Here is a 57,671-nt window from a genome sequence, read left to right as displayed (position 1 = left end):
CGGAAGCCAGGCTTGGTCGCCGCCAGTGCGACCAGGAAGACCGCGCCGAGCAACAGGCCCTTCGCCATGCTGTTCGTCGATCCGGTCGTCCCCTGCGGCGCCGCGACCCGCGACGACCACGGCTGGACGCCCAGCACGAACAGGCACCACAGCAGCAGCCAGAACCAGGCCGGCCGCTGGACCTCGCCGGCGACCGTCCCGGGCACCGGCGGATCGAGCCGGTTCCGCGAAACCGCCGACAGGCCCGACATCAGCGCATCGGTGAAGCCGCGTCCAGCGGCTTGTAGTTCAGCGGGATGCCGAGCGTCTCGTCCTGTGCCGAGGCACCGATCAGGACGACGCCCAGCACCGGAGCACCGGCGAACTGCAGCGCCCCGGTCAGCCGCGCGACATCCATCTCCTTGTCGAGACCGACCTGGACCACCAGCACCGACGCGTCCACGGCGGCGGCCAGCGGCGAGATCCCGTGCCGCCCGACCGAGGCGGGACCGTGGATCACCACGGAGTACCCCGGGGGCAGGTCGGCGACGATGCCGGGGACCAGCGACGGGCCGACGGCCTCGGCAGTCTCCTCGTGGTTGAGGCCGGGCGGCAGCACGTACAGATCCGCGACGGTGCCCGGGCGGAACAGCTTCCGGGCCCGGATCGCGCGGGTGGCCGCGGGCTCCATCACCAGGTCGGTCAGTCCCTCGTGACCGGTGAGGTGTGGGAGCACCGGCGTACCTTCGATGTCGGCCAGGACCAGCAGCGTCTCGCGGCCGTCCCGGGCGTTCGCCTCGGCCATCGCCAGCGCGATGCCGGCCGAGTTGGGTGTCGGGGACGCGGACACCACGAGCAGGGCGCCCGGGCCACCGGCGGCGAACGCGCGCGGGTTCAGCTCGCGGCGCGCCAGCGCACCACTCGCCTCGGCCCCCAGCGCCGTGATCTCGTACTGCGGGAGCTCGGGAGCCGACCGCTGCCAGAACCGGCGCCGATGTCCCTCGGACGCCGCCATCACCGGCGCGCTCGCCGCGCGGGCCGCCTGGTCGCGGGTCAGGATGTACGGCGTCAGGTGCGACCGCAGCAGCGCCAGACCGAAGCCGAGCACCAGGCCGAGGATGCCGCCGACCAGGATGTCGCGGGCAACGATCGGCGAGGAGCTGGCGGTGTCGGTCGTCGCCGGCGTCACCAGTTGGCTCCCGGCGCCGACGGTCGACAGCGCCTTCAGCATCGCGGCCGCGTCGTCGGCGGCCTGCCGAGCCTCGGTGGCCAGCCCTACCCGCTGGTCACGCAGCGCGGCGGCGGTCTGGTTGTCGCCGCGGCCGACCGCCTCGTCGATCTGGCTGACCAGGCTCCGGGACTGCGTCTGCGCCGTCTTCGAACGGGCCTGCGCCTGCTCGGCCAGGTTGGTGAGCAGCGCCTTCGCCTCGGCGTTGCGCTGGTTGAGGTAGATGGTCGCGATCGCGTTCGCCCGGTCGACGGCCTTCTGCGCGGTCGGGCCGTCGGTGGTGACGAGGTACGCGTTGTCGGTGACGGCCTTCACCCGGGTCACCGCGGCCAGGTCCTGGATGGTCTGGTCGTCGTTCGGCATCCCGAGCGTCTTCACCACGGCGGCGAGCAGCGTCGGGCTGGCCATCACCCGGGCCTGCGTCTCGGCCGGCAGGTCCATCCCGAGCGGGCCGGTCTTGTCCGCGCCGCTGCTGGACAGCTTCCCGACCAGCGCGGGCGGCACCGCGGGGCCGATCACCAGCTGACTCGAGGCGGTCCACCGGGTGGTCTGCGACAGCGCGAACACCGAGGCGCCGAGCAGTCCGAGCAGGATGCAGCCCATGATCAGCCACTTCTGCCGCAGCAGGGACTGAGCGGTCTCCCGCCAGACCACAGTGCCCGGTTCCATGCAGTACCTCACTACTCCCTCGGCGCCAGCGACTCAGGATATCCACAACCCCGGACCGACCACTCACAGGATCTCGCTCCGTGCCCTACTCTCTTCTCCGGGGGATTTCTCGGGGCTTCGTGAGGTTCAAGTTGTACGGCGCCGGTGCGCGCCGCCCATGTCCAAGGGGGGACATCGCTACATGACGAAGACACGCCTGTCCGCACGCCTGTTCGCGCGACTGGGGATTGCGGGCTCGCTACTCGCCGGCGCGCTGGTCGTGACGCTGGCACCGGCGGCGCAGAGCGTCGAGGCCTCGCTCTCCGCGGCCGCCGGCTCGAGCTGGCAGACCAACTCGAGCGTCCAGGGCATCGCGGTCGCCGACGGTACGGCGTACGCCGGGGGCCGGTTCACCAGCGTCAGGCCACCGGGCGCCGCAGCCGGGACCGGTGAGGTCGGCCAGGCGTACCTGGCCGCCTTCGACGCGAGCACCGGCGCTCTGGTCACCACGTTCAACCCGGTGCTGAACGGTCAGGTTTACGCGGTCGCCGCCTCCGCGGACGGCTCCCGGATCTTCGTCGGCGGTGACTTCACCACGGTCAACGGCCAGACCCGCAACCGGATCGCGGCCTTCGATACCGCCACCGGCGCGCTCGTGGCGAACTGGAAGCCCTCGGTCTCCTACCGCGTCAAGACCATCGCCGTCTCCGGTACGACGGTGTACTTCGGCGGCTCGTTCGGCCTGGTGAACAACCTGACCCGCGACCGGCTCGCCGCGGTCACCACCGACACCGGCGCCCTGTTGCCCTGGGCCCCGTCGGTGAACGGCGACGTATACGCGGTGGACGCCGCCGACGACGCCTCCAAGGTGTACGCCGGTGGTCAGTTCAGCACCGTCAACGGCACCAACCAGAACACCGTGTCCAGCCTCGACCCGGTGACCGGGGCCGTCCTCCCGTTCCCGGGCGCCTCCGCCGTACCGCCGCCGAACGGGTCCTGCACGACGCGGGTGAAGACGATCGACGCCAGCGGCGACACCGTGTACTTCGGCAACGGTGGTGACGGCGGCGGGTGCTTCGACGGCACCTGGGCGGCCGACATCGCGACCAACACGCTGAAGTGGAAGAACCAGTGCCTCGGCGCGACCGAGGCGGTCAAGGTCGTGAACGGCTGGCTCTACAAGGGCTCGCACGCCCACGACTGCGCGAACCAGGGCGCCGGCGGATTCCCGCAGGGCTTTGGCTACCGCTTCCTGCTGTCCGAGAAGATCAGCGACGGCACGCTCGGCCCGTGGTTCCCGAACACCGACGCCGACCCGAACAGCGTCACCAACGTCGGACCGCTGGCGTTCGCGACCGGCGGCAACGACCTGTGGGTCGGCGGCGACTTCCTGAACGTGAACGGCACCGCCCAGCAGGGCCTGACCCACTTCACCAACGCCACTCCAGGTGCGGCCCCGGCCAAGCCGGCCAAGCTGCTGCCGTACAGCGTCCAGCCCGGCGTCGTCCAGATCCACTTCCCGACCGTGGTCGACAACGACGACAGCACGCTGACGTACCGGCTACTCAAGGGCTTCAGCAACACCACCATCGCGACCTGGACCGCCAAGTCGACGCCGTGGGACCGGCCCTGGCTGCACTACACCGACACCGACGTGACGCCGGGCGAGGTGACGAACTACCGCGTCGAGGTCACCGACGGCAGTACGACGATCCGCGGCAACTACTCGGACCCGCTCACGGTCGCCTCGGCCGCGTCGACGGCGTACGACCAGCTCGTGAACTCCGACGGTCCGCAGGCGTACTGGCGGCTCGGTGAGGCAGTCGGTACGACGACCTCGGTCGACTCGTCCGGGCAGAGCAACAACGGGACCTTCACCGGCGTGACGCTGGGTGCTGCCGGTGCGATCGCCGGCAACAGCTCGATGACGATCAGCTCGTCCAGCGGGCGGATGGTGGGCGAGAAGGCGTACAGCATGCCGCAGCAGTTCACCGTCGAGGCCTGGGTCAAGCAGAGCGGCTTCAACCGCGGCGGCCGGATCATCGGCTTCGGCAACTCGAAGACCACCAACAGCGGCGGTGGCGGTGACCGGATGCTCTACATGCGCACGAACGGCTCGATCGTCTTCGGCGTGAACGACGGCTCGCAGCGCACCCTGACCAGCCCATCCGGCAAGAACGACGGCCAGTGGCACCACGTGGCCGGCACCTACGACAACGGCACGATGAAGCTGTACGTCGACGGCGTGCTCTCGGGCAGCGCCCTCGTGGGTCCGGCGTCGGTGTACTACGGCTGGTGGCGCGTCGGCTACGACCTGACGAACTCGTGGCCCGGCGGCGGAGCCACCCAGACCGGGATGGGCATCGACGAGGCTGCGGTTTACCCGTACGCACTCACCCCGGTGCAGGTCCAGTCTCACTACGCGGCCAAGTGAAAAGCCGTCTCTCTGGGAGTTCTGGCACAAAGTCATAACGCGGTCCGGAGGCCCGCTTCCAGTGGGCCTCCTGCACCGGTATCGTCCGCCGCTGGTGCGTGATGAGGCACGCGCTGTTGGACCCCGCCTGTCGAAGGACACAAATGAAGAAGTTAGTGCTGGCCCTTGTCACCGGCGCGGCCGTCCTGGCCGCGGCGTTGATTCCGTCGGGACCGCCTGTGCAGGCGGCGACACCGGGCTTCGCCTCCGCCGTATCCGCCATCAAGCAGACGTCGTGGCAGACCAACAACAGCGTGAACGCGCTGGCCATCGCGGGTAACACCGTGTACGCCGGCGGTCTGTTCACCAGACTCCGCCAGCCGGGCAAGTTGTCGGGCCAGGCGCCGGAGACGCTGCGCAGCTACGTCGCGGCCTTCGACCGCACCACCGGCGCTCCGACCTCGTTCGCGCCGACCGTGAACGGTCCGGTGTACGCGATCGCCACCAGCCCGGACGGGAAGTGGGTGGTGATCGGCGGTGACTTCACCGTGGTGAACGGCGTCCGGCGCAGCAAGATCGCGATGTTCAGCACCGCCACCGGCAAGCTGGTGGCGGCCTGGGACCCGGTGGTCGCGGCCCGCGTCAAGGCGCTCGCGATCTCCGGCAGCACCGTGTACATCGGCGGCGCCTTCGGCAAGATCGACGGCGCGGTCCGCAACCGGCTCGGCGCGGTCCGGCTGCTCCAGGGCGACCTGCTGCCGTGGAACCCGAACGCCAACTCCGACGTGTACGCCGTGGACGTCGCCGACAACGGCAGCCGGGTCTTCGTCGGCGGTCCGTTCAGCACCATCGGCGGCAAGGACCACTACTCGCTGGCGATGCTGAACACCACCACCGGCGCGGCCTACGACTTCCCGGCCGCCGCCTCGATCCCGAAGCCGACCGCGACCTGCACCACCCGCGTGAAGGACATCGACACGCTCGGCGACAAGGTGTTCGTGTCCAACGGCGGTGACGGTTCCGGCTGCTACGACGGCGTACTGGCGGCGCAGGTGTCGACCGGCAAGCTGCTGTGGAAGAACACCTGCCTGGGCGCCACCGAGGCGATCAAGGCGATCGGCAACTGGCTCTACAAGGGCTCGCACGCGCACAACTGCAGCTCGTCCCCGAACGGTTTCCCGGACGGCACCGGCACGCATTACCTGCTGGTGGAGAGCGCGATCAACGGCAACCTCGGACCGTGGTTCCCGAACACCGACGCGAACCCGAAGAGCACCACGAAGGTCGGTCCGCTGGCAATGGCCGGTACCGACTCCGACCTGTGGGTCGGCGGTGACTTCCTGAACGTCAACGGCAAGCCCCAGGTGGGGATCGCCCGGTTCACGAACGCCGCGGGTGGTGCGGCGCCCGCCGTACCGAAGGCTCCGACGCTCGTCGCGACCTCGGCCGGTCGGGTTTACGTGAGCTACAACGACGTGTACGACCTGGACAACCTGTCGCTGACCTACAACGTGTTCCGCGGGTCGCTGAACGTCGGGTCGGCCGTCAACGTGTCGTACTTCTGGCAGGCGCGGAAGACCTACCAGGTGATGGACCGCGGCCTGGCCCGTGGCTCGACATACACGTACCACGTCGAGGTGCACGACGGCCGCAACATCATCAAGAGCGCCAATGCGAGCGTGAAGATCCCCTAAGCCGCGGCAGCGGCGCGGCGATGGGCGGCGATGGCCCGGTGGGCTTCGTTCCACCACAGGAGCAGAGTGGCGAACGACGCTCCGGCCAGCCCCCACGCCGCGCCCTTCGGGCCCCAGAGGAAGGCGCCGCCGATCCCGCAGGTGATCAGGACGGCGGATGAGATCAGCCGGACGCGCAGACCGCGGGTCGCGGCGGTGAGGGCGCGCAGGATCGCGAACGCACCCGCGTTCGAGGCGCCCAAGGCCTGCAACAGGATGACCGGGATCAGCACGGTGTGCGCCTGCGCCCAGACGCCCGGGCCGAGCAGTTCCCGGCCCACAACGGCAGGTAGCAACAGGAAGATCGCGCCCCACGCCAGCGCGCCGGCTCCGACGCCGAACGAAATGGCGAGACCCACGAGCCACAGCCGCCGGTACGAATGCTTCAGCGCCCGGGCGGCTTCGGGGACCGAGATCATCCGGATCCCCTGGTTCAGCACGTTCACCGGGCCGAGCAGCACCTGGGCGCCGCGGATCCCCGCGGTCGCCACCAGGCCGGCGGCCGCGGTGATGCCGAGCATGTAGACCTGGATGGTGCCGGAGACCGCGAGCATCTCCCCCACGTACTTCGGGCTCAGGTCCCAGTTCCGCCGTACCCATTCGCGGATCAGCTGGCGGCGGGGCGCCACGCCGGCCTGGAACCGGCCCGCGATCGCGGCGATCACCGCGCCCAGTCCCCACCCGAACGTGAGGCTGAACGCGGACGTCGTACCGGTGAGGTAAAGGCCGCCGAAGATCGCCAGCATCGCGAGCAACCAGATCAGGTCGTTGACGAAGGCCTTCGTTCCCTCACCGACGACGAAGAACGCCCAGCGCCAGGCGTCCTGCAGCAACAGTCCCGGCATCGTCACCGCGAACGCGATCAGCACTCCGCGCGACGGGACGCCGGGGAAGGCCGCGATCGCCAGGCCAACCAGCATCGCGAGCAGACCGCACAGCAACGCGGTCGCCGTACTCGCCCGGACCGCGCGCTGCCAGTCCGGCGTGCGATCACCGGAGTGCCGTACGGCGAGCGGCTCGGTGGAGACCGCCCGCGACACGTTCAGGGCGATCGTGTAGCCGCCGAAGGCCAGCGCGTAGACGCCGAAGTCGGCGACCGTACTGGACCGCGCGACGACGACGCCGACCGCGAGATTGCTGAGACTCGACAGCGCCTGATCGGCCAAACCCCAGCCCGCGCGACCGGCCGGACCGGCCAGCCGACGTAGTTTCGGCCGCCGGAATCTCACCGGCTCACTCTAGAGTGGTCGCGGCGGGTGCCGGAAAATGCCCACCAGGAAACGCGGGATCCCGAGCAGGTAGCGCCGCCAGAGCCGCTTCGGCTCCTTGTACAGCCGGTAGCTCCACTCCAGCCCGGAACGCTGCATCCACAGCGGCGCGCGGTCCAGCCGGCCGGTGTGGAAGTCGAACGCGGCGCCGACGCCGACCAGGATCGTCGCGTTCAGCCGGTCGCGGTGCTCGGCCATCCAGCGCTCCTGCTTCGGCGCGCCGAGCCCGACCCAGATGATGTCCGGCCGGGCCTCGTTCATCCGGGCCACCGTCTCGGCGTCCTCGGCGTCGGTCAGCTCCCGGTACGGCGGGCACTCGACACCCACGACCTTCAACGCCGGGTGCCGCTCCTGGAACCGCTCGCGGAGCTCCTCGGCCACCCCGTCGGCGCCGCCGTAGAAGTACTGCGTCCAGCCGTTCTCCGCCGACTCGGCCAGCACCCGCTCGAGCAGGTCGGGTCCGGCGACCCGGTCCATCTGCTCGAACCCGGTCTTCTTCCCGGCCCACACCAGCGGCATTCCGTCCGGGACGGTCAGCCCGGACGTGTTGTAGACCTCGGTCAGCCGCTCGTCGGCGCGGGCGTGCAGCAGCGCGTTCATGTCCGACACGCAGACCAGCTGCTGCTCGTCCTGCTCGATCCACCGGGCGAACGTCGCCACGGTCGCGTCCAGATTCGTCACGCTGACATGAATTCCGAGTACATCGACTCGCTGATCCGTCGTCCAGGCAGTGGTCCGGGCCTGAGTGTCGGTCATCAATCCTCCGTTTCGGTGCGCAGCGCGGCGAGGTCGGCGTCGACCATGATCCGAACCAGTTCGGGCACGTGCACCTGCGCCTTCCAGCCGAGGTCGACGGCCGCCTTGGTCGCGTCGCCGATCAGCGAGTCGACCTCGGTCGGACGCTCGTAGCGCTGGTCGTAGTCGACGTACTGCTCCCAGTCCAGGCCCACATGTGCGAAGGCCAGTGCGACGAAGTCACGGACCGAGTACGACGTACCGGTCGCGATCACGTAGTCGGCGGGGGTGTCGTGCTGCAGCATTCGCCACATGCCCTCGACGTACTCCGGCGCGTAGCCCCAGTCGCGGCAGGCGTCCAGGTTTCCCAGGTACAAGCGGTCCTGGCGACCGGTCTTGATCGCGGCGACCGCGCGGGTGATCTTCCGCGTCACGAACGTCTCACCCCGCCGCGGGGACTCGTGGTTGAACAGGATGCCGTTCACCGCGAACATGTCGTACGCCTCGCGGTAGTTCCGCGTCATCCAGTAGCCGTAGAGCTTCGCGGCTCCGTACGGCGAGCGCGGGTAGAACGGGGTGTCCTCGTTCTGCGGTGGTGGGGTCGCGCCGAACATCTCCGACGAGGACGCCTGGTAGAAGCGGCAGTCCAGCCCGATCATCCGGATCGCCTCGAGCAACCGCGTCGTACCCATGCCGGTGGTGTCACCGGTGTACTCCGGCTCGTCGAAGCTGACCCGGACGTGACTCTGCGCGGCCAGGTGGTAGACCTCGGCGGGCTGGATCGACGCCAGCAGCGTGACGAGTCGCGAGCCGTCGGTCAGGTCGCCGTAGTGCAGGAACAGCCGCTTGTCCTGCGCGTGCGGGTCCTCGTACAGATGGTCGATCCGCTTGGTGTTGAAGGTGCTGGCGCGGCGGATCAGGCCGTGCACCTCGTAGCCCTTGGACAGCAGCAGCTCGGCCAGGTACGACCCGTCCTGCCCGGTGATCCCGGTGACGAACGCCTTCTTCACGCGACATTCTCCTGGTACCAGGCGTAGGTGGCGGCCACGCCGTCTTCGAGGGAGATCGACGGCTTCCAGCCCAGCGACTGCAGCCGGCTCACGTCGAGCAGCTTGCGCGGGGTGCCGTCCGGCTTCGACAGATCGTTGCTCAGGGCACCGGTGTAGCCGACGGTACGGGCGACCAGCTCGGCCAGTTCCCGGATCGTCACGTCCGCGCCGACACCGACGTTGATCGGCTCGGGAGCGTCGTAGTACTCGAGCAGGTGCAAGCTGGCGTCCGCGAGGTCGTCGACGTGCAGGAACTCGCGCCGCGGCGTACCGCTCCCCCACAGCACGACCTCGTCCGCACCGGTCGCCTTGGCCTCGTGGAAGCGGCGGATCATCGCCGGCAGCACGTGCGACGTGACCGGGTCGAAGTTGTCGTTCGGCCCGTAGAGGTTGGTCGGCATCGCCGAGATCCAGCGCAGCCCGTACTGCCGGCGGACCGCCTGGACCTGCATGATGCCGGCGATCTTCGCGATCGCGTACGCGTCATTGGTCGGCTCCAGCTCACCGGTCAGCAGGCTTGACTCGCGGATCGGCTGCTCGGCGTACTTCGGGTAGATGCACGACGACCCGAGGAACAGCAGCCGCGGCGTCCGGACCTCGAGCGCGGCGTCCATCAGGTTCACCTGGATCCGCAGGTTGTCGCTGAGGAACTCGGTCGGGTGGTCCCGGTTCGCCAGGATCCCGCCGACCCGCGCCGCGGCGTCGATCACGGTGACCGGGCGGTGCTCACGGAGGAACGCGAAGGTCGCCTCCCGGTCCCGCAGGTCGAGCTCACCGGACGAGGCGCCGATCAGGTGCGTGTACCCGGCAGCGTCCAGGCGACGCCAGATCGCCGAGCCGACGAGGCCGCGGTGGCCGGCGACGTACACCGGTGCATGAAGGTCGGGCTGGGTTGTCATCAGTACGCTCCCGCGCCGTAGATCACCGCGCGCACGGTCTTCCAGAGGATCAGCAGATCAAGGGTCATCGACCAGTTGTCGACGTACCGCAGGTCGAGCCGGACCGACTCGTCCCAGGACAGGTCACTGCGGCCGCTGACCTGCCACAGGCCGGTCATCCCGGGCTTCACCAGCATCCGGCGCGAGTCGTCGGCGGCGTACAGCGCGACCTCCTCGGCCAGCGGCGGGCGCGGACCGACCAGCGACATGTCGCCGCGCAGCACGTTGAACAGCTGCGGCAGCTCGTCGAGGGAGAACCGGCGGATCCACCGGCCGAGCGGCGTCATCCGCGGGTCGTTGCGCATCTTGAAGATCACGCCGTTGCCGTCGCTCAACGCATACAGATCGCTGAGCCGCTGCTCGGCGTCGGTGTACATACTGCGGATCTTCAGCATCGTGAACTCGACGCCCCCACGGCCGACGCGCTGCTGCCGGAACAGCACCGGACCGGGGCTGGAGACCTTCACCGCAAGGGCAAGCCCGATCAGCAGCGGGGCCAGCAGGGCAACGAAGCCGAGGGCAACGATCCGGTCGAAGACGGCCTTCATCAGGTGCGGGCCGCCGCTCACCGACGGCCGCTCCAGGTGCAGCAGCGACAGACCCGCGACCGGGCGGACGGAGATCCGCGGGCCGGCCACCTCGATGATGCCCGGTGAGACGATCAGCTCGATGCCGCGCTGCTCCAGCGCCCACGACAGTCGGCGAAGCAGATGGCCGGCCAGCTCCGGATCGGTCGCGATCGCGACCACCTCGACCGCGTGCCGGTCGGCCGCGGCCAGGATGTCCGACTCGTCGAGCTCCTCCGGCTGCAGCGGCCCGTCGCTGTCGGCGCGCGGACGGCACGTCGCGACCACCCGGAAGCCGTCGGTCGGACGGCTCTCCAGGTGCTCACACAAAGTTGCGGCCGGACCGCTACGTCCGACCACGAGAACCCTGTGCATACAGCGACCTCGGACCCGATGCCGGTGCAGGTCCTTCCGCAACGCGTACCGCAGCAACAGCGCGGACAGCACCAGCACGGGGATCGCCAGCACCACGAAGCCGCGGGCGATCTCGGTCTTGGTCACGTACGACGTCATCGCCACGGCGGCCGTCAGTCCGACCCCCGAACGCAACAGCGACCGGAACTCGTCCGGGCCGGTGCCGAAGTACCGCGAGTCGTAGCCCTTCGACAACGCCACCACGGCCACCCAGGCCGGCGGCAGCAGGCTGCTCACCACGAGATAGCTGGAGCCGACGTGGTACCCGAACCGGGTCAGCAGTGCGACCGACACCCCGAGCATCGCGGCCAGCAGGTCCCCGCCGACAGCGGCCCATCGGTACACCCCGACCCACCGCGGCTCGGTCCATCGGGACGGCAACGGAACGATCGCTGGAACCTCGTGCGGCACGACCCACAGCGGCCGCCGGCTGTCCACAGCGTCCGGCGCTTCTGCTCCGCTCACAGCGGTTTCCGTTCCCTCCTGCGACCGGACAGCCACGGACCGTGTCCATCGGAACCTGCAGTATGACCTGTTCACCCACGCTTCGGCGAGCAGTCACCGCAGATTACTACGCGTCCGGCGTCACTGCCCGACCGCCCGGCACCCTTTGGATAGAATTTGCGTGGGGTGGGGGGTGGATGAACACAGCCGGCGATCTTCCTGTGTGGGCAGGGTTTCGACCTGCCGTCGTGACCTCGGTCCGACGGTCGATGGTGCCCCTGATCGTGCTCGGACTCGTTCTGGTAACTGTTCCCGCGCTGGTCTACGCCGGCAGCACTCGACCGAGCCGGATCGACGGCCGGCTGCAGTCCCTGGCCACCGACCGATCGCCGGCGGCACACCAGCTGGCGGTCGCCCTCGACTGGCTGGGTGAACCACGCGGCCGCATCCTGGTGATCCTGGCGGTCGCCGCCGTCTGCCTACTCGCCCGGCGACGCGCACTCGCCATCACAGCGGTGATCGCCTCGCTGGTGGTCGCTGTCTTGACGACTGGCCTGAAGTACATCGTCGATCGCCGCATCCATGACGGTTTCCTCTCCTACCCGAGCGGGCACGCCGCGGCCTTCGCGGCCATCGGTCTGGTACTCGGCCTGCTGCTCGCCGACCTGCTCCGGACAAGCCTGGCGCTCGGTACGACCATCGTGCTGGCAGCCACTCTCGCCGCCGGAATCCTGATGGCCTGGTCGCAGGTCTCCCTGACAGCGCACTACCCCACCGACACCGTCGGCGGGGTAGGTTGCGCGCTGATCGTCGTACCGGCGATCGCCTTGCTGGTCGACCGATGGGCAGCCGGCGGGGCTGCCCGTCGGCCGTGACTCAGGCGAGGACCGCCGGGCTGTCGAATGCTGCGATGACCTCTTCGGGGACGTTCTTCAGGTCGCTGACCCGCAGGTAGTCGCCCATGGTCGTGCCGGTGCACTCCGAGTCGATGTTCGGAGCGGCCCGGCCGGCCAGTGCGTCACCAAGGTGCACCGTCCGAAGGTCGATGCTGAAGCGGGTCCGCCCCGACGCGTTCGGAACACTGGAGTGCAGCTGCGCGCCGGAGAACAGGATGACGCCGCCCGGCTTGCAGATCGGCCGGATCTGCGGCACCAGCTCGACTTCCTCCTCGGGCACCGGCTGCACCCGGGTGTCCTTGCCGATCTGGCTGGCCGCGATCTTCCGGCTGGTCGCGTTCCACTCCGCGTAGTTGTAGACCCGCGAACTGTTCCGGACCGGCGTCTGCCAGTACTTCGGGTGGAAGGCCAGCCCGTTCTCGTCGCTGATCGCGAAGATCGGCAGCCACCAGTTGAGCTGCACGTACGGCGCGGAGTACCAGGTGTCCCGATGCGGGTGGAACGCGAACGCGATCCCACTGGTCAGGTAGTCGTTCGACGTCGAGCTGCGCATCCGCGGCACGTCGAAGTACACCTCGTCCGGGTCGCAGCCGAAGTCGACGAGCATCTCCTGGATCAGCCGCTTCGACTCCGGGTGGTGGATGAACGCGGGCTTCAGCTCGGCGAGCAGTTTCGCGTAGTCCTCCACCGCCATGTCGAACTGCGCGGTCTCCGGGTCCAGCGGTGCGAATGCCTGGCGAGCCATCTCGCCGGCGAATTCGGTGAGTGCCACGGTAGACGGCCGTGGTGAGTAGACGAACAGATCGCCCTCGTAGAGCTTCTGTCGCCGTTCGTCGTCGCTGAAGTCGGCGTCGACATGGATGGAATGCATTTGACCCCCTCACAGAACCGGGGACTCACGTCCCCGGTTCTCTTGGATCTTTCCGCCTCGGTCGGTACCTCGGCGGGCGTGGCCCCCCGGCCACGACGTCTCAGATGTAGCGGCGGAACACCGGCTTGACGGGACGGCCGCCCAGCCACGGTGTCGGACCGCCCGCGTCGAGCGCCTGGCGGTAGACGGCGCACGCCCCGGCGACGACGTCGACAGTCCTGTTGATGTCCTCGTCGGTCAGCGCGCTACTGACCACGAAGGACGGACCGATGACCCCGCCGAGAATCAACTCGCGAAGGAACAGCGTCCGGTACGGCTGCGACGGCTGGAGCTGCTCGTCGAGCGTGGCGAAGACCAGGTTGCTCGCCCGGCCACGGACGAGAACGTGGTCCTGAACGCCCGCCGCCACGGCCACCTCGCGCACGCCCTTGGCCAGTCGCTCGCCGCGCTCGTGCAGCCGCGCCGAGATGTCCTCCTCGGCGTAGACGTCGAGCACCGCGATCGCCGCCGCGAGAGCATGCGTCTCGGCGCCGTGCGTCGTGGACAGCAGGAACACCCGCTCGTTGCCGTCCCGCAGGCCGCCGCGTTCCATGTACTCGCGCTTGCCGGCCAGGGCCGACACCGAGAAGCCGTTGCCGAGCGCCTTGCCGAAGGTGGAGAGGTCGGGCGCCACGCCGTACAGGCCCTGGGCGCCGGCGGCGGAGAAGCGGAAGCCGGTGATCATCTCGTCGAAGATCAGCAGCGCGCCGTACCGGTGGGCGAGGTCGCGGAGGCCCTCGAGGTAACCGGCCGGCGGGTCGTGCTGGGTCGCGGCCTCGAGGATCAGGCAGGCGATCTGGCCCTCGTTCCGGACCAGCAGTTCCTCGGTCGCGGCGAGATCGCCGTACGGGAAGCCGACGGTGAGCCCGCCGATCTCCTCGGGGATGCCGGCGTTCATCGCGGTGCGGGCGATGAACCAGTCGTCGATCGAGAAGAACGCGTGGTCGGAGCACAACGCGATCAGCGGGCGGCCGGTGACCGCGCGGGCCAGCTTGACCGCGGCGGTGGTGGCGTCCGAACCGTTCTTCGCGAACTTCACCATCTCGGCGGTCGGCACCGCGGCGAGGAATCGCTCGGCCGCCTCCAGTTCGACGATGCTCGGGCGGACGAAGTTGTTGCCCCGGTCGATCTCCCGCCGGACCGCCTCGACCACCTTCGGGTGCCGGTGGCCGAGACTGACCGCGCGCAGACCGGAGCCGTACTCGATGTACTCGTTGCCGTCCACGTCCCAGACGTGCGCGCCGTCGCCGTGCGAGATCACCGGCGCCATCTCGTACGGGTACTGGTCCTCGCCCTTGGCGTAGGTGTGCGCGCCGCCCGGGATCAGGTCGTGCAGCCGCTTGTTCGCCTCGGTGGACCGGGTGAACGACTTCGTGAACGGCTTGGTGAATGCCTTGGTCATGTCAGCCTCGCAGTCGCCAGCGCGAGTGATGGAGCGGCCTTGTCACGCTCGGACATCAGCGTGACGGGCAACGGCCACGGGATGTCCAGGTCCGGGTCGTCGTACCGGATCGACACGTCCTCGGACGGGTCGTGGGCACGGTCGATCCGGTAGGACACGTCCGCCGGTTCGGTGAGCGCCTGGAACCCGTGCGCGCAGCCGGCCGGCACGTAGACGGTGACCTGGTTGTCGCCGGTCAGGTCGAAGACCTCCCGGTTGCGGTACGTCGGTGACTCCGGGCGCAGGTCGATCACGACATCGAACACCGCGCCGTACGAGCACCGCACCAGCTTGGCCTCGCCCGCGCCGGCGCGGATGTGCATCCCGCGCACCACGCCGCGCCGCGAGCGGGAGATGCTGTCCTGCACGAACGCGTCCGGGTCCAGCCCGGCGGCCAGAACGATGTCCCGGTCGAACGTGCGCGAGAAGAACCCGCGCTCGTCGCGGTGCGGCGCCGGCCTGAACAGCAGCGCCCCCGCGATCCTCGGTACGTCGATGACGTCCATCTACTCCCCCCGTTCGGTGCTGACCGCGACGCGCGACGCCTCCCCGAACAACGCCGCGGAGAGGACGTCGTACTGCGCCTCGAGTGCCGCGACGTACTCGGCGTTCCGGGCCTGCATCGCCGGGACGACGCTCGCCGTCCGGGACTCGAGCGCACGGAACTGGTCGATCAGCCTGGCCACGTCGAGACCCTGGATCGGCTGCCGGAACTCAGCGAGCCGCATGTCCTCCATCAACGAGTCGCTCTTGATCCCGTAGCTGATCGAGATCGTCGGCTTCGACAGCATCAACGCCGAGACCACGTTGTGGTACCGCGACGCCACGACGATGTCGACGCCGGCCAGTTGCTCCAGCAGTCCGCCGAGCGTCTCGGCCGGCTCGTTGAAGAACCGTTCGTCGACCAGCTCGGGCCGGCTCTTGCGCAGGTCGTCGTACACGGCGTCGACGACTGCCTGGTCGCTCGGATCCCCGGTGACGAGGCGGATCCGGTACCCCGCGTCGACGAGCCAGCGGGCGAATTCGATGATCTTGGCGGTGTACGTCGCGTAGATGTCGTCGGCCCGGTCCCGATCGGCGTTGGTGCCGCGGTACGCCATCACGCCCAGACCGACGGTGCGCGGCGACGCCTGCTGAGATTCCGGGTCAGACTCCGGCACCGGTGGTCTCGGCAGCGCGAACGCGAGGTCCGGGTAGACCTGGTCCCGGCTGGTGTCCAGACCCATCGCCCGCATCGCGTCCCGCGAGTACTCGTCCCGGTACGAGCGGTACGACGCCAGTCGCGCCGCCGAGGTGTACAGCCAGCTCAGCGACCGCTCCCGCGCGACGTTCGCGCCGACGTTGACGAACGCGGTCCGTACCCCGGCCAGGCGGGCACACAGCACCATCAGGAACAACGCGTACGGCCAGCCCCACGGGCGGACCTCCATCGTGGTCTCGAGGACCCCCATGCCGGGCACGATGATCACGTCGTACTTGCGGACCAGGCGCGGCATCCGGCCGAGGTCGGCCACCTTGCCGAAGGTCTTCCGGACCACCGTCTCGATCCGGGACCGGCCCGGGCCGTGCTCCTGGAACCAGGTGATCGCGGCCGACGGGATGCCGTACTGGCGCTCGATCTCCTCCGGACCGGCGCAGATGCAGCTGATCCCTGCTTCCGGGTGCCGGCTGCGGACGTAGGCCAGCATCGCGTCGAAGGATCCGTGGTTGCCGAGGTTCCCGGAGCCCAAGAGACCGAAGAACGCCACCCGCGGTGACGCACCTGAGACGCTCATTCGTGCGAGACCTCCTGCTGCCGAACCACACCTGAACTGTCCGGGATCCTGGTCGGCGGCGTGGCCGGCAAGCTGTCCTCGATCCGGCCGCTGGACCGGCGGACCGCACGACTGGCCATCCAGCGCGCCAGGTGGCCGTAGCACTCCCGGCGGTCCGACGACGAGAGCGGAGCCCGGCGGATGCCGCCGACGAAACCGTTCACGTACTCGGTGACCAGCCGGACCGTCGGATGCTTCAGTCGGCTCGCCCGGCGCGGCTCCATGTTCGCGGACCGGGAACGGATCGTCGGCTTCGCCCGCTCGGCGCGGTCCGGGTGGTCGCGGCGGAAGAACAGCAGCTCGGGCACTTGGTGGAACCGTCCGTACAGCGCCAGCTCGGCCATGATCGTGCGGTCCGAGTGGTGGTAGCTGCCGTTCAGCGGCGTGCGGCGCAGGATGTCCGACCGCATCACGCCGTAGAAGTCGTCACCGCCGACGTCGAACAGCAGGCTGCGGAACCGGTCCGGTGCGTGCGGGTTCGCGGTGTCGAGCGGGTAGTCGACCTCGAGCACGATGTCGCCGTTGCCGTCGATGATGGCCTGGTAGGCGTGCGCGAGGACCAGGTACGGGTCCGCGTCGAGCGCCTCGATGCAGCGTCCCAACAGTTCCTTGCCGTACAGGTCGTCGTACGACGCCCACTTGAACAGCTCGGTGTCGGAGTGCTCGAAACACCAGTTGTGGTTCGGGGTGGCGCCGATGTTCACCGGCTGGCGGAAGTACTCGATCCGCGGGTCGGTGCGCTGGTACTCCCGGCAGATCTCTTCCGTGGCGTCGGTCGAGGCGTTGTCGGAGATGATCAGCCGGTAGTCGCCGTAGCTCTGCCCCAGCAAGGCGTCCAGGGACTCCGCGAGGTACTTCTCGCCGTTGTACACCGGGAGTCCGACGGTCAGCCGCGGTCCAGCGTTCATGTGCTCCTCATTTCCGGCATCTCCTGCACCGTGTCGAGCTCTGCTTCCAGATGTTTGCGCTCGCGGATCCCGACGCGCAGCGTGAACCACCAGACGAACGAGGCCAAGAACGTCGCACACGCGGCGCCCCAGGCCGATCCGAGCGCTCCGCCGATGGCCCCGCCGGTGACGCCGAGGACCAGGTAGAACGAGGACGCGCACAATTGCGCCTTCAGGCTGCGCCGCGCGATCCCGAGCGCCCGCAGCCCCGCCGCCGCGCCGGTGTTGAACCCGGCCCAGGCCACCGACAGGGTGGCCGGCAGCACCAGCGCGGACGCGGTCAGCCAGACCTCGCCGAGCAGCGCGTGCCCCCACTTGTCCGGCAGCACGAACAACAGCAGCAGACCCCACGCCAGCGCGGCGACCGCCTGCGCCCCACCGAGCAGCAGGCAGAAGATCGGCAACGCCCGCACCGAGCGCCGCAGTACCCGGGCCGCTTCCGGTACGGCGACCAGGCCGACGCCGGACAGCACGATGAAGAACGGACCGAGCAGCATCTCGGCGCCGCGCACCGTACCGACGGCGGCGACACCGGCGAACGCGCCGAGACCGTACATCCGCAGCTGGTACGCGCCGCTCAGCGTCACGTTCTCGGTCAGGTACCGCAGACTGAGATCGTGATGGTCACGCAGCCAGTGGATCGCTTGCGTCACCCGCGGCAGGACGCCGGCCTGGAACCCGCTGACCAGCGCGGCGAAGACCCCCGCGCCACCCCAGGCCAGCACGAACCTGCTCACGCTCGGATCGCGCGCAGCGAGGTACAGCAACGGAACCAGCGCTGCTGCCCAGGTGATGTCACTGACGAAGGCCTTGCCGCCCTGGCCGGAGGCGAAGAACGCGAACCGCCAGCTGTCCTGCAGCATCAGGCCCGGCAATACGACGCCCAGGGCAACGAACGCGGATCCGGTCCCACCGCCGAGCGCCAGTCCGACGATCGCACAGATCACCCCGGTCAGTACGCCGACCACGATCGCCATCCCGGACGACTTCGCGACCGCGGTCCGCCAGGCCGGGCGCTCGACACCGCTGAAGCGCACCGCGAGCGGATCGGTCGCGAGGCCCCGCGAGATGTTGACCACGACGCCGTACGTCACCCAGGCCAGGCTGAACGCGCCGAACTCCAGCGCGCCGAGCGACCGGGCGACCACGCTGCCCACGACGAAGCTGACCAGGCTGGTCACGGCCTGGTCGGCCAGTCCCCAGGTGAGCCGTCGGAGGACACCACGCATGGTCAGGACCTCGATTCACTCACAGCGGGGAGTTCCTGGAGCTTCCAGAGCCCGAGCCGGCTTGGGTCGACGTCACCGCCGTCGGCGAAGGACTCCACCGGCTCCGGGAAGTCGAAGGGTGGCAGGCGGAGGTTCAGCCGCCGCCAGTTCCGCCCGGTGAACTGGTTCCGGTTGTGCTGGATCTCCGGATAGGTGTTGACCAGCAGCCAGTTCGCACCGGTGGCGCGGAAGTTCTCCAGCATTCGCGCCGCGTCCTCGAAGGAGACGTGCACGAGACAGTCCCGGCACAAGACCACGTCCGCCCGCGGCAGCTCAGCACGCGTCAGGTCGGCGACCTGGAACTGCCGGCGCCGGTCGCCGAACTGCCGCTCGTTCCCGGCGATCACGCTCGGCACGATGTCCACGCCGTAGTACTTCCGGACCGGGAGCTCGATCCGCCGCATCCAGTTCAGGTCGCCACACGGTGCATCGAGCAACGAATCGGCGCGCAGGCGCTTCAGCAGGTCGGGCAACTTCTCCCGGATGTCGACGGTGGCGCGCAGCTCGGAACCGGTACCGGAGCCCGACTCGTCGCTGGCCCACCCGGCCGACTCGTACACCTGCGTGAACAACGCCTCGCGCGAGGTGACCCGCCACCTCAGTCGATGGGCCACCTGCACCTGCGCGATCGCGGTCCGTGCCTTGCCGGCCAGCGACGCCAGACGAGCCTTCATCATGCCTCCCGCCTTTCCCTCTCATGCGGTTCGGGGAGCGGGACGAGGTACGACGTACCCCAGCCGCCGTCGGATTCGAGTTGGGCGATCACCTCGTCGGCGATGTCCCAGGTGAGAACAAGAACGATGTCCGGCCGCGCCGCCTTCAGCTCCGCGATCGGACGGATCGGCACCATGCAGCCGCCGGGGATCCGGCGGCCGTGCTTGCCTGGGGCCATGTCGACGGTGAACGGCAGCAGGTCGGTCGACACCTTGCTGAGGTCGAGGAGCACCGGCGCCTTCGACGGAGCGCCGTACCCGAGCACTGTCCGGCCGGCGGCCTTGTGGCGGGCCAGCTCGTCGTGCAGCGCGCCGGCGGCATGCCACGCCGCTTCCTGCAGACTGCCGAGCTGTACCTCGTCAGCGATGCCTGCCGCATCCTCGTCCTCAAGCAGTACAGCGATCGACCCGTCCGGCTTCGCGTCCGCGGTGTGCCGGAGCATCACCATCAGACTGCCGCCGAACATGTCCACCTGCCTGACCGACTCGACGGCCAGGCCGTGCAGGGCGGCGACGTTCCGCAGCGCGCGCAGTGACACGTACGCCCAGTGGCCGTGCCGGATGGTGTCGAACTGGTTGCCCACGAACAGCGGCAGCAGGTGGTGGAACTCCATCACCAGCAGACCGCCCGGCGCGAGCCGGTCCGCGCGCAGCTTCAGGCTCTCGCCGTACTGCGGCTCGTGCACGATGCCGTGGACGTCGACGACCAGGTCGGCCTTCTCGTCCGCACCGGCAAGGCGGGCGCCGGCGGCGTACAAGTGGTCGAGCCAGGAACCGCCGTGCGGGCTGCCGAACTCGAACACCACACCGCCGTTCAGCTCCGGGTAGTCGGTGAGGATCTCCTTGACCGAGGTCTCCGCGTGCGCGCGGCTGGTCGCCGACTCCACGGCCAGCGGCTCCTCGGCCACCTGCGCCTCGACCGGACCGAGTTGGACCAGCGTGCAGTTCCGGCACAGCCACAGCTCCAGCGGCCAGCGCGGATCAGGGCCCGGTGCGTCTTTGTCCGGAAAGTAGTCGGCGCACGGCTGCGCCCCCAGATCCACCACGGGTACGACGTCCTCGCCGCCGCACCCACGACACGTAAAGACCACGGCCTCCCCCTCGCTCACCATGTCAACGTTGCTTTGGCCGTGGTGAAAGCTTCGGCGTAACGGGCCCGGCACTCCATGCCGCGGATCCGGGCCAGTCCGGCGAACACCTCTTCGTCGAACCAGTCGTGCGGGACCTGGGACGGGTACGCCTTGTGCAGCAGGGCGATCTTGTCCCGCAACTGCTCCTCGGACAGTTCGACGTACAGCCACGGCCGGCTGACGTCGCCGTCCCACTTCGGGATCTCGTAGTGCAGGACCAGGTGGTCACGCCACACCGTCGGCGCCAGCTCGGCGATCAGCCGGTGGTCCTGGTGCGCGTCGGTGCGGCTCGGCGCCAGCACCAGGTCGGGCTGCCGGCCCCCGTCGGACAGCGCGCCGCGAGCCGTTGCCTCGAGCAACTCCTTGGTCTCGTTCCAGAACGCCGGCAGCCGACCGTCCGGCAGCTCGGCCGTCGTCACAGTCACGTCGCAGTCGGGCAGGAACAACTCCGCCGCGCGGCGCGCCTCCTCGTGGCGATGCGGCGTACCGGTCGCGATCACGAACTCGGCGGACAGCTCCGGCACCGACTCGGCCAGCTTCAGCAGCGTGCCGCCGCAGCCGATCTCGATGTCGTCCGGATGCGCGCCGACCGCCACCAGATGGACCGGCCCGTCGATCAGGCCGAGCTCGAACGGCAGCATCAGATCGCCACCACGATCGGGTCGGAGCTGGTACCCAAAGGTGCCTTGTCCAGCACCTTGCTCTGCTGGTCGCGGGCCTCGTGGCTCCACAACGCCCACGGCTTCTTCCCGGATCGGTACAGCTCCTCGAGCTGGCTGCGTTCCTTCAGCGTGTCCATCGGCGCCCAGAACCCGTGGTGCGGGATCGCCTCCAGCTTGCTCATCGCGGCCAGCCGCGGGAACGCGTCCCCGACCAGGTCCTCGTCCTCGTGCAGGACGTCGAAGATGTCCTTCTTGATCACGAAGTACCCGCCGTTGATCCACACGTTCAGGTCGGCCGCCGACCGCAGCCCGGTGATCCGCGAGTCGGTGCCGAACTCGACCACGTGGAACGACGCCTGCGGCGGGACCGCGAGCAGGCTGGCGGTGATGTCGCTGGTCATCACGTGGTCGACGATCTTGTCCATCGGCGCGTCGGTCAGTACGTCGCCGTAGTTCGCCAGGAACGCGTCGTCGTCCTCCAGATACGGGCGGATCCGGCGCAGCCGCTCACCGATGCTGGTGTCGATCCCGGTGTCGACGAAGGTGATCTTCCACTCGCTGATGTCGGAGTCGAGCAGCTCGATCCGCTGCCCGCCCTTCGTCATCACGAAGTCGTTGGAGACCGTCTCCTCGTAGCGCAGGAAGTACTCCTTCACCGCGGACCCGCCGAAGCCCAGACACAGAATGAACTCGGTGTGCCCGAAATGCGCGTAGTACCGCATCACGTGCCACAGGACCGGCCGGTCGCCGATCGTCATCATCGGTTTCGGCGCGGAGTCCACCCCGCTGCGCATCCGCAGCCCGAACCCCCCGCAGAAGATCACGACCTTCATCTTTGAGACCCCCCTGGCCTGTCAGATCACTTCGAGCTTCGGGATGGGTACGACGAACTTCGCGCCCCACTCCCGTGCGTAGCCGAGCTGGTGGACGATCTCCGCGCGCAGGTTCCACGGCAGGATCACGATGTAGTCGGGGCGCGTCTCGGCGAGGCGCTCCGGGGCGAAGATCGGGATGTGCGTGCCGGGCAGGAACATCCCGTGCTTGTGCGGGCTGCGGTCCACCGTGTACGGCAGCAGGTCCTCGCGGATGCCGCAGTGGTTCAGCAGCGTGTTGCCCTTGCCGGGAGCGCCGTACCCGGCGACCGACTTGCCGTCGCGGCGGACCTGAACCAGGAACTCGAGCAGATCCGACTTGATCGTGAAGACCTCGTCGGCGAATCCCAGGTGGCCCTCGACCGTGTGCAGGCCGGCGTCCCGCTCGTCCTGCAGCACCTTGCCGACGAGCTCGGTCGGCTCGCCGGCCGTCTCGACCGGCGTGCTGAACAGGCGCAACGATCCGCCGTGACTGGCCAGCTCCTGGACGTCGACGACCTTCAGACCGGCCTTCTCCAGCGCGAGCGCCGCGGTCTTCAGCGTCAGGTACTGGTAGTGCTCGTGGTAGATCGTGTCGTACTGGCGACGCTCGATCAGCCGCAGCAGGTGCGGGAACTCCAGCGACACCAGACCGTCGTCCTTCACCAGCGCCCGCAGGCCCTTCGCGAAGTCGACGATGTCCGGAACGTGCGCGAACACGTTGTTGCCGACGACAAGGTCCGCCTTGCCGTGCCGGCTGGCGGCGTCCTTGCCGGTCTCCTCGCCGAGGAAGTAGCTCTCGGTCCGGATGCCCTTCTGGTTGGCGATCTCGGCGATGTTCCCGGCCGGCTCGATGCCGAGCACCGGGATGCCGAGCGCCGTCGCGTGCTGCAGCAGGTAGCCGTCGTTGCTCGCGGCCTCGACGATCAGGCTCTCCGCGCCGAGATCGAGACGCTCCTGCATGTCGACGACGAACCGGCGGGCGTGCTCCACCCAGCTGGTCGAGTACGACGAGAAGTAGAGGTAGTCGCTGAACACGTCGTCCGCGGCGACGTACGCCGGGAGCTGGACCAGCAGGCAGTTGTCGCAGATCCGCACGTGCAGCGGGTAGAACGTCTCACCGCTGTCGAGCTGGTCCGCGCGCAGGTAGCTCTCGCACGGCGGCGACATGCCGAGGTCGACGAAGGTCTGGGTCAGCTCGGCGCCACAGATGCGGCAGGCCAGTGCGTCCGCCATCAGTTCATCTCCTTCGGACCCGGGAACTGCGCGTCGGTCTGGCGGCGCAGCTGGTCGTCGACCAGGCCCGCGCCGAGCAGTTGCTGGATCCGGCGCAGCCGCACGAACTGCGCGGAGTTGAAGTCGTCGAGCGTGAGGCCGTGCCGCCGGTAGGCGTCGTACAGCTCGTCGACGCCCTTGCGGACCGTCCACTGCAGCTTGAGGTCGGGGAACGTGTCGTTGAGCTTGCTGAAGTCGACCTTGTAGTTGCGCAGGTCCGGGCCGGCGCCGTCGGCGATCGACAGCGTCGAACCGGGCACCGCCTCGCGGACCATCTCGGCGATGTCGCGCACCTGGACCACGTCCTCGGAACGGCCGACGTTGAACGCCTCGTCGTGGATCACCTCGCGTGGCGAGGTGAGCACGGTCAGGAACGCGCGGCTGATGTCCTCGATGTGAACCAGCGGGCGCCACGGCGTACCGTCGCTCTCCAGCCGAACCTGGCCGGACGTCAGCGCGATCGCGGTCAGGTTGTTGACGACGATGTCGAGCCGCAGCCGGGTCGAGGCGCCGTACGCGGTCGCGTTCCGCAGGTACGTCGGGCTGAAGCTGTCGTCGGCGAGTTTCGAGAGCTCCTGCTCGGCGAGCGCCTTCGTCTCGCCGTACGGCGTCACCGGGAACATCTCGGCGTCCTCGCCGACCGCCTCCGACCCCGCCGCGCCGTACAGGCTGCAGGAGGACGCGAACAGGAACCGCTGCACGCCGGCGTCCTTCGCGGCCCGGGCGACGTTCAGGGTGCCTTCGAGGTTGACGGAGTACGTCGCCGCCTTGTCGAGGTTTCCCAGCGGGTCATTGGACAACGCCGCCAGACACACCACCGCGTCGTACCCGGACAGTTCCGCCGCGGTCACGTCCCGCATGTCCCGCGGCGCCCGCGAACCGATCGGCTCCGGCCCACCCAGCAGGTCGCACCCCTCGTACAGCCCCGTGTCCAGCCCGTCCACCTGATGCCCGGCACCCCGCAGGAACGGCACCATCACGGCCCCGATATATCCCCGATCCCCAGTGACCAGAACCCTCATCCGACATCCCCTCACCCCGGCACAGCCCCTGTCGCCCAATACAGATCACCGGGAACGACCCCTGATACAGCCAAATCAGGATTCAGTTGAGAGCCATACCAAAACGCTTCAGTCCGCCCACGCCAAAGCGTCGGTCGTCAGGACGGGATGACGCTCACCGTTCCTTCGACTGGGCGCGGCCGGGGCCCGAGGGCCGGTTCACGTTTGCCTGGGGCGCGGCGGCCGGGGGTGGCGCCGTACCGGCCGGCGGACTGTCGCGGAGGATCTATTGCAGCACGTCCTGTCTGTGCGTTCGGGTCCCGCACCACGCGGCCGTTCTCGATCTTCGGCAGCGGTTCGAACTCCCGGTAGACCAACCGGTGCGACGGACGCGGGCGCTCCGCCGTACCTCCTTCGTCGAAGACGTCGACCTTGATCTCGGCCGCGTCCCGCAGGTCGTGCGACGACGGGCCGTAACTCAGCTGCTTACCGATGTACTCACCCTCGCGACCGTCACGGAGCGCCGCCATCGCGTCCCGGAAGGCCACGAACTCGCGGCCGGCGTCGCTGTTCGGGTCCTGCTTCCAGGCGGCGTGCAGCCTGTTGATCTCCTGGCGCAGCTCGGGGTGAACGGTGAGCTGGTACTTCACCGTTTGTCATCGCCACCTTCGGGCTCGTCGAGGCCCCACTCCCGGAGCATGTCGTCGTACGGCACATAGTCCTCCGGGCGGGCGTTCGCGAGGCGTTCGCGGGTGAGGTCTTCCATCTTCCGGTCGGACTCGGCGTCTTCCTTCAGGCGCTCGTACTCCGCCCACTGGTCGAAGGTGATGACGACGCCCTCGGGGCGTGGCTCGTCGCCGAAGAAGACCGGCTCGGTCTCGCCGGTGCGGAAGAGCTGGAGGATCTTGCCCAGGCTCCGGCCCACGGTGCCGGTGTCGATGACGTGCAGGGTGTCACCGTTCGGAAGTTTGAACTGGGCTTCCATGTCTACTCCGATGTCCGCGGGCACGTGCAGGTTGCGTGTTTCAGGATACTTTCCGGCGGATTTTCTCCGGGGAGATTTCCACAGGCTTGTATCAGCGTGGGCGGGACCTTGCTCTCATGGGCGCTGCGGTACGTGGGAGAGCCACGTCATGAGCCTGTGGGGGGCGTTATGAAGGTTGCCGTATTCGGCTTGGGGTATGTGGGGTCGGTGACGGCTGCTTGTCTGGCCGCGGCTGGGCATGACGTGTGGGGGGTGGATGTCGACACGGCGAAGGTCGAGCCGATCACCCAGGGACACAGCCCGGTCGTCGAGCCGGGGCTGGACGAACTGGTGGCGGCGGGGGCGACAGCGGGACTGCTGCACGCGACCACCGATCCGCGCCTCGCGCTCGAGGGTGCCGATGTCTCGCTGATCTGTGTCGGTACGCCGTCCACGGCGGCCGGCAGCACCGATCTGACGTACATCAAACGCGCGGTCCGGGACATCGCCGAGGCCGCGCAGGTGGTGGTCCGGCCGGAGTCCGGGTTCCACAGCATCGTGGTCCGGAGCACCGTCCCGCCGGGCACCGTCGACGAGGTCGTCGAGCAGGTGCTGGCGGAGGTCCCGGCGCCGGAGGGTCTCACCTTCGGTACGGCGATGACTCCGGAGTTCCTGCGTGAGGGGTCCGGCCTCGCGGACTTCTACGAGCCGCCGTTCGTGGTGGTCGGCACCCGGAACCCGAAGGTCGGCGCCGCGCTGACCGAGCTGTTCGGGTTCCTCGGCAAGGAGGTTCAGGTCGTCGACGTGCGGACCGCGGAGGCGCTCAAGTACGCCTGCAACGCGTTCCACGCCACGAAGGTCTCGTTCGCCAACGAGATGGGCCGGATCTTCCGGCACTTCGCGGTGGACTCGCGCGAGGTGATGAAGATCTTCGTCCAGGACAAGAGCCTGAACATCTCGCCGTACTACCTGAAGCCCGGGTTCGCGTTCGGCGGGTCCTGCCTGCCGAAGGATCTGCGTTCGGTGCTGCACCTGGCCCGGATGAACGACACCGAACTGCCGTTGCTGGCCGGCACGCTGGCCACCAACGAGCGGTCCGTCCGGGACGTCGTGGACCGCGTCATCGCCGGCCCCGGCCGCGAGATCGCGCTGCTCGGCCTGAGCTTCAAGCACGCCACCGACGACCTACGCGAGAGCCCGAACGTCGAGCTCGCCGAACGCCTGATCGGCAAGGGCTACAACCTGCGGATCTACGACGCCATCGTGAACCCCAGCAGGCTGGTGGGGGCGAACCTGAGACACGTCACCTCCAAGCTCCCGCACCTGCAACGCGTCCTGACCGACGATCCACAGGCGGCGCTCGACGGCGCCGACCTGGCCATCGTGTCGGCGACCGACAACGCCGCGATCGACGCGCTCCTGACGACGCCGCCGGCCCGCACCATCGACCTCACCGGCCGGCTCGGTGGCGAGGTCGAGGCGCTGCCCGGGTACGAGGGAGTGGGCTGGTGACCGGCCCGCGGGTGCTGATCATCATCCAGAACCTCTGGGTGCCGTTCGACCGCCGGGTCTGGCTGGAGTGCCAGGCCTTGGTGGCGTCCGGGTACGACGTGACCGTGGTCTGCCCGAAGGGTCCGGGAGACCCGTCGTACCAGGTCCTCGACGGCGTGACCGTGCACAAGTACAAGGCGTACGCGCCGGGTGGCAGCAAGGTCAGCTTCGTCTGGGAGTACGCGTACTCGTTCCTGATGACGCTGCGGCTGGTCTTCCGGGCTCGCAAGGCCGGCCGGTTCCAGGTGCTGCAGGCGTGCAACCCGCCGGACATCTTCTGGCCGATCGCGATGCTGCTGCGCCGCCTGGACCGCACGCGGTTCGTGTTCGACCACCACGACCTGTGCCCGGAGCTGTTCCAGTCCCGCTTCGGCGGTACGACAAGTCTGCCCTACAAGGGACTGCGGTTCCTCGAGCGGACGACGCACCGCACGGCCGACCACGTGACGTCGACGAACGACTCGTACCGCCGGATCGCGATCACCCGCAGCGGCAAGGCGAACCACGACGTCACCGTGGTCCGCACCGGCCCCGACCCGGACAAACTGCGACGCGGCGCCGCCGACGAGTCGCTGCGCCGCGGGCACCGCTACCTGGTCACCTACATCGGCGTGATGGGCCCGCAGGACGGCGTCGACATCGTCGTGCGCGCCGCGGATCACATCGTCAACAAGCTCGGCCGTACGGATATCGCGTTCACGCTGATGGGCGGCGGCGACTCGTTCGACGACGTGGTCGCGCTGCGGGACGAGCTCGGCCTCGGCGAGTACGTCGAGTTCACCGGCCGCGTGCCGGACGAGACGGTCCGCGCGGTGATGTCGACCGCCGACCTCGGTCTCTCGCCGGACCCGAAGAATCCGCTCAACGACGTGTCGACGATGAACAAGACGATGGAGTACATGGCGTTCGAGCTCCCGGTCGTCGCCTTCGACCTGATCGAGACCAAGGTGTCGGCCGCCGATGCCGCGGTGTACGTGGAGCCGAACGACGTCGCGAAGTACGGCGATGCGATCGTCGACCTGCTCGACGACGAGGTCCGCCGGCGCCGGATGGGCAAGCTCGGCCGCGAGCGTGTCGAGCAGGTGCTGGCCTGGAAGCACCAGCAGAAGGCGTACGTCGGGGTGTTCGACCAGCTCACCGGGTATGTCAGCCGCGTCACCGACGCCGGTCGGGTCACGAACGTGGCGGGGTCCTGACGTGTGCGGCATCGCCGGTTGCTACCAGCAGCGTGACGGCTACGCGCTCGCGGAGGCGATGAGCGACCGGATCGCGCATCGCGGCCCGGACGCGGACCAGGTGTACGCGTACGACGAGGGTGACGTCCGCGCCTTCCTGGCGCACCGCCGGTTGTCGATCATCGACCTGTCGGCGGCGGCGGACCAGCCGTTCAGCAAACAGGGCCTGACGATCTGCTACAACGGCGAGCTCTACAACTACAAGGAACTGCGCACCGAGCTGTCAAAGAGCGGCGTGCATTTCCGGACCAGCTCCGACACCGAGGTGGTGCTCGAGGCCTGGCGTCGCTGGGGTCCGGACGCCCTCAAGCGCTTCCGGGGCATGTTCGCGTTCGCGATGCTGGACGAGGACAGCGGCAGCATGTACCTCGCCCGCGATCCGCTCGGCATCAAGCCGCTGTACTTCCTGCGCCGCCAGGGCGGTGTGGTCTTCGCGTCTGAGCTGAAGGCCATCGTGTCCGTGGTCGGCTCCGAGCTGCGCACCGAGCCCGGTGCGTTGATCGCATCGATGCTCTACTACTGGCTGCCCGAGCAGCGGTGCGCGATCGATGGCGTGGAGAAGCTGCCGCCGGGTTCGTGGACGGAGTTCCGGCCGGACGGTTCCAGCCGGCACGAGACGTATTGGCGCGTGACCGACGTCGCCACCGAGGCCGCGGCCGGTCCGCCCGCCGATCTGCGCCAGGTGATCGAGGAGTCCGTCGCGGCCCACCTCGTGGCCGACGTACCGGTGTCGACGTTCCTGAGTGGTGGGCTGGACTCGAGTCTGGTCACGGTGCTGGCGAAGCGGATGGATCCGGGGATCGACTCGTACACGATCACGTTCCGGGCGCAGGACCAGAAGCTCGAGGCGATGCCGGACGACGCGATCTACGCGCGGAAGCTGGCGCAGCAGTTCGGGATCGACCTGCACGAGATCGAGATCGCGCCGGACGTCGTCGAGTTGCTGCCGCGGATCGTCGACATCCTGGACGAGCCGATCGGCGACCCGGCGGCGATCAACACCCTGCTGATGTGCGACACCGCGCGGGACGCCGGCGTCAAGGTGCTGCTGTCCGGGATGGGCGCCGACGAGCTGTTCGGTGGCTATCGCAAGCACCTGGCGTGTGTGATGGGAGCGCAGTACCAGCGGCTTCCCGGCGTACTGCGGAACGGTCTGATCGGTCCCGCGGTACGACGGCTCCCGGTCACCGTGAACGGTCGCGGACTGCGCTACGCGCGCTGGGCCAAGCGGTTCGAGACGTTCGCGAACCTGTCGGAGGAAGAGGCGTTCCGCCGCAGCTACACCATGTACGACGCGGATCAGCTCGCCGGCCTGATCAGTCCGGACCTCGAGCCGTACGTCGGGAAGCTGCTCGCCGAACACAGCGACATCTACCACGACACCACTCTCGACGACCACATCAACCGGATGTGCCTCGCCGACTCCCGGATGTTCCTCCCGGGACTCAACCTGGCCTACACGGACCGGTCCAGCATGGCGGCGTCGACAGAGGTACGGACGCCGTTCGTGGACCCGGTCGTCGCGCGCGCGGCGTTCTCGATCCCGGGCAGCGCGAAGATCCACCGCCGGGTGAGCAAGCTGGCGTTGAAGAAGGCGGCCGAGGCCTGGCTGCCGAAGGAGATCATCTACCGGCCGAAGGCGTCGTTCAGTGCGCCGCTGCGGGCCTGGGTGCGGAACGACCTGCGGGAACTCGTCGATGACGTGCTGCTGCGCGGCGAGCTGGTCGGTAGCGGGTTCTTGCGGCAGGCCGCCGTACAGAAGCTGGTCGACGACGAGCGGGCCGGGCGCGAGGACTACTCGAAACAGATCTGGCAGTTGCTGACGCTCGAAACCTGGACCCGCCACATGCGCTCGCTGGGCGTCACGGTCACCTCTCTCTGAATCTCTGGATCCGAAGGACGGATATGAAGCAGGTTGCGCAGAACTACAAGTCCGGCGAGCTGGCGGTTCTCGACGTCCCGCCGCCGGGGTGTGCGCCGGGTGGCGTGCTGGTTCGTTCGCTGTACTCGCTGATCTCCACCGGGACCGAGCTGATGAAGGTCGGTGAGGCGCGGCTGTCGCTGATCGGCAAGGCGAAGGCGCGGCCGGACCAGGTGAAGAAGGTGCTGGACACGGTCTCCCAGCAGGGCGTGATGAACACCTACAAGAAGGTGATGAACAAGCTCGACTCGTACACACCGCTCGGCTACTCGCTGTGCGGCGTGGTGGTCGAGGTCGGGGCCGGTGCCGAGGAGTTCAGCGTCGGGCAGCTGGTTGCTGCCGCGGGCAACGAGTTCGCGCTGCATGCGGAGTACAACTGGGTGCCGATCAACCTGTGCGTTCCGGTGCCGGACGGGGTGCCGGCCGAGCAGGCCGCGTTCTCCACGGTCGGTGCGATCGCGATGCAGGGCGTGCGGCAGGCCGAGGTCCAGCTGGGCGACACCGCTGTGGTGATCGGGCTCGGGCTGGTCGGGCAGCTGGTGGTGCGTTTGCTGGTCGCCGCTGGGGTACGGGTGTTCGGAATCGACACCGTCGAGGACCGGTGCCGGATGGCGGAGAAGGCGGGCGCGTTGCACTGCTCGTCTCCTGACGAGGCGGGCGTGGCGTCGCTCGAGCGGGCGTTGCTGGAGGCGTCGAACGGTCTCGGCGCGGACCGCATCCTGCTGGCTGCCGGCGGTCACTCGAACGGGCCGGTGGAGACCGCTGCGCGGCTGGCGCGCGACCGCGCCCGCGTCGTCGACATCGGCAAGACGAAGCTCGACCTGCCGTGGAACGCGTACTACGACAAGGAGCTGGACGTCCGGTTCTCCCGGTCCTACGGCCCCGGCCGGTACGACGACCGGTACGAACTCCAGGGCATCGACTACCCCGCGGGCTACGTCCGTTGGACCGAACGCCGCAACCTGGAGTGCTTCATCGACCTGATCGCCCGCGAACAGATCGACGTCGGCTCGCTGATCGCCGGCCAGTTCCCGATCACCGACGCCACCGACGTCTACCAACAACTGAGCACCGGCACCCTCCCAGGTGTTGGCTTCCTCTTCGAGTACCCAAAGGAAGCCTCAGCAGACGAATTGATGGAAGTCGCAGTGCCATCTACCCACCGGCAGGAGGTGGCCGGGCGACCGGCTCCCGCCGGTGTCGCCCGGATGGGGTTCATTGGAGCCGGAAACTACGCCTCGAGCATGCTCCTCCCGCACCTGCAAAGTGACGAGAACGCCGTGCTCGGCCGCGTCGCCACCAACAAATCCTTGTCGGCCGCCAACGCCCAACGCCGCTTCGGCTTCCAGACCGTCTCCACCGACGCCAACGAAGTACTGTCCGACGACACCCTCGACGCGATCTTCGTCGTCACCCGGCACAGCTCGCACGCCGACCTCGCCTGCCTCGCCCTGGAAACCGGCAAGGCGGTCTTCGTCGAGAAGCCGCTCGCGCTCACCGACGAGGAACTGGACCGCATCGTCGCCACAGTGGATGCCACCGGCAACGACCGCCTGATGGTCGGCTTCAACCGCCGCTTCGCTCCCCTGCTCACCGACCTGAAGGGCCGCTTCGGCGACCCGGGCGGGGCCTTCTCGCTCCGCTACCTGGTGAACGCCGGCAAGCTCGACTCGACCAGCTGGTACCTCGACGCCGGCAAGGAGGGCAGCCGGTTCGCCGGTGAGGGCGGGCATTTCATCGACACCCTCGGCTGGTGGCTCGACAGTCTCCCCACCGAGGTGTACGCCGTACCGGGACCCGACGCCGGCGACGTGATCGTCACGCTGCGGTTCGCCAACGGGTCGGTCGGCACGATCAGCTACGTGGGTGGCGGCAACAGCCGGTTCCCGAAGGAGACGATCGACATCACGGGCGGCGGCCGGAACGCGCGGTTCGACAACTTCCAGAGCGCGTCGGTGTGGTCCGGCCGCAAACCGGCCACGCGGAAGTCCCGCAGTACCGACAAGGGGCAGCGGGCCGAGCTGGCGGCGTTCGTGGCCGCGGTGAAGTCCGGCGGCCCGATGCCGATCTCCTTCGACTCGCTGGTCGCAACGACGCGCGCCACCATCGCGGTGGACCGCAGCCTGGCGAGCGGAAGGCCGGAGAAGGTGTGAGCCGCCAGCCTCTGGGCTGGTACGTCCGCCGCCTGCGCCGGATGTCTCCCACCGAACTCGTCTTGCGCGCTCGCGACACCGCGCGTCGTTCTGCCTGGGCCTACCAACAAGTGCGGCCCGGGCAGGACCTCAAGAACGGTGTGCCGGTACGGCGGGACCGTACGTTCGCTGTGACGCTCGACGCGCGCACAGCATGCGACGTACCCGAAGATGCTCGTAAGGCCGTCATCGAGACCGCCGACGCGATCATGGACGGCAATCTGGAGGTACTAGGTGTCGAGCGCACCGACCTGTGCGCGCCGGACTGGTTCCGTGACCCGACCACGGGCCGGCGTTCCGACCCGGCGCAGTACGTCTTCAAGCTGAACCACCGCAACGAGGACGCGGTCGGCAACATCAAGCAGGTGTGGGAGCTGTCCCGCCACCACCACCTCACCCAGCTGGCCGCGGCCTGGTACCTGACACACGACGACAGGTACGCCGAACGCGTCGCCGACCACCTGACGGACTGGTGGCGTTCGAACCCGTTCCTGTCCGGTGTCCACTGGGCCAGCGGGATCGAGATCGGACTGCGCCTGATCAGCTGGACCTGGATCCGCCGCCTCCTGAACGACTGGCCCGAGATCACCGAGCTGTTCGAGCTCAACGAACTGGCGCTCCAGCAGATCCACTGGCACCAGCGGTACCTCGCCGCGTTCCGGAGTCACGGTTCCTCGGCGAACAACCACGTCATCGCTGAAGCCGCCGGCCAACTCATCGGCGCCTGTGCGTTCCCGTGGTTCACCAAGAGCGCCCACTGGCGACAGGACGCCGCAGCCCTGCTGGAGAAGGAGCTGGACGCCAACACCTTCCCGTCCGGTGTGAACCGTGAGCTGGCCACCGACTACCACCGTTTCGTCTCCGAGCTCGGCCTGTACGCCGCTCTGGAGTCGGACACCGCCGGTCATCCACTCAGCCGCCACACGTGGGATCTGCTGACCCGCAGCGTGGACGTGGCCGCAGCGATCGTCGACACCACGCTGCGCCCACCACACCAGGGGGACGACGACGAAGGCATGGTGCTGGTGCTGGACCCGCCGGACATCAGCACGTGGTCGGCGTACCTCTCACTGGGGGCCGCAGTGGTCGGCAGCGCCACCTGGTGGCCCGCCAGCCCACCGACCGCGGCCTCGGTCATCGTCGGTTCACTGGCCAACGGCAAACGACCGGACCGCCCCGACGAACGCCCGAACCACTTCCAGGACGCCGGTCTGACGATCCTGCGCAGCCAGGACGCCGGTCCGGAGATCTGGTGCCGTGCAGACGCCGGTCCGCACGGTTTCCTCTCGATCGCCGCCCACGCGCACTCCGACGCGCTGTCACTGGAGGTCCGCGTCGACGGCGTCGACATCCTCGCTGACCCGGGTACGTACTGCTACCACGGTGAGGAGGAGTGGCGGAACTACTTCCGCTCCACCATCGCCCACAACACCGTCGAAGTAGCGCGGAGCGAGCAGTCCGCCTGGGGCGGTCCCTTCCTCTGGCTCCGCGGAGCGACAGGCAAGGTACTGCGCTACTCCCCCGGCTCGTGGGACGCCGAACACGACGGCTATCGGGTCGGCGAAACACCCGTCATACACCGCCGTACGGCGGTACTGGACCAGGGCGTGCTGCGCATCGAGGACTGGCTCGATGTGAGCTCCGATGTCCGGATCGCTTGGCATCTGGGCCCTGAGGTGTCCGTGGCGCTCGAGGGCTCGACGGGACTGCTGGACTGGCCGACCGGTTCCGCGGTGGTCGAGTTGCCCGCCGGGCTGGAGTGGACGACGTACCGCGGTAGTAACAGTCCGCTGCTGGGCTGGTACTCCCCGCGTTTCGGTCACAAGGTCCCGGCCACCACGCTGGTCGGATCCGGTCGGCTGCCCGCCGACACGCCGGCGACCAGCACGTTCTCGTTCCGCTCCTGACCGCGGAACGGTGTATCACCGCTGACTCCGGACCCCTCTATTACCTCGAACCGGACCACGTTCGCCTGGAGGGGGCCTTGTGAGCGAGCGCAGCGAGCGAACAAACAGGCAGAGCAGCGCTTGCGCTCACGCCGCAACCGAGCGAAGCGAGGTGGAGGCGTGAGCGCTCAGCAGCTCGACGTCAAGAAGTCGTGGCGGGCCATCCGCAGACATCGCCTGATCGTGGCAGCGGTCGCTGCCGTCGGGCTGCTCGGTGGGCTCGCGTACGGGTTCGTCGTGCCCGCGGCGTACACCGCGACGTCGCTCGTCGTGCTGCCACCCGCTCCGGCGACCGACGCGCAGACGTCCACCGGCGCCGGTACCCAGAGCATCGACACGCAGGTCTTCATCGCGAACAGCGAACCGGTGCTGAAGAGCGCCGGTCAGAACCTGACGCCGGCGCTGTCCACGGAGCAGGTCCGCGCCCTGGTGAAGGTCACCGCCGTGACCGACGAGGTGATCAAGATCGACGCGAAGGGAACCACGCCGCAACAGTCGATGCGACTGGCGAATGCCGTCGCCGAGGTCTACCTGGTCTTCGTCACGACCGACCAGAAGCTGCCCGGCGACCTGGGCAAGAAAACGGGGGCACGTGTGCTGGAGCAAGCGACCACAGCGCGTGGCGGCAACATCATGATCCATCTCGGGATCCTCGGCCTGCTCGGCGCGCTGATCGGCGCCGTGGTCGGCTCGATCGGCGTACTGGCGAGGGCCCGGGGCGACCGGCGGCTGCGGCTGCGTGACGAGATCTCGGACTCGGTCGGGCTGCCGGTGCTCGCGTCGGTCTCGTCGTACCAGGCCAGAGACGTCTCGGACTGGACCTATCTGCTCGAGCACTACTCGCCGACCGCGGTCGAGGCCTGGAGCCTGCGCAAGACCCTGCACCACCTCGGACTCGACATCCGCGACAGCGCACCGGTCTCGCTGACCGTGCTGTCCTTCGCCGGCGACGACAAGGCCCGGTCGCTCGGCCCGCAGCTGGCGGCGCTGGCCAACTCGATCGGCCTGACCGCGTCGATCGTTGTCGACGCGCACCAGGAGCCCGCGGGCGACTCCGCGCTGACCATTCACCTGGTTGTCGTCGACCGCGACGCGCCGCGCCTGGACGGCTCCGAGCGCACCACGAACACGATCATCGCGCTGTCGTCCGGCGTCGTGACGGCCGAGGAACTCGCCCGGCTCGCGGTCGCCGCGGCCGCGGACGACCGCACCGTCGACGGCCTGGTCGTCACGGATCCGGACCCGACGGACCGCACCATCGGCCGGGTCTCGCAGTCGACGCGCCGTTCCGGCTCGCGACTGCCCACCCTCCTGTCCGGTACGGCGAGGAGGACCAAGTGAGCAACCAGCCGTACGACGACGAAGCTGCTGTCGTCCGCGAGCCGGTCTGGGCGGACGACGACGGTCTGTTCGACAACGAGCGGTCGACTTCGTTCCCGCCCGACGCGCTGGTCACCTTCCGGTTCGTCCGGGACGCGCTACGCCGGCACCTGCGGATCTGGCTGGTGTTCGCGCTGGTCGGCCTGGCCCTGGGCCTGGCCTCGACCGTCACGGTGCGGGCAGCCAGTACGTCGCAGACCCGGTTGCTGGTCACCCATCGCGATGGTGAGGACCCTGCGAAGGCGATGGCCACCGACGTCACCCTGGCAACCACGCACACCGTGGCGCAACGGGTGATCGACCTGCTGAAGCTGCCGATGACCCCGGACGACCTGCTCAAGGAGTACAACGCGGCCGGGTCGACGGACCGGGTCATGCAGATCACCGCCAAGGCCAAGACCGACGCCGAGTCGAGCAGGCTGGCCACGGCAGTCGCCCAGGTGTTCCTCGTGTACCGCAAGCAGCAGATCGCGCTGCAGGACGCGCCCATGCAGCAGGATCTGACCGCCGCGAACGACGACGTCGCCGCGGCCGAGCGAGCGGTCCGCGCCGCCGGTGACGACCCGAACGACATGCAGCGTCCGAACAGCGTGGCCGGCACCCGGCTCGCCGCCGCCCGCGAGCGCCAGCAGTACGTGCGCCAGCAGCTGCTCGACGAGCAGGTCCAGACGTCGCGGATGAACAGCAGCCGGATCCTCGACGTGGCCGCGCCGGTCCCGGTGTCGGAGAAGCGGACGATCGTGATCAATGCCGGTACCGGCCTGATCGCCGGACTGTTCCTCGGCATCGCCTTCGTGATCGTCCGCGCGCTGATCTCCGACCGGCTGTGGAAGCGCCAGGACATCGCCCATGCACTCGGAGCCCGGGTCCGGCTCAGCATCGCCCGGCCACGGCGCTGGCTGCCCGGGCGAAACAAGGTCGGCTCCGGCCGGCACGAGAACCAGCTGATCGTCCAGCACCTCGATCACCGGATCTTCTGGGGTGAGCGGCCGACGCCAGCGCTGACCGTGGTCGGCGTCGACGACCTGCACACGTGCGCGCTGGCGGTGGCCTCGCTCGCGGTGTCCCTGGCCAACGACGGCAAGCGGGTCCTGGTGGCTGACCTGACCGAGTCGGGCAGGCTCGCGCGGATGCTGGGCGTCAAGACGTACGGCACCCACGAGTCGCGGTTCAGTCAGCCCGACCGCCGGATCGACGTACACCTCGCCGATCCCGCGGCCGGACCTGCCGAAGGTCCGTACCTGCGGCTCAGCGACAGCAGCCGTCCGGCGAACTCGGACAACGTCGCGCTCGACGCGTCCTGGGAGGTCGCCGACGTGGTGCTCAGCCTCTCCACCCTGACCCCGGAGCTCGGGGCGGATCACCTGGCGACCTGGGCGTCGCACGCCGCCGTCGTGATGACGGCGGGACAGTGCACCGCCACGAGGATCCAGGCGACCGGCGAGATGCTCCGCCTGGCCGGGCTCGAGATCAGCACCGCGATCGTCCTGCGCCCGGACCGTACCGACGAGAGCGTCGGCGTGGCCGAAGCCGAGTCCGGCCGTGACCGGGCCGTCGACGTGGGCATGTTCAGCCGATGACGACGCTCGCCGCCCGGCTCGGCAACCACCTGCAGCTGGCCACGCGGCTCGGCCCCCGCTCGACGCGGCGGGTCGTCGCCCCGGAGGTACGTCGGCGCCGCCGGGTCCAGCTGACCTGGGCGCTGCTGGTGCTGAACGTGATGACGTTCTTCCCCGGAGCCCCGCACCTGCTGCCGATTCCGGGCTCGATGGGCAAGCTCATCGCCCAGGGCGCCCTGGTCGGCGCTCTGGTGATGGTGCTGTCGGTGAACCGCCCGGTCCGGATCCGCCGCAGCGTGTACGTCGCTCTGCTGATGACGCTGGCCGTCGAAGGACTACTGGCCAGCATCCGGGCGGAATTCCTCCTCGGCGCACTGTTCCGCGCCGGACGGCTCTGCGGATTCGCGCTGGTGCTCTGGCTGCTGACACCGTGGTGGACCCGCCGCGACCTCCTACTGGTGCGCACGCATCTGCTGGTGCTGTGGACCATCGTCGGGTCGGTCGTCATCGGCCTGATGGTGTCGCCCGGGCTGGCGATGACCGACAACCGGCTCGGCGGCACGCTCTGGCCGATCCCGCCGACACAGGTCGGTCACTACTCCGCGGTCGCCATCGGACTCACGATCGTGCTCTGGATGTCGGGCCTGCTCCGGCGCGGGGTCGCGTTGCCCAGCGTCGTGGTGTGTAGCGCGGTCCTGCTACTGACCCACACGCGGACCGCACTCGTCGCGATGCTCGCCGGCGTCACGATCGCCGGGCTGAGCCTGTTCACCGCACGCTCGCGGGTCCGCAAGGCGTTCGCGATCGGCCTGGTGGTGTTCACTCTCGGCGCGCTCAGCCTCGGTTCGGTGGTGACGACCTGGCTGGCCCGCGGGCAGGACACCAAGGAGCTGGGTGCGCTGACCGGCCGGAAGGAAGTCTGGGATTCGATCCTGGCCCAGCCGCGATCGACCTTCGAGACGCTGTTCGGCTTCGGCCTGTCGAACAAGTCGTTCAACGGGTTGCCGATCGACAGCAACTGGCTCGGTACCTACTACGACGTCGGACTGGTCGGCTGCGCGCTGACGATCATGCTGGTGCTGTTCGTGCTGACCGCCGCCTGGTTCCGGCCGCAAGGCCCGCAGCGGGCCCTCGCACTCTTCCTGGTCGCCTACGGCGTCGTCGCCTCGTTCACCGAGAGCGGGCTCAGCGAGGCGTCGCCGTACCTGCTGGAACTGACGCTTGCCGCCTCGCTGGTGTACTCCTCCTCGACACGTGAAGGACCGCGATGAAGATCCTGATGGTGCACAACCGGTACCGCTCCACCGCGCCGAGCGGGGAGAACCGGGTCGTCGACCAGGAGAGCGCGGCGCTCACCGCGGCGGGTCACAGCGTCCGGCACTTCGAACGGCACAGTGACGACATCGAGGACTGGCCGGCCCTCAAGAAGGCGACGCTGCCGGCCCGGGTGGTCTGGAGCCGGGCGGCCCGGCACGACCTTGCGCGTGATCTCTTCCGGCACCGGCCCGACGTGGTGCACATCCACAACACCTTCCCGCTGCTCAGTCCGTCCGTGCTGTACGCGTGCCGGCTGGCCGGCGTACCGGCCGTGGTCACACTGCACAACTACAAGCTGCTCTGCGCGAGCGGTGACTTCTTCCGGGACGGCAGCGTCTGCCACAACTGCGCCGGCGGCAACCCGGCCAGCGGGATACTGCACCGCTGCTACCGCGGATCCGCCTTCGCGACCGGGACAACGGTGCTCAACACCCGCGGTCACCGCGGCAGCTGGCGCGACCTGGTGTCGGCCTACATCTTCATCTCCGACTCACAGCGCCGGCTGATGGCCGAGATGGACTTCGACCTCGAGCGCACCTTCGTCAAACACAACATCGTCCCGTACGACGGCCCGGTCGGCGGACCGCGACAGCGACAGGTCACGTACGTCGGCCGGCTCGACGCGGCCAAGGGCGCTCCGCTGCTGATGAAGGGCTGGGACGCGTACCGGGCAGCCGCCGGCGACGACGCCCTGCGGCTGGTGATCGCCGGTGGTGGACCGATGCTCGACCAGGTGAAGGCGTGGGCGGCCGAGCGTCCGTCGGTCGAACTGCGTGGCCTGATGAGCAAGCCCGAGGTGTTCCAGCTGATCGCCGGTTCCCGCGCGGTGGTGCTGCCGTCGGAGTGGGAGGAGACGTTCGGCCTGGTGGTCGTCGAGGCGATGGCCGTCGGTGTGCCGCCGCTGGCGTCCGGGCACGGATCGTTCCCGGAGCTGATCACCGACGGCGTCGACGGAGCCCTGTTCGACCCGGGCGACCCGGACGGCATGGCCAAGCTGCTGCTCGACGTCGACCACTCGCCCGAGCGGTACGCCGAACTCGGCCGGCAGGCCCGCAAGACCTACGAGAACCACCACCGGACCGACCAGAACGTGGAGCGGCTGCTCGACATCTACCGCTTCGCGATCGCCAACCCCGCCGCCCGCCACTGAGTCCGAGACCCCGACTTTCCCGAAGGACACACCATGGAACCAGACGGTTCGGCCCCGCGGTCCACCGGAACGGGAACGGCCAGGGAAACAGCCAGGGAAACAGCATGGTACCGGCGGCCGCCGGTGCTCGGTGGTGTCGCGCTCGTCGTCGCCATCGCACTGGTGTCGGTGGGGATCGCCGTGTTCCGCGACGACCCGGACAGTGGACAGGCCGCGCCGCCGGCGTCGTCGACCGACATCATGAAGGCCGTCGTCACTGCTCCGACCGCTCCACCGGCGAGGATCTGCGGGAACGCCAAGGCACTGTCCGGCCCCGCCACAGCTCCGGCCGGTGCGGTCGTGGTCGGCACGCACGCGAACCTCTACCAGCTCACCATGGCGAACCCGCCCGGCACGACGTTCTGGCTGACGCCCGGCACGCACCGGCTCGGCAGCGGCGCGTACTCCCAGGTGGTCCCGAAGGACGGCAACACGTACGTCGGCGCGCCCGGCGCGGTCCTCGACGGCGGCCGGGTGAACCGGTACGCCTTCACCGGCTACGCCACGAAGGTCACGGTGAAGAACCTGACCATCCAGAACTTCGGGCCGCTGAAGTCCAACAACGACGAGGGCGTGGTGAACCACGACGCGTCCGGGCGCTGGTCCGTGGTCGGCAACACGGTCCAGAACAACGCCGGCGCCGGGGTGATGGTCGGTGACCACAACGTTGTCCGCAGCAACTGTCTGCGCAACAACGGCCAGTACGGCTTCAATGCCTACAACCCCGGCAAGGTGGCCTCGATCACGATCGAGGGCAACGAGATCTCCGGGAACAACACCGACGACTGGGAGCGGCTCAAGGAGGGCTGCGGGTGTACCGGCGGCGGCAAGTTCTGGGAGGTCACCGGCGCGGTGGTGCGCGGCAACTGGGTGCACGACAACCACAGCGTCGGACTCTGGGCCGACACCAACAACACCGGGTTCGTGATCCAGGAGAACTACATCTCCGGCAACCTGGCCGAGGGCCTGCTGTACGAGACCAGCTACAACGCCGGCATCCGCGGGAACACGTTCGTCCGCAACGGTCTCGCCAAGGGACCGTCCAACCACGGCTTCCCGACGCCGGCGCTGTACATCTCCGAGTCCGGCAGCGACTCACGCGTCACCGGTGTCTTCAACCAGACCTTCGAGATCAGCCAGAACGTCTTCATCGACAACTGGTCCGGCGTGATCCTGTGGGAGAACGCGGACCGGTTCGCCGGATCCGCGGCCAACACCAGCACCGGGTCCGGGACGCTGGTCAACCCGTCGGTGGTGAACGCGAAGACGTGCAACCAGTCCACGATCAGCAAGCCGCCGTACCTCAGTGACTGCCGGTGGAAGACGCAGAACGTGCGGGTGCACGACAACGTCTTCACCCTCGACCCGGACCGGATCGGGGCGTCCTGCGGGTTCAGTACCGGATGCGGTTACAACGGCCTGTTCTCGAACTGGGGCACGTTCCCGAGCTGGTCGCCGTACCAGAAGGCGGCCGTGCAGGACGCCATCACGTTCCACCAGGGCAACCGGTTCTTCAACAACACCTACGCCGGGCCGTGGAACTTCATCGTGCACGAGCAGGGCAACCGGGCGAACTGGGCGTCCTGGCAGGGCGCGCCGTACGGGCAGGACCAGAACAGCGTGATCAAGCTGGCCGGGGAGCGCTGAGCGATGATCGGGCCTCCGGAGCGCGCGGTGGGTGAGCAGGTCGCGCTGGTCCGCTCGGTCGGCTACGCGGCGTTCGGGAGGCACGAGCAGGATCTGGACGTGCTCGACGTGGTGTTCGACAGCCTGGTGGACGCGCCCGGAGTGGACGACGTACGCCGGCTGCGGTTCGCGGGGCACGGGGTGACGCTGGACATCGACGTCCTCGGACGTGACGGCCTGACCGTCGAGCTCCGCATCTCCCCGTCCGGCCCGGTCGTGGTCGAGTCCCGTGGGGACGACAGCGAGACCGAGGACGGCGCGCGGCTGGTCAGCTTTCTGCTGCACTGGCCGGGCAGCACGCATCGACCGGTCCGGACCGCGTGGATCATGCTCTGATCGCACGCGGTCCGGACCGGTCTTGCTGCTTCAGGAGGCAAGCAGCAGTCTGAGCTTGTCCAGGCAGCGGCCGCGGATCGGGCCGATGCTGCCGATCGGGATCCCGATCGTCGCGGAGATCTCCGCGTACGGCGCCGGCGGGTCGGCCATCAGCATGCCGAGCAGCTGCTGCCAGCGGTCCGGCAAGCTCTCCAGGGCCCGTCGTACGTCGTCCGCGCGTTCACCGGCCAGCAGCTCGGCGTCGAGGTCCGGCTGGTCACCGGGGACCCCCTCGAACGCCGTGGCCTCGTAGGTCAGCAGCACGCGCTTGCGGAACGCCAGCACCCGCAGGCATTCCCGGCGCGTGGTGACGACCAGCCAGGCGCCGACCCGCTCGGGGTCGACGCGGTTGATGTGTTCGAGCAACCGCAGCCAGACCATCTGCGAGACGTCAGCGGCGTCGCTGTCGCTCAACCGGAAGCTGCGGGTCACGGCCCAGACGAGCCGCGCATAGTGGTCGACGAGCCGGCTCCAGGCACCCTGGTCGCCGGCTGCCGCCTGGACCACCAGAGTCGCCGCTTCGGACCGGGCGACGTCAGACCTCTCCAAGACAACAGTCACGAATTCCCCCCTCGGGAATGCACAGCCATGAAAACAAGCACCGCTCAGTACGCGCCGTCGCTCCCCAGGACCGCGCGTGCGGTTTTCCACAGGATCAGAAGGTCCAGTGCGATCGACCAGTTGTCGGCGTACCGCAGGTCGAGCCGCATCGACTCCTCCCAGGTCAGGTCGCTACGACCACTGACCTGCCACAGGCCGGTGAGGCCCGGCTTCACGAGCATCCGCCGCGCGTCGTCGATCTGGTACTGCGCCACCTCGGCGGGCAACGGCGGTCGCGGCCCGACCAGTGACATGTCCCCCCGGAGCACGTTCACCAGTTGCGGCAGCTCGTCGATCGAGAACCGGCGCAGATACCGGCCGACCTTCGTCACCCGCGGGTCGTCGCGGATCTTGAACAACACCCCGTTGCCGTCGCTCAGCGCGTGCAACTCGGCCTTGCGTTCCTCCGCGTCGGCGACCATCGTGCGGAACTTCAGCATCTGGAACGGCGCGCCGCCGCGCCCCACCCGGGTCTGCTTGAACAGCACCGGGCCGCGGCTGGTGAACTTCACCAGCACCGCCGTCACCAGCAGGATCGGGGCCACCGCGAACAGCAGCAGACACCCGACCACCCGGTCGAAGATGCTCTTCATCAGGTGCGGCCCACCGCTCACCGACGGCCGCTCCAGGTGCAGCAGCGACAGGCCGGCGACCGGGCGGATCGAGATCCGCGGACCGGCCACTTCGACGATGCCCGGTGAGACGATGAGCTCCACTCCGCGCTGTTCCAGTGCCCAGGACAGCTTGCGCAGCGAGTGTCCGGCCAACTCCGGGTCGGCGGCCACGGCGACCACCTCGACGTCGTACTGGTCGACCGCCGCCAGGATGTCCATCTCGGCCCGGCCCAACTGCTCCAGTCCGGCCTCCTCCAGCGCGTCTCCGCGCGGCAGGCAGCCGGCCACCACGATGTACCCGTCCGTCGGCCGTTCCTCGAGATGCCGGCGCAGCGTCGTCACCTGCTCGTTGCGTCCGACAACGAGCACCCTCCGCATACACCGTCCGGCAACCCGCCGCCAGGAGATCTGCCGATGCAGCACCCAGCGCCCGAACATCGCCGCCACACAGGTCGTCGGCACTGCCAGCACGACGAACCCACGAGCAACCTCGCTCTTGGTCGCGTAGGACGTGATCGCCACCAGGGCGGTCAGCGCCACCGCGGCCCGGATGATCGACCGGAACTCCTCCGGCCCGGTCCCGAAGTACCGCGCCTCGTAGCCCCGTTGCAGGGCCACACAGGCCAGCCAGGCGACCGGTAGCAGTGCGCCCAGCACGACGTACCCAAGGTTGATCTGGGCACCGAACCTGGCAATCAGTGCCAGTGACGCCCCGATCGCCCCCGCGCCGAGATCGGATGCCAGCGACGCCACGCGGTACTTCGCCACCCAACGCGCCTCGGTGTACCGCGCCGAGCGCGGTACCACTGCCGGTACTTCGTCCGGTACCACCCAGACCGGCCGACGGCGCTCCCCCGACGGCGCCGGCCGAAGGTCAGCCGGCTCGGCCAGTCCCTCCGGCATGACAAATTCAGTCACGCAAAGTCACCCCCCACAGGTGAAACCCGAAACCCCGTGACCAACCCACACCCCGTCACGGACCTCGTCCAAACGCCGCCCCCACAACGGCGTGATGCAGACAGTACTACGGGGATCGGGCGGACAACAGCACTGATGACGAGTGTTTACGCGGCCGCCACCGGACGCACGAAAAAGACCCCCGAGGCCCGTATTTCGCGGGTCCTGGGGGTCTGTTTCCGACTACTCGAGGTGATCAGCCGCCGGGTCGGGGTCGGACGATCGGAGTCGTGCGAGTCGTGCTGGTCGTGTTCTGGCTCAGCCCGCGATCAGGCCGTCGCCGCTGATCAGCTCGCGCATCTCGGCGAGCGAGCTGTCCGACGGGGGCAGGATGGCGTCGGAGTCGTGCAGTTCGTTGTCGGGCACCTTCTCACCGGACCGGACGAAGTCCAGCAGCGCGGCGAACGCGGCCTGGTACGCCGCCTGCTCGCCGGAGGACACCGCCTTCTCCAGGTCGCCGTCGACCGCGTTCAGCGCGTCCAGCTTCTCGTCGGCCAGTCGCCACTGACCTTCACCCATGATGCGAACGATCACCGAACATCTCCGTCCTGAGGTCGCACCGGCTCCGTCACCGGCTGCTGCACTGGCTGGGCGGGCTGCTGAGCGGCTTGCTGAGTGGACTGCTGGGCCTCACCGGAGAGCTCCTTCGGCGCGCCGCCGCCGGAGAGCTGGGCCTTCATCGCGGCCAGCTCGTTCTCCACGTCGGAGCCGGACGACATCCGGTCCAGCTCCAGGCTGATGTTGTCCTTCACCGTGCCGCTGGCGTCGTCGAGCGCGCCGGAGGCGAGCAGCTCGTCGATCGCACCGGCCCGGGCTTGCATCTGCTGGGTCTTGTCCTCGGCGCGCTGCACCGCGAGGCCGACGTCGCTCATCTCCTCGGAGATGCCGGAGAAGGCCTCGTTGATCCGGGTCTGCGCCTCGGCCGCGGTGTAGGTGGCCTTGATGGTCTCCTTGCGGGTCCGGAAGGACTCGACCTTGGCCTGCAGCCGCTGGGAGGCGAGCGTCAGCTTCTCCTCCTCGCCCTGCAGCTGCGCGTGCTGCGTCTGCAGGTCGTCGATCTGGCCCTGCAGGCCGGACTTGCGGGTCAGGGCCTCGCGGGCCAGGTCCTCGCGGCCCATCGAGAGCGCCTTCTGCGCCTGCTCCTGCAGCTTGGCCGACTGGGACTGCAGCTGGGAGGCCTGCAGCTCCACCCGCTTGCGGCTGGTGGCGACGTCGGCCACCCCACGCCGCACCTTCTGCAGCAGCTCCAGCTGCTTCTGATACGAGTAGTCAAGGGTTTCGCGAGGATCCTCGGCCTTGTCCAGGGCGGAGTTCGCCTTGGCCTTGAAGATCGTCGACATCCGCTTGAAGATGCTCATCGATATCCGTACCCCTTCTGTGCCGGAGTGACGACCCGGCGTGCGTGCCATCCACCCTATGTCCCACCGGGTCACCACACCATCAGGACAGGCCCCGATAAAGTGGTGCCCAGGTCCGGGGACCACCCCGACTCGCGACCTGCCCTGCGAATGAGGTTCTGACCCCGTGTTCCGTCGTACCAAGTCTGAGACAGATACCACCGTACCCGCCGAGTCCCAGGGCAAGCCGGGCGGCAAGGGACGGCCGACGCCGAGCCGCAAGGAGGCGGAGGCGGCCCGCAAGGCCGCCTTCAAGAAGCCGGCCAACCGCCGGGAGGCCTCGGCGATCCGCCGGGAGAAGATGCGGACCGAGCGGGCCAAGATGCAGTCGGCCATGCAGACCGGCGACGACCGGTATCTGCCGGCCGCCGACAAGGGCCCGGTCAAGCGGTTCGCCCGGGACTATGTGGACGCCCGCTACTCGGTGATGGAGTTCGCGCTGCCGATCCTGCTGGTGGTCTCGCTGGTCGGCGTGGTGTTCTCGCGGCAGTTCCTCTGGCTGGCCGGCGTCGTGAACCTGCTGTTCCTGGCGATGATCCTGCTGATCGCGGCGGACTGGTTCCTGCTCACCGCGGGGCTGAAGAAGCAGGTCGCGATCAAGTACCCGAAGGAGTCCACCAAGGGTCTCGGGTTCTACGCGGTCCGGCGGACCATGCAGATGCGCCGCTGGCGGCTGCCGAAGCCGATGGTGAAGCGCGGCGAGAAGCCGTCCTGACCCGCGCCGAGCGGGGTTGGCCAGTAGGGTCAGGGGTATGGACTTCCGCTATCTGGGCAACAGTGGTCTCAAGGTCAGCGAGATCTCGTACGGCAACTGGCTGACGCACGGCTCCCAGGTGGAGAACGAGCAGGCCCGGGCCTGCGTGCGGGCGGCCCTGGAGGCCGGCATCACGACGTTCGACACCGCCGACACCTACGCCAACACCAAGGCCGAGTCGGTGCTCGGCGAGGCACTGGCCGGCGAGCGCCGCGAGTCGCTGGAGATCTTCACCAAGGTCTACTGGCCGACCGGTCCCGGCGGACCGAACGACACCGGCCTGTCCCGCAAGCACATCCACGAGTCGATCAACGCCTCCCTGAAGCGGCTGCAGACCGAGTACGTCGACCTGTACCAGGCGCACCGCTTCGACACCGAGACGCCGCTCGAGGAGACGATGGAGGCCTTCGCCGACGTCGTCCGGCAGGGCAAGGCGCTGTACATCGGCGTCTCGGAGTGGACCGCGGAGCAGCTGCAGGAGGGCCACCGGCTGGCCCGCGAGCTGCGCATCCCGTTCGTCTCCAACCAGCCGCAGTACTCGATGCTGTGGCGGGTCATCGAGGGCGAGGTCGTGCCGGCGTCGGAGGAGCTCGGCATCGGCCAGGTGGTGTTCTCACCGATCGCGCAGGGCGTGCTCACCGGTAAGTACCTGCCCGGTCAGCAGCCGCCGGAGGGCTCCCGGGCCACCGACGCCAACGGCGCCAACATGATCAAGCGGTTCCTCAACGACGACGTGCTCGGCCGGGTGCAGGAGCTGAAACCACTCGCCGCGGAGGCCGGCCTCGAGCTGTCCCAGCTGGCGATCGCCTGGGTGCTGCAGAACCCGAACGTCTCCTCGGCCATCATCGGCGCCTCCCGGCCCGAGCAGGTGACGGAGAACGTGAAGGCCTCCGGCGTGAAGCTGGACGACGCGCTGCTGAAGCGGATCGACGAGGTGCTCGGCCACATCGTCGAGCGCGACCCGGCGAAGACCGCGCAGAACGCCCCGCAGAAGCGGCCGAACTCGTGAGCTGGAGCTGGCGGTTCGAGACCGCGAGCGGCGCGCTGGTCGACCCGGGTGAGGTCGGCGGCGCGGACTTCTCGGCGCAGGGTGACGCGGAGAGCTGGCTGGGTGAGGTCTGGCGCGATCTGGCCGACCGCGGCGTCGGCCAGGTGTACCTGCTGGAGGACGGCCGGGAAGTGTACGGCCCGATGAGTTTGTCGAGCGCCGAGTAGAGGTCGGAGTAGAGTTCGGTCGAACCACACGCCTGCGTCACAGGGAAGCCGGTCCGAGTCCGGCGCTGACCCGCAACCGTAGGCCACCCTCGACCCGCAAGGGTCAGGGTGGCGAGCCGGAACACTGTGACGCAGGCAGTCAGGCTCAACTACCCGCCGTGGCCCGCGGGTGGAGCCCCACCCTGCCGGTGCAGGCGGGACCTCCTCCACCGGGCTGCGGCCCGACCGAGGACTCATCATGACTGCACCTCTCCTGGCGCACCGCCGGACCGTACGACTGGTCCTCAGCCTGCTGGCGGGTTTCCTGCTGGCGGGGACCGTCGCCACCACCGCCGGCGCTGCCACCGCCGAGGACGGCTACCGCTTCTGGGGCTACTACCAGTGGACGAACGGCCAGTGGGCGTTCTCCCAGAAGGGCGCCGACGCCTACGTCCCCGCGGACGGGGGCGTCGAGGGCTGGCGGTTCGCCGTCGGCGGCGCCAAGCCGCGGGTACCGCGGGCCGCGGGCGACTTCGACGCGATCTGTGGCAAGACCCCGGCCGAGACCGGCAAGAAGCGGGTCGCCGTGGTCGTCGACCCCGGGACGCCGGAGGACGCGGTCTCCGGTGAGACACCGCCCGCGGCGACCGGCACCTGCGTCGTGACGGACGCGACGGCGAACGGCGCGAAGATCCTCGCCGCGGTCGCACCGGTCCGGATCGAGAAGGGTCTGACCTGCGGGGTCGCCGGCTACCCGTCGAAGGGCTGCGGCGACCAGGTGAAGAACATCAAGGTCCCCGCCACTGATGCACAGGTCACTCTCCAGATCGCTGCGGCCGTCGGCTCGACCGCGACTCCGGCCGCCAGCACCAAGGACGACGGCGGTGGGACCCCGTGGACCGGGATCATCATCGCGGCGATCGTCGTCGTACTGCTGGCTGGTGGCGGGTTCGTCCTCAACCGCCGTCGTACCGCGGCCAAGTAAGCGGCTAGGTCATGCGCGCCGTCGACAGCCTCACGCTCCCCCGGGCACTCCACCCGGGGGCCTGGTGGCTGTGGGCGCTGTGCATGGCGGTAGCGGCCAGCAGGACCCGGAACCCGGTCCTGCTGGTCCTCATCCTGGCTGTCACCGGATTCGTGGTGTCAGCGCGCCGCAGCGACGCTCCGTGGGCGCACAGCTTCACCGCGTTCCTGAAGCTCGGTCTGCTCGTCATCGCCGTCCGGGTAGTACTGCAGGCACTGTTGTCCACGCGCTCGCAGGGCAACACGATCCTGTTCACACTGCCGCAGATCCCCCTGCCCGCGTGGGCCGCCGGCGTGAAGCTGGGCGGTGAGGTGAGCGCCGAGGCACTCCTGACCGCCCTGTACGACGGTGCGCAGCTCGCCGTCATGCTCTGCTGCGTCGGCGCGGCCAACGCACTGGCCAGCCCACGGCGGCTACTGAAGTCGTTGCCCGGGGCCCTGTACGAGATGGGCGTGGCCTGCGTGGTGGCGCTGACGTTCGCACCGCAACTGGTGACAGACGGCCGCCGCGTCCGCGCTGCCCGCCGCCTCCGCGGCCGCACGCGCGCATCCTTCCGTACGACGGCCATGCCGGTCCTCGAAGGCGCTCTGGACCGCTCGGTCGAGCTCGCCGCCGCAATGGACTCCCGAGGCTACGGTCGTACGGCACATGCACCGCGAGCGCAGCGTCGACTCACAGCGCTCTGCGTGCTGCTAGGGCTCCTCGGGATCCTGCTCGGCGTCTACGCGCTGCTGACCGACTCGATGGCCTTCCCACTCGCGGGCGGTGCGTTGACTGTCGGCGTACTGCTGGCAATAGGTGCCATGGCGATCGGACGCCAGCGGGTCGCGCGGACACGGTACCGGCCCGATCCGTGGGCGCTGCCCGAGTGGCTTGTCGTCATGGCCGGTGCGGCGGCTGCGGGCGTGATGGTGGGCGCCGCGGTCCGTGGCGTGCACGGTCTGCTGCTTCCCGGGCCGTTGGTGGTCCCACCGGTGCCAGTGCTACCGGTTGTCGGCGTACTGATCGGACTGGTGCCCGCGCTGGCCGCGCCGCCGTTGAAGAAGGCGGTCGCATGATCGAGTTCGACCAGGTGACAGTGACGTACGACGGCGCTCGGGCGCCGGCGCTGCGGGACGTGAGCTTCACCGTGCCCGAAGGCGAGCTGGCGCTGGTTATCGGGCGCACCGGCTCCGGCAAGTCCACGTTGCTCCGGGCAATCAACGGACTGGTACCGCACTTCACCGGCGGCACCCTGACCGGCCGGGTACTGGTCGACGGCCGGGACACTCGGGAGCACCGCCCGCGGGACCTCGCCGACGTGGTCGGGATGGTCGGACAGGACCCGATGGCCGGGTTCGTCACCGACACCGTCGAGGACGAACTGGCGTACAGCATGGAGTCGCTCGGTGTGGCGCCGGACGTGATGCGGCGACGGGTCGAGGAGACGCTGGACCTGCTGGGGCTGGCCGACGTACGGGACCGCGCGCTGAGCTCGTTGTCGGGTGGCCAGCGGCAGCGGACCGCTATCGGGGCAGCGTTGACCTCTCACCCCGCAGTGCTCGTGCTGGACGAGCCGACGTCGGCGCTGGACCCGCAGGCGGCCGAGGAGGTGCTGGCCGCGCTGCAGCGACTGGTGCACGACCTGGGCGTCACGGTGGTCATGGCGGAGCACCGACTCGAGCGAGTGGTCCAGTACGCCGACCGCGTGATCGAAGTACCTGGCGGTGCTGGTGCGGTGTCGACTGGACTGCCGGCCGAGCGGATGGTGAACGCACCGGTCGCGCCGCCGGTCGTAGAGCTGGGCCGGCTGGCTGGATGGTCGCCTCTCCCCCTGTCTGTTCGGGATGCACGGCGGGCTGCGGTGACCATGCGGGGCCAGCTGGACTCGACTGCGCCGGCACGGCCGACAGCTGCACTGGGTGCGGAGCTGGCGCGCTGCACCGACCTGGTCGTTGGCTATGGCGAGGTCATGGCACTGCGTGGGGTTTCGCTGACCGTGAAGGCCGGCGAAGTCGTCGCTCTGATGGGCCGCAACGGTGCAGGTAAGTCGACACTGCTGAACGCACTGGTGGGGATCGTGCCAGTCCGGTCCGGTACGGCGACTGCGGCCGGCGCGGACCCACGACGTACCAAGCCGGATCGGTTGGTCAAGGCGGTCGGACTGGTGCCGCAGGAGCCGGCTGACTTGCTCTACTCCGCCACAGTGGCCGACGAGTGCGCCAACGCCGACGCCGACTTCAAGGTGCCCGCGGGACGTTGCCGGGCGCTGCTCGAGCGGCTGGCGCCGGATGTCTCGCTGGAGTTGCACCCGCGGGATCTGTCCGAGGGACAGCGGCTGTGTCTGGCGTTGGCCGTCGTACTGTGCGGTGCGCCGCCGTTGCTGCTGCTGGACGAGCCGACGCGTGGACTGGACTACGGCGCCAAGCGACGGCTGGTGTCGATTCTGCGTGAGCTCGCAGCTGCAGGTCACGCAGTGGTGCTGTCGACGCATGACGTGGAGATGGTGGCCGAGGTAGCCACCCGCGTGATGGTGCTCGCGGACGGCGACCTGGTGAGCGACGGCGAGACGGCGGAGGTCATCGCCGGCTCCCCCGCGTTCGCGCCGCAGGTCGCGAAGATCCTGGCACCGTTGCCGTTCCTGACCGTCGGTGAGGTCGCCGACGCCCTGGGCCGCGCATCGTGAGACTCATCCAGCTGAAGCCACGGAGCACGCTCGCGCTACTGGTCGCGTCGCTCGTCGGCGTCCTCGCCTTCGCCTGGCCGTTGTTCTTCCGGACGGCGCAGGAGGGCGCGTCCGCGATCGGGCACACGACGGACGCTCCGTGGCTGTTCGTCCTGCTGCTCCCGTTGCTGGTGGCCGTCGTCCTCGCGGAGCTGTCCGAGTCCGGGATCGACGCGAAGGTGATCTCGCTGGTCGGCATGCTCGCGGCGGTCGGCGCAGCCCTACGTGCCCTCGGCCCAGGTACGGCGGGACTCGAACCGGGCTTTTTCCTGCTCGTACTGGCAGGACGCGCGTTCGGCGCCGGGTTCGGCTTTGTCCTCGGTGCGGTGTCGTTGCTCGGCGGAGCGCTCATCAGCGGCGGGGTCGGGCCGTGGATGCCGTTCCAGATGTTCGCGTGCGCGTGGGTGGGGTGCCTCGCCGGGCTCCTGCCGCGAGCCGGCGGGCGACTGGAGTTGCTCCTGCTCGCGGCGTACTCGCTGGTGTCGGGCGTGCTGTACGGCGTGATCATGAACCTGTGGTTCTGGCCGTACGCGACGTTCGGCAGCAACTTCTCGTTCGTGCCGGGCGACGACCTGGCGGAGAACCTGCACCGGTACCTCCTGTTCGTGGTGGCGACGTCGCTCGGCTGGGACATCCCGCGCGGGATCCTGTCCGCGATGCTGGTGCTGACGCTCGGACGGCCGATGCTGAACGCCTTCCGGCGTACCGCCAGGAAGGCGGCCTTCGAGGCGCCGGTGGTTTTCGAGTCCAGGAGGGGCAATGACTGATCAGCGCACGTTGGTCCTCGGCGGCGCGCGCTCCGGTAAGTCGATCGCCGCCGAGCGCCTGCTGTCCGCCGTACCCGACGTCGTGTACGTCGCGACCGGCGGAAACGACTCGGGCAACGCCGAGTGGGCCGCCCGTGTCGCCATCCACCAGACCCGCCGGCCCGCCTCCTGGGGCCTCGCCGAGACGATCGACCTCGTCCCGCTGCTCGAGTCGGCCGGCCCTCCCCTGCTGATCGACTGCCTGACCCTCTGGCTCTCGCGCACCATGGACGACGTCGATGTCTGGTCCGACTTGTCCCGCGCCGACCTCGTCGAGCAGCGCATCGCCGGGCTCGCCGCCGCCTGGTCGGCGACACCCCGCCACGTGGTTGCCGTCAGCAACGACGTCGGCTCCGGCATCGTCCCCGCCGACCCCGGCACCCGGCTGTTCCGCGACCTGATGGGCCGGTTGAACACCACCATCTCACTGGCGTCCGACCAGGTCCTGTGGACAGTGGCCGGCCGAACCCTCCCACTGACATGACGCTCGACGCGCTCCGGTTGTCCTTCGGCACCCTGACGGTGCTCCCCGCCGGAATGCCTTCCCGGGTTGACCGAACGGTGGGAGGACGAGCGATGATCCTCGGCCCGCTCGTCGGCGCCGTGGTGGGCGGATTCGCAGCCGGCGTGGTCGCACTCGTACAACTCGTCCGACCGGACGCGGACCTGCTGGCCGCCGTTCTCGGCATCCTGGTCGTCGCCGGGATGTCCGGCGCCCTGCACCTCGACGGGCTGGCCGACTTCGCCGACGCCCTCGGCAGCCGCCGGGATCGCGAGACGATGCTCCGGATCATGAAGCAGAGCGACATCGGCCCGTTCGGTGTGGTCGCGATCGTCGGCGTACTGCTGCTCGACGTCGCCGCGCTGACCGCGTGTCTCCAGGCCGGTTTCGGCTGGCAAGCCGTCCTGATCACCACCACCGCGAGCCGCCTGACCCTCCCCTGGTCCTGCCGCACGTCGGTCCCCGCCGCCCGCCCCGACGGTCTCGGAAACGTCGTCGCCGGCACCGTCAGCCCCGGTACGGCGGCTCTCGCGACTGTCGTCGTACTGGCGGCAACGCTCGTCCTGACCTGGCCCGAGCCGGCTCGCATCGCAGGTGCTATCGCGGCCGTCCTTTTAGCCGTCCTCACCAGCTTTCAGACCACCCGCCGAGCCCGGTCGGCGTTGGGTGGCAGCACCGGTGACGTCCTCGGCGCGACCGTCGAGCTGGCCCTCCCCGTAGCGCTGCTGACACTCGCCCTGACCGTGTGAGCGCTCACCTCCAGCAGCCCGTGCGGCGAGTGGTCTACTGTCGCCGATGGAACGTTCCAGTGGGGTACTGACGGCGAGGTTGCGGATGAGGTTTCTGGTTCACGAGCGGTGGGCGGCCGCGCACGCCCCGCGATCCGTTATCTTTATGTAATGAACGCAACCCGCCCGGCGCCGGGCTCGCAGGCTTCGCTGCGCGAAGCCAACCGTGCGCGCGTTCTCGGCGTGGTCCGCGAGCACGGCCCACTGACCCAGGTCGAGATCGCCGCCGCGTCCGGCCTGTCCGCCGCCACCGTGTCGAACATGGTCCGGGAGCTGGACCAGGCCGGCATGGTGGGCCTGTCCCGCAGCATCCGCAACGGCCGCCGAGCCGTGCTGGTCTCCCTCGCGTCAGGCGGTGGACTGCTGGCCGGGATCACCTTCGGCGAGCGTGATGTCCGGGTCGCGATCGCCAACGAGTCGGGCGAGATCCTCACCCGGCAACTGATGCCGCTGCAGGCCGACCACGTCGCCGACGACGGCATGGAGCGCGCCGCCCGACTGCTCGCCGACCTGGCCGAGACGGTCGCCTCCGGCGTCGAGGACGTCTCCGCGATCGGGTTCGGGCTGCCAATGCCGGTCGACTCAGTGAGCGGCGAGGCCGGTTCCGACGCGGTGCTCCCCGGCTGGCGCGGCGTCAACGTCGCCGAGGCGATGTCCGGCTATCTGCGCGCCCCGGTCGCGCTCGACAACACCGCGAACCTCGCGGCCCTGGGCGAACTGCGAGCCGGCGCGCTCCGCGGCGTACGCAACGGCTGCTACCTGAAGTTCTCCTACGGCGTCGGCGCCGGCCTGGTGATCGACGGCGAGGTCTTCCGCGGATCAGCCGGTACGGCGGGCGAGATCGGGCACGTCACGATCGACGAGAACGGCCCGATCTGCCGGTGTGGCAACCGCGGCTGCCTGGACACGTTCGTCGGTTCGCGGGCGCTGATCAACAGCCTCGCCGCGTCCCACGGGCCCCTGCGTCTGAAGGACATCGTGACCCGCGCGCAGGGCGGCGACCTCGGCTGCCGCCGGGTGATCGAGGACGCCGGCCGCCGGGTCGGTGTCGCGGTCGCCGGCGTGGTGAACCTGCTCAACCCGGAGGTCGTCGTGGTCGGCGGCCTGATGGCCGAAGCCGGCGAACTCATCCTCGCGCCGTTGCGCGAGGCGCTCGACCGGTGCGCGATCCCGAGTGCCGCGGCGACCGTCGAACTGCGGTCCGCCGAGCTCGGCGACGAGGCCGACATCGTCGGCGCAATCCAGCGCGCGTCGGTGTTGAGTCACACCAATATCTCCATTTCTTGAATTCAAGTCTTGACGCCAAGACGCCGGCGGGTTTGACTTCGGGACAGGCCAATCGGGGCCGTCTCGTCAAGGAGCCGCCATATGTCCGTCTCAGCAACCCGTCTCGTCGGCCTCGGCATCGCCGTCTCGGCCCTCGCTGTCTCCCTGGTGGCCTGCGGCTCGAACGACTCCGGCAGCGGTGGCGGCAGCGCGAAGAAGATCGCGCTGCTCCTCCCCGAGTCGAAGACCACCCGGTACGAGGCGCTCGACCGCCCGCTGTTCACCGAAGCCCTGAAGGCGGCCTGCGGTAACTGCGAACTGATCTACAGCAACGCCGACCAGGACGCCGCCAAGCAGCAACAGCAGGCCGAGGCCGCACTCACCCAGGGCGCGAACGTGCTGGTGCTCGACCCGGTCGACGGCAAGGCCGCCGCCGCGGTCGCCAGCTCCGCGAAGGGCCAGAACGTCCCGGTGGTCGCCTACGACCGGTTCATCGAGAACGCCGACTACTACGTGTCGTTCGAGAACGAGGCGGTCGGCAAGCTGCAGGCGCAGACCCTGCTCGACACCCTGAAGGCGGCCGGCACGACGTCCGGCAACCTCGCGATGATCAACGGCTCGCCGACCGACCCGAACGCGGCCGACTTCAAGAAAGGCGCGCACAGCGTGCTCGACTCCAGCGGCTTCAAGGTCGCCGCCGAGTTCGACACCCCGGACTGGAGCCCGGACAAGGCGCAGGCCTGGATGGAGGGCCAGCTCAGCGCGATCAAGAACGGCCTGGTGGGCGTGTACGCCGCCAACGACGGCACCGCCGGCGGCGCGATCGCGGCCCTTAAGGGTGGTGGCGTGAAGCCGCTGCCGCCGGTCACCGGTCAGGACGCGGAGCTCGCCGCCATCCAGCGGATCGTCGCCGGCGACCAGGCGATGACCATCTACAAGGCCGTCAAGCCGCAGGCCGAGGCCGCCGCGAAGGGCGCGGTCGCACTGGCAGGAGGTGACAAGCCGGAGTCCACCACCGAGAAGAGCGGCGTACCGTCGACGATCCTCGACCCGGTCGCGGTCACCAAGGCCAACATCAAGGACACGGTTGTCAAGGACAACATCTACCAGATCTCCGATATCTGCACCGCTGCCTTCGCCGCCGCCTGCACGGCCGCAGGTCTGTCCAGCAACTGACTTCGCCGGGATCATGGCCTGAACGCAAAGCCCAGGAGGCTGATCGTGTGACTGTTACCCCGGCTCCTCTCGACGTCGGCGCCGGCACGGTGCTGAACCTGCAGGGGATCTCCAAGCGATTCGGCGCCGTCCAGGCCCTGAAGAACATCGAGCTGGACGTCCGGGCCGGTGAGGTGCTGGCGCTGGTCGGCGACAACGGCGCCGGCAAGTCGACGCTGGTGAAGACCATCGCCGGCGTCTACACCGCCGACCACGGCACCATGGTGTTCGACGGCCAGGTGGTCCGCGTCGGCAGCCCGGCCGAGGCGCAGCAGCTCGGCATCGCCACCGTGTTCCAGGACCTGGCCCTCTGCGACAACCTGGACGTGGTCGCGAACCTGTACCTCGGCCGCGAGCTCCGTCAGGGTCGCGTGCTGGACGAGGTCGAGATGGAACGCCAGTCCTGGGAGCTGCTCCGGCAGCTGTCCGCGAAGATCCCGTCGGTCCGGATCCCGGTCGCCAGCCTGTCGGGCGGCCAGCGGCAGACCGTCGCGATCGCCCGCAGCCTGCTCGGCCGGCCCAAGGTCGTGATGCTCGACGAACCCACCGCGGCCCTCGGCGTCGCTCAGACCGCCGAGGTCCTCAACCTGGTCGAACGGCTCCGCGAGCGCGGTCTGGCCGTGATCCTGATCAGTCACAACATGGCCGACGTGATGGCGGTCGCCGACCGGGTCGCGGTCCTGCGCCTCGGCCGCAACAACGGCGTCTTCGTGGTCAGCGAGACCAGGACGCAGGACATCATCGCCGCCATCACCGGCGCGACCGACAACGCGGTCTCCGAGCGCGCCGCTCGCCGGAACCGGGAGGAGGGCCCCGCGTCATGACGCTGCGTGCCGAAACGAACGGAAGTACCCCGCTGCCGGCCGACCTGCAGGACGAGCGGCTGATCGCGAGCAACGGCTTCAGTGGCGCCGTCTCCGCGTTCACCGCCCGGCTGCGCTCCGGCGACCTCGGCTCGGTCCCGGTGGTGGTCGGCCTGATCATCATCTGGGCGGTCTTCCAGATCGCGAACAGCTCGTTCCTGTCCAGCCGCAACCTGGTGAACCTCACCCTGCAGACCACGTCGGTCGGGGTGATTGCCCTCGGCATCGTCCTGGTCCTGCTGCTCGGCGAGATCGACCTCTCGGTCGGCTCCGTCAGCGGTCTGGCCGCCGCGGTCCTCGGCGTCACGTTCGTCAACAAGGGCTGGCCGCTCGTTCTGTCCCTCGTCGTCGGCGTCGCGGTCGGCCTGCTGATCGGCCTGTTCTACGGGATGCTCTACACACGCTTCGGCGTACCGAGTTTCGTCATCACCCTGGCCGGACTGCTCGGGTTCCTCGGGTTGCAGCTGCTGGTGCTCGGCAAAGAGGGTTCACTGAACCTTCCCTACGACTCGGCGCTCGTCGGGTTCGCCACGCGCAGCTTCCTCTCCCCCGCACTTGCCTATGCGCTGGTCGCGGTCGTGGTCGCGGTGTACGCACTCTCCCGCGTGCGTGCCCGCTCGGCCCGCGCCGCGGCTGGCCTCTCGACTGCGCCGACGTCGATGATCGCGATCAAGACCGCCGCGCTCGCCGCCGTACTGCTGATTCCGGTGGTCGCGCTGAACGGCGACCGGGGCATCTCGGCGATGTTCCTGCTGTTCCTGGCCCTTGTCGTCGGCACCGACCTGACGGTACGTCGTACCCGCTGGGGCCGCTCGATCATCGCGGTCGGTGGCAACGTCGAAGCCGCGCGGCGGGCCGGTATCAATGTCCGCGGCATCTACCTGTCGGTCTTCGCGGCCTGCTCCACTTTCGCCGCCGTCGGCGGTCTGCTCGCGGCGGCCCGGCTGGTCGCGGTGAACCAGAGCAGCGGTGGCGCGGACACCAACCTGAACGCGATCGCCGCCGCCGTCATCGGTGGCACCAGCCTGTTCGGTGGCCGCGGCTCGGCGTACTCCGCATTGCTCGGTGCGCTGGTGATCATCTCGATCTCCAACGGCCTGGCCCTGCTCAGCCTGAACTCCAACGTCCGCTACATGGTCACCGCCGGCGTCCTGCTGATCGCCGTCACCATCGACTCCCTGAGCCGCCGCAGCCGCCAGGCCCACGGCCGCGCATAGCTAATCGGCCGAAGACACAAGAAAGCCCCCGTCGCCGGGCGGGTTCATGCGGTCCTCGCAACACCTCGATTTGAGGAGTTGCGGGGACCGTGTCGTTTTCGGAGGAGTTGGCCGGCCTGTTGAGGTTGGTGG

Annotated in this window: 52 protein-coding genes (1 of these 52 running past the window's edge); 27 read left to right on the top strand and 25 right to left on the bottom strand. The window is 69.0% G+C overall.

What is annotated here, in order from left to right; translation table 11 throughout:
* Both AC0662_RS35315 and AC0662_RS35310 read right to left on the bottom strand, forming a co-directional pair.
* A protein-coding gene (locus AC0662_RS35315) for an O-antigen ligase family protein (protein WP_452203462.1) crosses the window boundary here: on the bottom strand, positions 1-251 show its 5' end (the start). 1,057 nt of this gene lie to the left of the window's left edge; the window shows 251 of its 1,308 coding nt (coding positions 1-251); the start codon lies at positions 249-251; its stop codon lies beyond the left edge, outside the window.
* Positions 251-1,876, bottom strand: coding sequence for a Wzz/FepE/Etk N-terminal domain-containing protein (locus AC0662_RS35310; RefSeq protein WP_452203463.1), 1,626 nt, complete (start codon positions 1,874-1,876; stop codon positions 251-253). The genes AC0662_RS35315 and AC0662_RS35310 overlap by 1 nt, the downstream gene beginning before the upstream one ends.
* A 181-nt stretch (positions 1,877-2,057) precedes the next feature.
* Between AC0662_RS35310 and AC0662_RS35305 the strand changes: the two genes are divergently transcribed.
* Together AC0662_RS35305 and AC0662_RS35300 are read left to right on the top strand one after the other, a co-directional pair.
* Positions 2,058-4,289 (top strand): LamG-like jellyroll fold domain-containing protein, encoded by a 2,232-nt coding sequence (locus AC0662_RS35305; protein ID WP_478306133.1) that lies wholly within the window; start codon positions 2,058-2,060, stop codon positions 4,287-4,289.
* A 143-nt stretch (positions 4,290-4,432) separates the two neighbouring features.
* Positions 4,433-5,962 carry a WD40 repeat domain-containing protein gene (locus AC0662_RS35300; RefSeq protein WP_452203465.1) on the top strand — a complete coding sequence of 510 codons (1,530 nt, stop codon included), beginning with the start codon at positions 4,433-4,435 and terminating at the stop codon, positions 5,960-5,962.
* Here the strand turns inward: AC0662_RS35300 and AC0662_RS35295 are convergent.
* Genes AC0662_RS35295 through AC0662_RS35275 form a run of 5 tightly spaced genes read right to left on the bottom strand, consistent with a single transcriptional unit; the run spans position 5,959 to position 11,436 of the window.
* Positions 5,959-7,230: an MATE family efflux transporter gene (locus tag AC0662_RS35295; protein WP_452203466.1), complete on the bottom strand. Its 1,272-nt coding sequence runs from the start codon at positions 7,228-7,230 to the stop codon at positions 5,959-5,961. The two genes, AC0662_RS35300 and AC0662_RS35295, sit on opposite strands and share 4 nt — an antisense overlap.
* 9 nt (positions 7,231-7,239) lie before the next feature.
* A complete protein-coding gene (locus tag AC0662_RS35290) occupies positions 7,240-8,025 on the bottom strand; it encodes a WecB/TagA/CpsF family glycosyltransferase (protein WP_478306131.1) in 786 nt (261 codons plus the stop codon).
* Positions 8,025-9,014, bottom strand: coding sequence for a GDP-mannose 4,6-dehydratase (gene gmd / locus AC0662_RS35285; RefSeq protein WP_452203468.1), 990 nt, complete (start codon positions 9,012-9,014; stop codon positions 8,025-8,027). The genes AC0662_RS35290 and gmd overlap by 1 nt, the downstream gene beginning before the upstream one ends.
* Entirely contained in the window at positions 9,011-9,952 is a 942-nt protein-coding gene (locus tag AC0662_RS35280; RefSeq protein WP_452203469.1) for a GDP-L-fucose synthase family protein, read from the bottom strand. The genes gmd and AC0662_RS35280 overlap by 4 nt, the downstream gene beginning before the upstream one ends.
* Positions 9,952-11,436 carry a sugar transferase gene (locus AC0662_RS35275; protein ID WP_452203470.1) on the bottom strand — a complete coding sequence of 495 codons (1,485 nt, stop codon included), beginning with the start codon at positions 11,434-11,436 and terminating at the stop codon, positions 9,952-9,954. Before AC0662_RS35275 ends, AC0662_RS35280 begins: the two co-directional genes overlap by 1 nt.
* A gap of 227 nt (positions 11,437-11,663) precedes the next feature.
* On the opposite strand from AC0662_RS35275, the gene AC0662_RS35270 reads away from it, so the two are divergent.
* Positions 11,664-12,290 carry a phosphatase PAP2 family protein gene (locus AC0662_RS35270; RefSeq protein WP_478306129.1) on the top strand — a complete coding sequence of 209 codons (627 nt, stop codon included), beginning with the start codon at positions 11,664-11,666 and terminating at the stop codon, positions 12,288-12,290.
* Position 12,291: 1 nt separating this feature from the next.
* Here AC0662_RS35270 and AC0662_RS35265 read toward each other — a convergent pair whose 3' ends face one another.
* From AC0662_RS35265 to AC0662_RS35200, 14 genes are all read right to left on the bottom strand, one after another.
* On the bottom strand, positions 12,292-13,182 hold the full coding sequence (locus AC0662_RS35265) for a phytanoyl-CoA dioxygenase family protein (RefSeq protein ID WP_452203472.1): 891 nt from the start codon (positions 13,180-13,182) through the stop codon (positions 12,292-12,294).
* 100 nt (positions 13,183-13,282) lie between these two features.
* Positions 13,283-14,623: a glutamate-1-semialdehyde 2,1-aminomutase gene (locus AC0662_RS35260; RefSeq protein WP_452203473.1), complete on the bottom strand. Its 1,341-nt coding sequence runs from the start codon at positions 14,621-14,623 to the stop codon at positions 13,283-13,285.
* Positions 14,620-15,168, bottom strand: a complete 549-nt coding sequence (locus AC0662_RS35255; RefSeq protein ID WP_452203474.1) for a dTDP-4-dehydrorhamnose 3,5-epimerase family protein — start codon at positions 15,166-15,168, stop codon at positions 14,620-14,622. The genes AC0662_RS35260 and AC0662_RS35255 overlap by 4 nt, the downstream gene beginning before the upstream one ends.
* On the bottom strand, positions 15,169-16,437 hold the full coding sequence (locus AC0662_RS35250; protein WP_452203475.1) for a polysaccharide pyruvyl transferase family protein: 1,269 nt from the start codon (positions 16,435-16,437) through the stop codon (positions 15,169-15,171).
* Positions 16,434-17,384, bottom strand: a complete 951-nt coding sequence (locus AC0662_RS35245; protein WP_452203476.1) for a glycosyltransferase family 2 protein — start codon at positions 17,382-17,384, stop codon at positions 16,434-16,436. The genes AC0662_RS35250 and AC0662_RS35245 overlap by 4 nt, the downstream gene beginning before the upstream one ends.
* A complete protein-coding gene (locus AC0662_RS35240; protein WP_452203477.1) occupies positions 17,381-18,652 on the bottom strand; it encodes an MATE family efflux transporter in 1,272 nt (423 codons plus the stop codon). Before AC0662_RS35240 ends, AC0662_RS35245 begins: the two co-directional genes overlap by 4 nt.
* A 2-nt stretch (positions 18,653-18,654) precedes the next feature.
* Positions 18,655-19,368: a class I SAM-dependent methyltransferase gene (locus AC0662_RS35235; protein ID WP_452203478.1), complete on the bottom strand. Its 714-nt coding sequence runs from the start codon at positions 19,366-19,368 to the stop codon at positions 18,655-18,657.
* On the bottom strand, positions 19,365-20,516 hold the full coding sequence (locus AC0662_RS35230) for a class I SAM-dependent methyltransferase (protein ID WP_478306125.1): 1,152 nt from the start codon (positions 20,514-20,516) through the stop codon (positions 19,365-19,367). The genes AC0662_RS35235 and AC0662_RS35230 overlap by 4 nt, the downstream gene beginning before the upstream one ends.
* Positions 20,510-21,175, bottom strand: coding sequence for a PIG-L deacetylase family protein (locus tag AC0662_RS35225; protein WP_478306123.1), 666 nt, complete (start codon positions 21,173-21,175; stop codon positions 20,510-20,512). The genes AC0662_RS35230 and AC0662_RS35225 overlap by 7 nt, the downstream gene beginning before the upstream one ends.
* The gene (locus tag AC0662_RS35220; RefSeq protein ID WP_452203481.1) at positions 21,175-22,029 is read right to left on the bottom strand and encodes a glycosyltransferase family protein; all 855 of its coding nucleotides are present in this window, start codon (positions 22,027-22,029) and stop codon (positions 21,175-21,177) included. Before AC0662_RS35220 ends, AC0662_RS35225 begins: the two co-directional genes overlap by 1 nt.
* A 21-nt stretch (positions 22,030-22,050) precedes the next feature.
* A complete protein-coding gene (locus tag AC0662_RS35215) occupies positions 22,051-23,283 on the bottom strand; it encodes a class I SAM-dependent methyltransferase (protein WP_478306121.1) in 1,233 nt (410 codons plus the stop codon).
* Positions 23,283-24,344: an NAD-dependent epimerase/dehydratase family protein gene (locus AC0662_RS35210; protein WP_452203483.1), complete on the bottom strand. Its 1,062-nt coding sequence runs from the start codon at positions 24,342-24,344 to the stop codon at positions 23,283-23,285. Before AC0662_RS35210 ends, AC0662_RS35215 begins: the two co-directional genes overlap by 1 nt.
* A 137-nt stretch (positions 24,345-24,481) precedes the next feature.
* Positions 24,482-24,973, bottom strand: a complete 492-nt coding sequence (locus AC0662_RS35205; RefSeq protein ID WP_478306119.1) for a hypothetical protein — start codon at positions 24,971-24,973, stop codon at positions 24,482-24,484.
* Positions 24,970-25,308, bottom strand: a complete 339-nt coding sequence (locus AC0662_RS35200; protein WP_452203485.1) for a hypothetical protein — start codon at positions 25,306-25,308, stop codon at positions 24,970-24,972. Before AC0662_RS35200 ends, AC0662_RS35205 begins: the two co-directional genes overlap by 4 nt.
* A 168-nt stretch (positions 25,309-25,476) precedes the next feature.
* On the opposite strand from AC0662_RS35200, the gene AC0662_RS35195 reads away from it, so the two are divergent.
* The 11 genes from AC0662_RS35195 (at position 25,477) to AC0662_RS35145 (ending at position 41,599) form a co-directional block, all read left to right on the top strand.
* Entirely contained in the window at positions 25,477-26,799 is a 1,323-nt protein-coding gene (locus AC0662_RS35195; protein ID WP_478306117.1) for a UDP-glucose dehydrogenase family protein, read from the top strand.
* On the top strand, positions 26,796-28,034 hold the full coding sequence (locus tag AC0662_RS35190; RefSeq protein WP_478306115.1) for a glycosyltransferase family 4 protein: 1,239 nt from the start codon (positions 26,796-26,798) through the stop codon (positions 28,032-28,034). The genes AC0662_RS35195 and AC0662_RS35190 overlap by 4 nt, the downstream gene beginning before the upstream one ends.
* 1 nt (position 28,035) lies before the next feature.
* Positions 28,036-29,955: an asparagine synthase (glutamine-hydrolyzing) gene (asnB, locus tag AC0662_RS35185; protein WP_478306113.1), complete on the top strand. Its 1,920-nt coding sequence runs from the start codon at positions 28,036-28,038 to the stop codon at positions 29,953-29,955.
* Positions 29,956-29,978: 23 nt separating this feature from the next.
* A complete protein-coding gene (locus tag AC0662_RS35180; protein ID WP_478306111.1) occupies positions 29,979-32,147 on the top strand; it encodes a bi-domain-containing oxidoreductase in 2,169 nt (722 codons plus the stop codon).
* Positions 32,144-34,093, top strand: coding sequence for a heparinase II/III family protein (locus AC0662_RS35175; RefSeq protein WP_478306109.1), 1,950 nt, complete (start codon positions 32,144-32,146; stop codon positions 34,091-34,093). Before AC0662_RS35180 ends, AC0662_RS35175 begins: the two co-directional genes overlap by 4 nt.
* Positions 34,094-34,252: 159 nt before the next feature.
* Positions 34,253-35,473, top strand: a complete 1,221-nt coding sequence (locus AC0662_RS35170) for a Wzz/FepE/Etk N-terminal domain-containing protein (RefSeq protein ID WP_478306107.1) — start codon at positions 34,253-34,255, stop codon at positions 35,471-35,473.
* Complete coding sequence (locus AC0662_RS35165; protein ID WP_478306105.1) at positions 35,470-37,092, top strand: YveK family protein; 1,623 nt, start codon at positions 35,470-35,472, stop codon at positions 37,090-37,092. Before AC0662_RS35170 ends, AC0662_RS35165 begins: the two co-directional genes overlap by 4 nt.
* Complete coding sequence (locus AC0662_RS35160) at positions 37,089-38,342, top strand: O-antigen ligase family protein (protein ID WP_452203493.1); 1,254 nt, start codon at positions 37,089-37,091, stop codon at positions 38,340-38,342. Before AC0662_RS35165 ends, AC0662_RS35160 begins: the two co-directional genes overlap by 4 nt.
* Complete coding sequence (locus tag AC0662_RS35155) at positions 38,339-39,538, top strand: glycosyltransferase (RefSeq protein ID WP_478306103.1); 1,200 nt, start codon at positions 38,339-38,341, stop codon at positions 39,536-39,538. The genes AC0662_RS35160 and AC0662_RS35155 overlap by 4 nt, the downstream gene beginning before the upstream one ends.
* A gap of 33 nt (positions 39,539-39,571) precedes the next feature.
* Positions 39,572-41,224, top strand: a complete 1,653-nt coding sequence (locus AC0662_RS35150; protein WP_478306101.1) for a right-handed parallel beta-helix repeat-containing protein — start codon at positions 39,572-39,574, stop codon at positions 41,222-41,224.
* A 3-nt stretch (positions 41,225-41,227) separates the two neighbouring features.
* The gene (locus AC0662_RS35145) at positions 41,228-41,599 is read left to right on the top strand and encodes a hypothetical protein (protein WP_478306099.1); all 372 of its coding nucleotides are present in this window, start codon (positions 41,228-41,230) and stop codon (positions 41,597-41,599) included.
* Positions 41,600-41,629: 30 nt separating this feature from the next.
* Here the strand turns inward: AC0662_RS35145 and AC0662_RS35140 are convergent, their stop codons facing one another.
* The 4 genes from AC0662_RS35140 to AC0662_RS35125 all read right to left on the bottom strand — a co-directional run bounded on the left by AC0662_RS35140 (position 41,630) and on the right by AC0662_RS35125 (position 45,167).
* Positions 41,630-42,199 carry an RNA polymerase sigma factor gene (locus tag AC0662_RS35140; protein WP_452204850.1) on the bottom strand — a complete coding sequence of 190 codons (570 nt, stop codon included), beginning with the start codon at positions 42,197-42,199 and terminating at the stop codon, positions 41,630-41,632.
* A gap of 44 nt (positions 42,200-42,243) precedes the next feature.
* Positions 42,244-43,770, bottom strand: a complete 1,527-nt coding sequence (locus tag AC0662_RS35135; RefSeq protein ID WP_452204849.1) for a sugar transferase — start codon at positions 43,768-43,770, stop codon at positions 42,244-42,246.
* Between the two features lie 297 nt (positions 43,771-44,067).
* The gene (gene pspAA / locus AC0662_RS35130; RefSeq protein WP_452204847.1) at positions 44,068-44,343 is read right to left on the bottom strand and encodes a PspA-associated protein PspAA; all 276 of its coding nucleotides are present in this window, start codon (positions 44,341-44,343) and stop codon (positions 44,068-44,070) included.
* On the bottom strand, positions 44,340-45,167 hold the full coding sequence (locus AC0662_RS35125) for a PspA/IM30 family protein (RefSeq protein ID WP_452204845.1): 828 nt from the start codon (positions 45,165-45,167) through the stop codon (positions 44,340-44,342). The genes pspAA and AC0662_RS35125 overlap by 4 nt, the downstream gene beginning before the upstream one ends.
* A 166-nt stretch (positions 45,168-45,333) precedes the next feature.
* Here AC0662_RS35125 and AC0662_RS35120 point away from each other — a divergent pair, with 166 nt between their 5' ends.
* The 13 genes from AC0662_RS35120 (at position 45,334) to AC0662_RS35060 (ending at position 57,539) form a co-directional block, all read left to right on the top strand.
* Positions 45,334-45,921, top strand: a complete 588-nt coding sequence (locus AC0662_RS35120; RefSeq protein WP_452204843.1) for a DUF3043 domain-containing protein — start codon at positions 45,334-45,336, stop codon at positions 45,919-45,921.
* A gap of 37 nt (positions 45,922-45,958) precedes the next feature.
* Positions 45,959-46,969: an aldo/keto reductase family protein gene (locus AC0662_RS35115; RefSeq protein WP_452204841.1), complete on the top strand. Its 1,011-nt coding sequence runs from the start codon at positions 45,959-45,961 to the stop codon at positions 46,967-46,969.
* A complete protein-coding gene (locus AC0662_RS35110) occupies positions 46,966-47,175 on the top strand; it encodes a hypothetical protein (protein ID WP_452204839.1) in 210 nt (69 codons plus the stop codon). Before AC0662_RS35115 ends, AC0662_RS35110 begins: the two co-directional genes overlap by 4 nt.
* A 238-nt stretch (positions 47,176-47,413) precedes the next feature.
* A complete protein-coding gene (locus AC0662_RS35105; protein WP_478306096.1) occupies positions 47,414-48,139 on the top strand; it encodes an SCO2322 family protein in 726 nt (241 codons plus the stop codon).
* An 11-nt stretch (positions 48,140-48,150) separates the two neighbouring features.
* Positions 48,151-49,236 carry an energy-coupling factor transporter transmembrane component T family protein gene (locus AC0662_RS35100; protein ID WP_452204835.1) on the top strand — a complete coding sequence of 362 codons (1,086 nt, stop codon included), beginning with the start codon at positions 48,151-48,153 and terminating at the stop codon, positions 49,234-49,236.
* Positions 49,233-50,843 carry an ABC transporter ATP-binding protein gene (locus AC0662_RS35095; protein WP_478306094.1) on the top strand — a complete coding sequence of 537 codons (1,611 nt, stop codon included), beginning with the start codon at positions 49,233-49,235 and terminating at the stop codon, positions 50,841-50,843. Before AC0662_RS35100 ends, AC0662_RS35095 begins: the two co-directional genes overlap by 4 nt.
* Complete coding sequence (locus AC0662_RS35090) at positions 50,840-51,649, top strand: ECF transporter S component (protein ID WP_452204832.1); 810 nt, start codon at positions 50,840-50,842, stop codon at positions 51,647-51,649. Before AC0662_RS35095 ends, AC0662_RS35090 begins: the two co-directional genes overlap by 4 nt.
* Positions 51,642-52,172, top strand: a complete 531-nt coding sequence (locus tag AC0662_RS35085) for a bifunctional adenosylcobinamide kinase/adenosylcobinamide-phosphate guanylyltransferase (protein WP_452204830.1) — start codon at positions 51,642-51,644, stop codon at positions 52,170-52,172. Before AC0662_RS35090 ends, AC0662_RS35085 begins: the two co-directional genes overlap by 8 nt.
* Positions 52,169-52,939, top strand: coding sequence for an adenosylcobinamide-GDP ribazoletransferase (cobS, locus tag AC0662_RS35080; protein WP_478306091.1), 771 nt, complete (start codon positions 52,169-52,171; stop codon positions 52,937-52,939). The genes AC0662_RS35085 and cobS overlap by 4 nt, the downstream gene beginning before the upstream one ends.
* A gap of 150 nt (positions 52,940-53,089) precedes the next feature.
* The gene (locus tag AC0662_RS35075) at positions 53,090-54,265 is read left to right on the top strand and encodes an ROK family transcriptional regulator (protein WP_452204826.1); all 1,176 of its coding nucleotides are present in this window, start codon (positions 53,090-53,092) and stop codon (positions 54,263-54,265) included.
* Positions 54,266-54,346: 81 nt separating this feature from the next.
* Positions 54,347-55,420, top strand: coding sequence for a substrate-binding domain-containing protein (locus AC0662_RS35070; protein ID WP_478306089.1), 1,074 nt, complete (start codon positions 54,347-54,349; stop codon positions 55,418-55,420).
* Between the two features lie 47 nt (positions 55,421-55,467).
* Positions 55,468-56,283 (top strand): ATP-binding cassette domain-containing protein, encoded by an 816-nt coding sequence (locus AC0662_RS35065; RefSeq protein WP_478306087.1) that lies wholly within the window; start codon positions 55,468-55,470, stop codon positions 56,281-56,283.
* A complete protein-coding gene (locus AC0662_RS35060) occupies positions 56,280-57,539 on the top strand; it encodes a sugar ABC transporter permease (RefSeq protein ID WP_478306085.1) in 1,260 nt (419 codons plus the stop codon). Before AC0662_RS35065 ends, AC0662_RS35060 begins: the two co-directional genes overlap by 4 nt.
* Positions 57,540-57,671: the final 132 nt, after the last annotated feature.

The sequence above is a fragment of the Kribbella sp. NPDC043289 genome (genome assembly GCF_056436705.1).
The sequence above is the reverse complement of the archived record's forward strand: the minus strand, read 5'-3'. Positions and strand labels throughout refer to the sequence as shown.

Excerpts from the sequence above, each read along its gene's own strand:
- AC0662_RS35310 (WP_452203463.1), bottom strand. The coding sequence starts at position 1,876 with ATGGAACCGGGCACTGTGGTCTGGCGGGAGACCGCTCAGTCCCTGCTG.
- AC0662_RS35305 (WP_478306133.1), top strand. The coding sequence starts at position 2,058 with ATGACGAAGACACGCCTGTCCGCACGCCTGTTCGCGCGACTGGGGATT.
- AC0662_RS35300 (WP_452203465.1), top strand. The coding sequence starts at position 4,433 with ATGAAGAAGTTAGTGCTGGCCCTTGTCACCGGCGCGGCCGTCCTGGCC.
- AC0662_RS35290 (WP_478306131.1), bottom strand. The coding sequence starts at position 8,025 with ATGACCGACACTCAGGCCCGGACCACTGCCTGGACGACGGATCAGCGA.
- AC0662_RS35280 (WP_452203469.1), bottom strand. The coding sequence starts at position 9,952 with ATGACAACCCAGCCCGACCTTCATGCACCGGTGTACGTCGCCGGCCAC.
- AC0662_RS35265 (WP_452203472.1), bottom strand. The coding sequence starts at position 13,182 with ATGCATTCCATCCATGTCGACGCCGACTTCAGCGACGACGAACGGCGA.
- AC0662_RS35260 (WP_452203473.1), bottom strand. The coding sequence starts at position 14,623 with ATGACCAAGGCATTCACCAAGCCGTTCACGAAGTCGTTCACCCGGTCC.
- AC0662_RS35255 (WP_452203474.1), bottom strand. The coding sequence starts at position 15,168 with ATGGACGTCATCGACGTACCGAGGATCGCGGGGGCGCTGCTGTTCAGG.
- AC0662_RS35250 (WP_452203475.1), bottom strand. The coding sequence starts at position 16,437 with ATGAGCGTCTCAGGTGCGTCACCGCGGGTGGCGTTCTTCGGTCTCTTG.
- AC0662_RS35245 (WP_452203476.1), bottom strand. The coding sequence starts at position 17,384 with ATGAACGCTGGACCGCGGCTGACCGTCGGACTCCCGGTGTACAACGGC.
- AC0662_RS35240 (WP_452203477.1), bottom strand. The coding sequence starts at position 18,652 with ATGCGTGGTGTCCTCCGACGGCTCACCTGGGGACTGGCCGACCAGGCC.
- AC0662_RS35235 (WP_452203478.1), bottom strand. The coding sequence starts at position 19,368 with ATGATGAAGGCTCGTCTGGCGTCGCTGGCCGGCAAGGCACGGACCGCG.
- AC0662_RS35230 (WP_478306125.1), bottom strand. The coding sequence starts at position 20,516 with ATGGTGAGCGAGGGGGAGGCCGTGGTCTTTACGTGTCGTGGGTGCGGC.
- AC0662_RS35225 (WP_478306123.1), bottom strand. The coding sequence starts at position 21,175 with ATGCTGCCGTTCGAGCTCGGCCTGATCGACGGGCCGGTCCATCTGGTG.
- AC0662_RS35220 (WP_452203481.1), bottom strand. The coding sequence starts at position 22,029 with ATGAAGGTCGTGATCTTCTGCGGGGGGTTCGGGCTGCGGATGCGCAGC.
- AC0662_RS35215 (WP_478306121.1), bottom strand. The coding sequence starts at position 23,283 with ATGGCGGACGCACTGGCCTGCCGCATCTGTGGCGCCGAGCTGACCCAG.
- AC0662_RS35210 (WP_452203483.1), bottom strand. The coding sequence starts at position 24,344 with ATGAGGGTTCTGGTCACTGGGGATCGGGGATATATCGGGGCCGTGATG.
- AC0662_RS35200 (WP_452203485.1), bottom strand. The coding sequence starts at position 25,308 with ATGGAAGCCCAGTTCAAACTTCCGAACGGTGACACCCTGCACGTCATC.
- AC0662_RS35195 (WP_478306117.1), top strand. The coding sequence starts at position 25,477 with ATGAAGGTTGCCGTATTCGGCTTGGGGTATGTGGGGTCGGTGACGGCT.
- AC0662_RS35180 (WP_478306111.1), top strand. The coding sequence starts at position 29,979 with ATGAAGCAGGTTGCGCAGAACTACAAGTCCGGCGAGCTGGCGGTTCTC.
- AC0662_RS35160 (WP_452203493.1), top strand. The coding sequence starts at position 37,089 with ATGACGACGCTCGCCGCCCGGCTCGGCAACCACCTGCAGCTGGCCACG.
- AC0662_RS35155 (WP_478306103.1), top strand. The coding sequence starts at position 38,339 with ATGAAGATCCTGATGGTGCACAACCGGTACCGCTCCACCGCGCCGAGC.
- AC0662_RS35150 (WP_478306101.1), top strand. The coding sequence starts at position 39,572 with ATGGAACCAGACGGTTCGGCCCCGCGGTCCACCGGAACGGGAACGGCC.
- AC0662_RS35145 (WP_478306099.1), top strand. The coding sequence starts at position 41,228 with ATGATCGGGCCTCCGGAGCGCGCGGTGGGTGAGCAGGTCGCGCTGGTC.
- AC0662_RS35125 (WP_452204845.1), bottom strand. The coding sequence starts at position 45,167 with ATGAGCATCTTCAAGCGGATGTCGACGATCTTCAAGGCCAAGGCGAAC.
- AC0662_RS35115 (WP_452204841.1), top strand. The coding sequence starts at position 45,959 with ATGGACTTCCGCTATCTGGGCAACAGTGGTCTCAAGGTCAGCGAGATC.
- AC0662_RS35105 (WP_478306096.1), top strand. The coding sequence starts at position 47,414 with ATGACTGCACCTCTCCTGGCGCACCGCCGGACCGTACGACTGGTCCTC.
- AC0662_RS35100 (WP_452204835.1), top strand. The coding sequence starts at position 48,151 with ATGCGCGCCGTCGACAGCCTCACGCTCCCCCGGGCACTCCACCCGGGG.
- AC0662_RS35095 (WP_478306094.1), top strand. The coding sequence starts at position 49,233 with ATGATCGAGTTCGACCAGGTGACAGTGACGTACGACGGCGCTCGGGCG.
- AC0662_RS35085 (WP_452204830.1), top strand. The coding sequence starts at position 51,642 with ATGACTGATCAGCGCACGTTGGTCCTCGGCGGCGCGCGCTCCGGTAAG.
- cobS (WP_478306091.1), top strand. The coding sequence starts at position 52,169 with ATGACGCTCGACGCGCTCCGGTTGTCCTTCGGCACCCTGACGGTGCTC.
- AC0662_RS35075 (WP_452204826.1), top strand. The coding sequence starts at position 53,090 with ATGAACGCAACCCGCCCGGCGCCGGGCTCGCAGGCTTCGCTGCGCGAA.
- AC0662_RS35070 (WP_478306089.1), top strand. The coding sequence starts at position 54,347 with ATGTCCGTCTCAGCAACCCGTCTCGTCGGCCTCGGCATCGCCGTCTCG.
- AC0662_RS35060 (WP_478306085.1), top strand. The coding sequence starts at position 56,280 with ATGACGCTGCGTGCCGAAACGAACGGAAGTACCCCGCTGCCGGCCGAC.